The sequence below is a fragment of the Micromonospora tulbaghiae genome, from assembly GCF_900091605.1.
In the GTDB taxonomy this organism is placed as follows: Bacteria; Actinomycetota; Actinomycetes; order Mycobacteriales; family Micromonosporaceae; genus Micromonospora; species Micromonospora tulbaghiae.
Genome location: NZ_FMCQ01000001.1, coordinates 1077951 through 1123640, shown reverse-complemented (window position 1 = coordinate 1123640; position 45690 = coordinate 1077951). Strand labels below are relative to the sequence as shown.

The 45690-nt window shown below is 72.7% G+C and carries 40 protein-coding genes and 1 tRNA gene (1 of these 41 cut by a window edge); 13 read left to right on the top strand and 28 right to left on the bottom strand.

Annotated features, from left to right (window positions below):
- Positions 1-19: 19 nt before the first annotated feature.
- From GA0070562_RS05470 to GA0070562_RS05455, 4 genes are all read right to left on the bottom strand, one after another.
- Positions 20-1075 carry an IS110 family RNA-guided transposase gene (locus GA0070562_RS05470; protein WP_091415896.1) on the bottom strand — a complete coding sequence of 352 codons (1056 nt, stop codon included), beginning with the start codon at positions 1073-1075 and terminating at the stop codon, positions 20-22.
- 235 nt (positions 1076-1310) lie between these two features.
- Positions 1311-1631, bottom strand: coding sequence for a hypothetical protein (locus tag GA0070562_RS05465; protein WP_091415890.1), 321 nt, complete (start codon positions 1629-1631; stop codon positions 1311-1313).
- Between the two features lie 51 nt (positions 1632-1682).
- Positions 1683-2441 carry a Bax inhibitor-1/YccA family protein gene (locus tag GA0070562_RS05460; RefSeq protein WP_091416254.1) on the bottom strand — a complete coding sequence of 253 codons (759 nt, stop codon included), beginning with the start codon at positions 2439-2441 and terminating at the stop codon, positions 1683-1685.
- 125 nt (positions 2442-2566) lie between these two features.
- Complete coding sequence (locus tag GA0070562_RS05455) at positions 2567-3424, bottom strand: Bax inhibitor-1/YccA family protein (RefSeq protein ID WP_091415887.1); 858 nt, start codon at positions 3422-3424, stop codon at positions 2567-2569.
- Positions 3425-3618: 194 nt separating this feature from the next.
- Here GA0070562_RS05455 and GA0070562_RS05450 point away from each other — a divergent pair, with 194 nt between their 5' ends.
- The 4 genes from GA0070562_RS05450 to GA0070562_RS05435 are packed head-to-tail and all read left to right on the top strand — an operon-like array spanning position 3619 to position 7149.
- On the top strand, positions 3619-3972 hold the full coding sequence (locus GA0070562_RS05450; protein WP_139135430.1) for a hypothetical protein: 354 nt from the start codon (positions 3619-3621) through the stop codon (positions 3970-3972).
- The gene (locus tag GA0070562_RS05445) at positions 3969-5411 is read left to right on the top strand and encodes a phosphotransferase (protein WP_091415880.1); all 1443 of its coding nucleotides are present in this window, start codon (positions 3969-3971) and stop codon (positions 5409-5411) included. The genes GA0070562_RS05450 and GA0070562_RS05445 overlap by 4 nt, the downstream gene beginning before the upstream one ends.
- A gap of 30 nt (positions 5412-5441) precedes the next feature.
- Positions 5442-6119 carry a vWA domain-containing protein gene (locus GA0070562_RS05440; RefSeq protein WP_091415876.1) on the top strand — a complete coding sequence of 226 codons (678 nt, stop codon included), beginning with the start codon at positions 5442-5444 and terminating at the stop codon, positions 6117-6119.
- Positions 6120-6126: 7 nt separating this feature from the next.
- Positions 6127-7149 (top strand): protein phosphatase 2C domain-containing protein, encoded by a 1023-nt coding sequence (locus GA0070562_RS05435; protein ID WP_091415873.1) that lies wholly within the window; start codon positions 6127-6129, stop codon positions 7147-7149.
- 86 nt (positions 7150-7235) lie between these two features.
- Here GA0070562_RS05435 and GA0070562_RS05430 read toward each other — a convergent pair.
- Positions 7236-7316: transfer RNA gene (locus GA0070562_RS05430), tRNA-Leu, on the bottom strand.
- A gap of 90 nt (positions 7317-7406) precedes the next feature.
- Between GA0070562_RS05430 and GA0070562_RS05425 the strand changes: the two genes are divergently transcribed.
- A complete protein-coding gene (locus tag GA0070562_RS05425; RefSeq protein ID WP_091415870.1) occupies positions 7407-9236 on the top strand; it encodes a hypothetical protein in 1830 nt (609 codons plus the stop codon).
- Positions 9237-9312: 76 nt separating this feature from the next.
- On the opposite strand, the gene GA0070562_RS05420 is transcribed toward GA0070562_RS05425, so the two are convergent.
- The 15 genes from GA0070562_RS05420 to eno form a co-directional block, all read right to left on the bottom strand.
- Complete coding sequence (locus GA0070562_RS05420) at positions 9313-10644, bottom strand: NAD(P)/FAD-dependent oxidoreductase (RefSeq protein ID WP_047891391.1); 1332 nt, start codon at positions 10642-10644, stop codon at positions 9313-9315.
- A gap of 103 nt (positions 10645-10747) precedes the next feature.
- Positions 10748-11308 carry a hypothetical protein gene (locus tag GA0070562_RS05415; RefSeq protein WP_091415867.1) on the bottom strand — a complete coding sequence of 187 codons (561 nt, stop codon included), beginning with the start codon at positions 11306-11308 and terminating at the stop codon, positions 10748-10750.
- A 25-nt stretch (positions 11309-11333) separates the two neighbouring features.
- On the bottom strand, positions 11334-12695 hold the full coding sequence (locus tag GA0070562_RS05410) for a DUF58 domain-containing protein (RefSeq protein WP_091415864.1): 1362 nt from the start codon (positions 12693-12695) through the stop codon (positions 11334-11336).
- Complete coding sequence (locus GA0070562_RS05405; RefSeq protein ID WP_091415860.1) at positions 12695-13693, bottom strand: AAA family ATPase; 999 nt, start codon at positions 13691-13693, stop codon at positions 12695-12697. The genes GA0070562_RS05410 and GA0070562_RS05405 overlap by 1 nt, the downstream gene beginning before the upstream one ends.
- Positions 13693-14277 (bottom strand): hypothetical protein, encoded by a 585-nt coding sequence (locus tag GA0070562_RS05400; RefSeq protein WP_091415857.1) that lies wholly within the window; start codon positions 14275-14277, stop codon positions 13693-13695. Before GA0070562_RS05400 ends, GA0070562_RS05405 begins: the two co-directional genes overlap by 1 nt.
- Positions 14274-15005, bottom strand: coding sequence for a DUF4129 domain-containing protein (locus tag GA0070562_RS05395; RefSeq protein ID WP_091415854.1), 732 nt, complete (start codon positions 15003-15005; stop codon positions 14274-14276). Before GA0070562_RS05395 ends, GA0070562_RS05400 begins: the two co-directional genes overlap by 4 nt.
- A gap of 20 nt (positions 15006-15025) precedes the next feature.
- On the bottom strand, positions 15026-15739 hold the full coding sequence (locus tag GA0070562_RS05390) for a uracil-DNA glycosylase (RefSeq protein WP_091415851.1): 714 nt from the start codon (positions 15737-15739) through the stop codon (positions 15026-15028).
- 19 nt (positions 15740-15758) lie between these two features.
- Positions 15759-16445, bottom strand: coding sequence for a dienelactone hydrolase family protein (locus GA0070562_RS05385; RefSeq protein ID WP_091415847.1), 687 nt, complete (start codon positions 16443-16445; stop codon positions 15759-15761).
- 237 nt (positions 16446-16682) lie between these two features.
- On the bottom strand, positions 16683-17654 hold the full coding sequence (locus GA0070562_RS05380; protein WP_091415844.1) for an HAAS signaling domain-containing protein: 972 nt from the start codon (positions 17652-17654) through the stop codon (positions 16683-16685).
- Complete coding sequence (locus GA0070562_RS05375; RefSeq protein ID WP_041798804.1) at positions 17651-17983, bottom strand: PadR family transcriptional regulator; 333 nt, start codon at positions 17981-17983, stop codon at positions 17651-17653. The genes GA0070562_RS05380 and GA0070562_RS05375 overlap by 4 nt, the downstream gene beginning before the upstream one ends.
- A gap of 247 nt (positions 17984-18230) precedes the next feature.
- Positions 18231-19160 (bottom strand): Ppx/GppA phosphatase family protein, encoded by a 930-nt coding sequence (locus GA0070562_RS05370; RefSeq protein ID WP_091415841.1) that lies wholly within the window; start codon positions 19158-19160, stop codon positions 18231-18233.
- 42 nt (positions 19161-19202) lie between these two features.
- Complete coding sequence (locus GA0070562_RS05365; protein ID WP_091415839.1) at positions 19203-19712, bottom strand: amino-acid N-acetyltransferase; 510 nt, start codon at positions 19710-19712, stop codon at positions 19203-19205.
- 1 nt (position 19713) lies between these two features.
- Positions 19714-20271, bottom strand: a complete 558-nt coding sequence (locus tag GA0070562_RS05360) for a DUF501 domain-containing protein (RefSeq protein WP_013284095.1) — start codon at positions 20269-20271, stop codon at positions 19714-19716.
- Between the two features lie 23 nt (positions 20272-20294).
- A complete protein-coding gene (locus GA0070562_RS05355) occupies positions 20295-20930 on the bottom strand; it encodes an FtsB family cell division protein (RefSeq protein ID WP_091416251.1) in 636 nt (211 codons plus the stop codon).
- A 29-nt stretch (positions 20931-20959) separates the two neighbouring features.
- Positions 20960-22243, bottom strand: a complete 1284-nt coding sequence (eno, locus tag GA0070562_RS05350) for a phosphopyruvate hydratase (RefSeq protein WP_091415836.1) — start codon at positions 22241-22243, stop codon at positions 20960-20962.
- A gap of 212 nt (positions 22244-22455) precedes the next feature.
- Between eno and GA0070562_RS05345 the strand changes: the two genes are divergently transcribed.
- Entirely contained in the window at positions 22456-23148 is a 693-nt protein-coding gene (locus GA0070562_RS05345; protein ID WP_091415833.1) for a hypothetical protein, read from the top strand.
- Between the two features lie 161 nt (positions 23149-23309).
- Positions 23310-24065 carry an NAD(+) diphosphatase gene (locus GA0070562_RS05340; protein WP_254663726.1) on the top strand — a complete coding sequence of 252 codons (756 nt, stop codon included), beginning with the start codon at positions 23310-23312 and terminating at the stop codon, positions 24063-24065.
- A gap of 3 nt (positions 24066-24068) precedes the next feature.
- On the opposite strand, the gene GA0070562_RS05335 is transcribed toward GA0070562_RS05340, so the two are convergent.
- The 4 genes from GA0070562_RS05335 to mfd form a co-directional block, all read right to left on the bottom strand.
- Positions 24069-25688, bottom strand: coding sequence for a DUF885 domain-containing protein (locus GA0070562_RS05335; protein ID WP_091415830.1), 1620 nt, complete (start codon positions 25686-25688; stop codon positions 24069-24071).
- 388 nt (positions 25689-26076) lie between these two features.
- On the bottom strand, positions 26077-27066 hold the full coding sequence (locus GA0070562_RS05330; protein WP_091415826.1) for a nucleoside triphosphate pyrophosphohydrolase: 990 nt from the start codon (positions 27064-27066) through the stop codon (positions 26077-26079).
- Positions 27063-27833 carry a SurA N-terminal domain-containing protein gene (locus GA0070562_RS05325; protein ID WP_091415824.1) on the bottom strand — a complete coding sequence of 257 codons (771 nt, stop codon included), beginning with the start codon at positions 27831-27833 and terminating at the stop codon, positions 27063-27065. Before GA0070562_RS05325 ends, GA0070562_RS05330 begins: the two co-directional genes overlap by 4 nt.
- A 47-nt stretch (positions 27834-27880) precedes the next feature.
- Complete coding sequence (gene mfd, locus GA0070562_RS05320) at positions 27881-31543, bottom strand: transcription-repair coupling factor (RefSeq protein WP_091415820.1); 3663 nt, start codon at positions 31541-31543, stop codon at positions 27881-27883.
- Positions 31544-31699: 156 nt separating this feature from the next.
- Here mfd and GA0070562_RS05315 point away from each other — a divergent pair, with 156 nt between their 5' ends.
- On the top strand, positions 31700-32605 hold the full coding sequence (locus tag GA0070562_RS05315) for a cyclase family protein (protein ID WP_091415817.1): 906 nt from the start codon (positions 31700-31702) through the stop codon (positions 32603-32605).
- A 238-nt stretch (positions 32606-32843) separates the two neighbouring features.
- On the opposite strand, the gene GA0070562_RS05310 is transcribed toward GA0070562_RS05315, so the two are convergent.
- Positions 32844-33884 (bottom strand): S66 family peptidase, encoded by a 1041-nt coding sequence (locus tag GA0070562_RS05310; protein ID WP_091415813.1) that lies wholly within the window; start codon positions 33882-33884, stop codon positions 32844-32846.
- Positions 33885-33968: 84 nt separating this feature from the next.
- Between GA0070562_RS05310 and GA0070562_RS05305 the strand changes: the two genes are divergently transcribed.
- Entirely contained in the window at positions 33969-34997 is a 1029-nt protein-coding gene (locus GA0070562_RS05305) for a hypothetical protein (protein WP_091415808.1), read from the top strand.
- A 123-nt stretch (positions 34998-35120) separates the two neighbouring features.
- On the top strand, positions 35121-37907 hold the full coding sequence (ppc, locus tag GA0070562_RS05300; RefSeq protein ID WP_091415805.1) for a phosphoenolpyruvate carboxylase: 2787 nt from the start codon (positions 35121-35123) through the stop codon (positions 37905-37907).
- 48 nt (positions 37908-37955) lie between these two features.
- Here the strand turns inward: ppc and GA0070562_RS05295 are convergent, their stop codons facing one another.
- Positions 37956-38753, bottom strand: coding sequence for a hypothetical protein (locus GA0070562_RS05295; protein WP_091415802.1), 798 nt, complete (start codon positions 38751-38753; stop codon positions 37956-37958).
- Positions 38754-38807: 54 nt separating this feature from the next.
- Between GA0070562_RS05295 and GA0070562_RS05290 the strand changes: the two genes are divergently transcribed.
- Entirely contained in the window at positions 38808-39986 is a 1179-nt protein-coding gene (locus GA0070562_RS05290; protein WP_091415799.1) for a DNA recombination protein RmuC, read from the top strand.
- Between the two features lie 148 nt (positions 39987-40134).
- The gene (locus tag GA0070562_RS05285; RefSeq protein ID WP_091415796.1) at positions 40135-43425 is read left to right on the top strand and encodes a S8 family serine peptidase; all 3291 of its coding nucleotides are present in this window, start codon (positions 40135-40137) and stop codon (positions 43423-43425) included.
- A gap of 61 nt (positions 43426-43486) precedes the next feature.
- Here the strand turns inward: GA0070562_RS05285 and GA0070562_RS05280 are convergent, their stop codons facing one another.
- Both GA0070562_RS05280 and GA0070562_RS05275 read right to left on the bottom strand, forming a co-directional pair.
- Positions 43487-43903: a hypothetical protein gene (locus GA0070562_RS05280; protein WP_091415793.1), complete on the bottom strand. Its 417-nt coding sequence runs from the start codon at positions 43901-43903 to the stop codon at positions 43487-43489.
- Positions 43904-43941: 38 nt separating this feature from the next.
- Positions 43942-44931 (bottom strand): 4-hydroxy-3-methylbut-2-enyl diphosphate reductase, encoded by a 990-nt coding sequence (locus GA0070562_RS05275; RefSeq protein ID WP_175438618.1) that lies wholly within the window; start codon positions 44929-44931, stop codon positions 43942-43944.
- 195 nt (positions 44932-45126) lie between these two features.
- Here GA0070562_RS05275 and xseA point away from each other — a divergent pair, with 195 nt between their 5' ends.
- Positions 45127-45690: the 5' portion of an exodeoxyribonuclease VII large subunit gene (xseA, locus tag GA0070562_RS05270; RefSeq protein WP_217493411.1), read on the top strand. The gene runs 603 nt beyond the window's last position; the window shows 564 of its 1167 coding nt (coding positions 1-564); it begins with the start codon at positions 45127-45129; its stop codon lies off the right edge, out of view.

Sequence of the window (45690 nt, the reverse complement as noted above, 5' to 3'; positions counted from 1 at the left end):
GGGGATGCTCCTATAGAAGTCAAGCGGTGTTGAGGGTGGTGAAGTCGGCGAGGAGGGCGGTGTGGATCTCGCGGACGATGTAGCGCTTGAGGCAGCGCATGATTTCTTTCTTGTTGAGTCCTTGTTTGGTGCGTTTGTCGACGTAGGCGCGGGTGCGGGGGTCGTGGCGCATGCGGACCAGGGCGATGGTGTGCAGGGCTGAGTTGGCGGCTCTGTCGCCGCCTCGGTTGAGGCGGTGTCGGTCGGTGCGTCCGGAGCTGGCGGGGATGGGTGCGGCGCCGCAGAGGTGGGCCAGGGCGGCTTCGGAGCGCAGCCGGTCGGGGTTGTCGCCGGCGGTGGTCAGGAGTTGACCAGCGACGTCGGTGCCGACGCCGTGGACGGCGTTCAGGTGTGGGGCGGTGCGGGCGACGGCGGGTCGTAGTCGCCGGTCGGCGTGGGTGATCTCGGCGGTCAGGGCCTGGATCCGGGCGGCGATGGCGGCCAGGGCGGCTTTGGTGGCCTCGACGGGATCGGTGAGTCGGGTCTCGTCGACCGGCAACGCGGCGCACCGGTCGACCAGTGGTGCTTGCGGGTGGCTGAGGTCGTGGCGCAGAGACTCCGGCGCGGAGGCGAGCAGACCGTGGAGCTGGTTGAGCGCGGCGGTGCGGGCCTTCATCGCGCCGCGGCGGGCCACCCGCAGAGCGCGGATGGCCTCGACCGGGCCAGTGCGGGTCTTCGGGGTGCCGCTGGCCTGTCCGGACAGGGCCGCCCTGGCCGCGGCAAGCGCGTCGAGAGGATCGGACTTGCCCTTGGCGCGGCGGGCGCGCCGGTCCGGGCGGTCGACCTCGACCACCATGACGCTCTGCGCGGTGAGATGGCGGGCCAAGCCCGCGCCGTAGGTGCCGGTGCCCTCCACCCCGACCTTGATCACCTGACCGAACCGGCGTAGCCAGGCCAGGAGTTGCCGGTAGCCCGACGCCGAAGCGGGAAATTCCTGGTCGCCCAGTACCCGGCCGGCACCATCGATGGCGGCGGCGTGATGAGTTTTGCCGTGAGTGTCGACGCCGCCTGTGACCTGACGCTTCTTGGCTGCCATGCTGAAACCGTCGTCCCTTTCGCTTGCACCGAACAGGGTCGGCACGCACCGCCGGGACGGACGGACAGGACAGTGACGGGACCTCTTGCACAGGCTCCTATCAGGTCACGAACGCCCAGCAGGTGAGTGCAGGAACGGGTCACCCGGACAAGCCGACGAATCCCCTAGAAGACACCCAAGGTCAGTCAGAGGGTGAGTCAGACCGGCCGGGTGACCCGCTCCCACATCATCACTGTCAGAGGGCGGTGCGGGTTCGGGTCACCTGGGCGGCGGCCTGGGTGAGCACCGGGTCGGGCGGGTCGGCGAGGGTCAGGTCGGCGGCGACCACGCGGAGCTGGTCGGGCAGGGCCAGGTCGCTGGGGAGGCGGGGCACCTCGCGGCGCGGCTCACCGGCCGCGTCGGCGGCCAGGTTGGCGATCTCCTGGACCAGCTTGTGCATGAGGTCGGCGCGGGAGACGTTGCCGCCGTCGGCCTTGGCCGACCAGCGCGGCTGCTGCCAGTGCCCCACCTGTCGGACCAGCAGGGTCACGGCCCGGTCCAGTTCCGCTGCGCTCATCGCCGCCGAGTCTACGGCTGCCCCGGGCCGCGGCGTGGCCAGCCGGAACTGTCAGCGGCGCACGTAGCTGAGCAGGCGGAGGATCTGCCAGTACAGGAAGATCAACCCGACCAGCAGACCGAAGGCGCAGTACCAGGCGTAGCGGCGGGGCAGCCGGTTCGCGGCCGACCGCTCGACCAGGTCGAAGTCGAGGATGAAGCTGAGCGCGCCCGCGATGATCGCCACCACCGAGAACAGGTACGGCAGCCAGCCCACCCGGTCGCTGAGGCTGTAGACGACCACCCCCTGCCGCCCGGTGAACAGGTACGCGAACAGGTTGACCAGGCCGATCGCCACGATCCCGACGAGCGTGCCGATGACCAGCCGGGCCAGGCGCGGAGTGGCGCGTACCAGCCGGGCCCGGTAGAGCACTGCCATGCCGAGGAAGACGCCGAACGTCCCCACCACCGCCTGCGCCACGATGCCCGGATAGACCAGTTCGAAGGCGCGGCTGGCCACCCCGAGCAGCAGCCCTTGAAGCACCGCGTACCCGATGATGACCGGCGGGCTGGTGATCTGCTTCAGCGAGATGACGAGCACCAGGGCCAGGCTGGCCAGCGCGCTTCCGGCGAGCGCGGCGGAGATCCACGCGGCCTGCGGCACCACCACCCAGGACACCGCCGCCGTGACGCCGGTGACCAGCAGCAACCCCACGGTTCGGCTGACCACGTCGGCCACCGTCATCGTGTCGGCGGTACCGACCCCGAGCACCTGCCGCTCGGCGCGGCCGACGTCGTCCAGCCGGTCCAGCACCGGGTTGGCACTGCGCACCGTGACCACCTCCCGCCCACGTACCCGAATCCCACTCTGCCCCGGGTGGCGCGGCAGGGACGGGGAAACGGCGACGCCCGCCGCCGCGGATGCGGCAGGCGGGCGTCGTCGGGGAGGGCGTGATGTCAGTCGTCGCCCTGGAAGTAGCTGAGCAGGCGCAGGATCTCGATGTAGAGCCAGACCAGGCCGACCACGATGCCGAAGGCGGCCGTCCAGGAGTAGCGCTGCGGGAGGCCCATCCGGACCCCCTCCTCGATGTCGGCGAAGTTGAGCACGAAGCTCAGCGACGCCACCACGATGCAGACCAGGCTGAAGCCGATCGCGAGCGGGCTGCCGTCACGCAGGTGCGTGTTCACGCCGAACAGCGACAGCACCAGGTTGACCAGCATCACGCCGAACAGGCCGGCCATGATCGCCACCATGATCCGGGCGAACTTCGGCGTGGCCCGGATGATCCGCGCCTTGTAGATCATCGCCATCAGGAAGAAGACGCCGAACGTGGCCACGACCGCCTGGAGCACGATGCCGTCGTAGAGCGACTCGAACGCCTTGCTGACCATGCCGACGAAGACGCCCTCGATGATCGAGTACGCCACGACGAGCGCCGGGTTGGCCATCCGCGAGAACGAGATGATCAGACCGAGCACCAGGCCGACGACCGCGGCGCCGATCCACGCGACGCCGACCAGGGAGTCCGGCACGAGCACCCAGGCCGCCGCGGCCGAAGCGCCGAGGATGGCGAGCATGAGGACCGTCTTGACGACCACGTCGTCGAGGGTCATCGGGGTCACGGTGGGCGGGGCCACCGGCTGGCCGTAGCCGCCCGGGTAGGGCTGGGCGTAGGGCTGCTGGGGGTACTGCTGCTGCGGGTACTGCTGGGGGTATCCGGGCTGACCGTACGGCCCGGGCTGGGCGTACCCGGCCGCCCGCTCACGCTCTGCCGCCTGGCCGAGCCGGGCGAGCACCGGGTTCGAGGTCTTCACTTCTCAGGCCTCCCTCAGGGGGTCGATCGCACGTAGACGTGCTACTCCAGGGTAGACGTGGCCGCAATCGCCCGTGCTACGGCTAGCTGTGGGAAAGCTGAGAGTTCCGATCCCCGCCGCCGACGGACATCCGACGGCCGGGAAGCCCTGTCCGTCAGAGACCGATGGATGCGTACAGGGAAGGACTCAGGCCGATGACGGACGATGCTCTCTTCGTCAGCATGGTGTGCAGCTCGACGCGCCTGCCCGCGGTGATCCGGTTCCGGTGGGACGGCGAGTGCTACGTGGCGACAGCCGGTTCGAAGCAACGGCCCGGCAGTGTCGTGCCGCCGCAGCACGGCAACGGCTCGATCAACGGGTCGTTCAGCCTCGGCGCGGCTTATCCGGGCTGCGTGTACTGCGGGGCGGACAATTTCGTCCGCTGCGGGCGGTGCCGTGAGCTCGGCTGCCACGACCACAGCTGGGAAGTCTTCAACTGCCCACGCTGCGGCAACTCGGGACGGGTCGACGGCACCATCGACAGCCTCTCCGGACTGGGCAGTTCATGACCACCCCTCCCGCCCGGCGGATCGCCCACGGTGATCACGGGACGTACACGGTGGTCGGCGGCCCGATCAGCAAGGGCGGTGTCGGGGCCATCTACCGTCTCACCGACCCACGGTGGGTCTACAAGGAGTACCACTCCCCGGACAAGGCCCCGTCGGCCGTGCACCTGGAGCAGCTCGTCGAGATCGGCCGGGACGTGTTGATCCAGCAAGGGCTGGAGATCGGGGCTCGGCCGGAGTCGTCTGTCAACTGGCCGGTCGACATCGTCCGCCTGCCCAACCGCCAGATCATCGGATGCGTGCTGCCGGCCATTCCACAGCGCTACTTCCACCCGACGCTCGGCACCGTCAACACGCTCGACTTCCTGGTCATGATCCGGTCGCAACCACCGCCCGCCACCAAACGGTTGATCGTCCTGCTCCGAATGGCTGAGATCCTCGCGTTCGTGCACAGCAAAGGGCTGGTGCACGGCGACATCAACGCCAAGAACGTCGCCTGGACGGTGGACCCGACGCCGGAGGCGTACCTGATCGACTGCGACGGCATGATGCCGCAGGACCCGCCGCCGAAGGTGGGGGTGCAGGCCGTCTACTGGACCGACCCGCGGGTGGTCGACAAGGTCGTGCCGGCGCACGACCACTACAGCGACTGGTACTGCCTGGCGCTGGCGTTCTACCGCGGGCTGCTGCTGATCAAGGGTGGCGCGCTCGGCAAGCAGAAGGACGGCACCTGGTCCGCGCCGGGCCAGATCCCGTCGGACCTCGACCCGCGTGTGGCTGCGCTGATGCGACGCGGGCTGACCGATCCGCTGGACGCGAGCAAGCGGCCGGAGCCGGCCGAGTGGGTCAAGACCCTGATCGAGGTCTACGTAGCCGCCGGCAAGTACGACGAGACGGCGTTGGCCCGCTTCGACAAGGCGCTGAACGCGCCGAAACCCCAGCCGGTCGTCACGCCGGTGACCTTCACGCCGCTACCGCCGCCCGGCCCTCAGTGGCCGCCGTCCGGGACGCGGCATCAGCCGCCGCCGCATCAGCAGTACCCGCCACCCCGACCGCAACCGCACCATCGGCCTCCGCCTCCGCCCCCGCCACATCGACCGGCGCCGGTGTATCAGCGGCCGCCCGTACCGCAGCCGCCTCTTCCGCAGTACCCGCCGCCTCAGTACGTGTTCCAGCCGCACTTCGCGCCGGGGTCCGGCAAGGCCCCAGGGGCGATGGCGCGTTGGGCGATGGGCGGCGGGGTCGCCTGGTACCTGCCGCTGGCCCTGCTGTCGTTCTGCCTGTGGCCGGTCGGCGGGATCGTCTGTGCTCTCGTTCTGGCCCAGTCCATCCGGACCTACTCCGGTTACCCCGGCCGCACCGCCGCCATCATCAGCAGCTGTCTCGGCCTCGGTCTGAGCGGCTTCGCTCTCCTGTCGTGGCTGGTCGGCCTGGCCGCCTGAACATCACACCCACAGAAAGGGAGAACCAACATGTCATCGAGTGAACTCTTCACCATCTTCCCGGTCTTCCTGCTGGTCGACGTCAGCGCCTCGATGTCGGGCGGTCCGATCGAGGCGGTGAACAAGGCCCTGCCGGAGATCCAGCACGAGATGCGGTCCAACCCGACGGTCGGCGAGATCGCCCGCATCGCCGTGGTGACGTTCTCGGACGAGAGCCGGGTCGCCCTCCCCCTCTGCGACATCGCCGAAGCTCCGCTGCCCGAGCTGCTGGTCGAGGGCGGCACCAATTTCGCAGCTGGTTTCCGTGGCGCCCGGCAGGCGATCGAGGCCGGTATGCGCTCCCTGCCCAAGGGCACGCCGGTCTACCGGCCAGTGGTGTTCTTCATGAGTGACGGGGCGCACCAGGCCGCCGAAGACTGGACCGACGCGCTCAAGAGCCTGCGGGACCCGGGATGGAAGTTCGCGCCCGAGGTGGTCGCCTTCGGTCTCGCCGACGCGCACCAGGAGGAGCTCCGGAAGATCGCCACCCGATTCGCCTTCATGGCCAAGGACGCCGACCCGGTCAGCCAGGTCCGCGAGATCATGAACGCGCTGATCGGCAGCATCCGGACCACCTCGGCGAGCCTCGCCGACCCGGCCAAGCAGGAAGGGCTGTACCTGGAGGCGCCGAGCGACCACTTCACGCCGCTCCCGGCCCTGACGATCTGAGGCCGGCATGCCCCTCCCGTTCGCCCGCCTGTGGGGCGGAGGCGAGGCACCGGCCGAGCCGGACCTCACCCCGTCCGAGCCACCCTCGGCACCGGAACAACCGGTTCCGGTACAGCCGGCGCCCCTCCCGGAGGAGGAGCCGAGGCCCGCCGACCTGCCGTCGGCGGCCCCGGTGATCGGGCGGGTCGCCGGCGTGCAGCACGGTCAGCTCAAGGCCGGCCTCACCCTGCGCCCACCCGCGATCGCCCTGGACGGGATCGTGGCCGGCGACTACCAGGTGGCCGGCGCGTCGATGATCGGCGTGGGTCACCTCCAGTCCGGGCAACCGCGGCAGGACGCCTACAACTTCATGCTCGGCGAGTCCGGCCGGCTGTACGTGGCCGTCGCCGACGGTCTGGGCTCCAAGCCGTACTCGCAGCTGGGCGCGCACCTGTTCGTCGAGTCGGTGCTGATCGCGGCGGCCGGAGCCGAGGCCGACGAGCCGACCGAGGCGGACGCGACTCGCCTACTCGTCCGGGCGAGCGAACGAATGGAACAGAAGGTCCGGGAGGCGTACGGCATCGACCCCAGGACGGCGGGTTGCGTCGGCGCGGTCGCGGTGTTCTCGGAGCGTGGCTGCGTCGTCGCCCGGATCGGTGACGTGTCCGCGTTCACTCTCCGGGCCGGCGTCTTCACCGAGGCCTTCCCGGCCGAAACCGGCCCGCTCAACCTGGTGACGGCGTCGATGCCCTACCAGGCAGAGGAGGACATCGAGGTGGCCGAGCTGCTCCCGGCCGCCGTGGTGGTCCTCGGCACCGACGGGCTGGCAAACGACCTGCGCCACTCCGGCACGCTCCGGGAGTGGCTGGGCGGGCAGTGGCAGGTACCACATCTGCCGTTCGGCGTCGGCGAAACTCTGCGCTACCGGCGGCAGGGATCGCACGACGACAGAACGGCGGTGCTGGTCTGGCGCGACGACGTCCCGGCCGACCCGGCAGGGAACGACCCGGCCGGGAAGACCAGGGATGAGGACCCGCCTCGCCTGCGGTGAACCCGTTGCCGGCCCGCCGCTGACCCGAGCCGGTCATGCGGCGGGCCGCGACGAACCGCTCGTGAGCGTGGCAGGGAGCTGTCGTGTGCCCGGGGCGGGGGTCGAACCCGCACGCCTTGCGGCAGCCGCTTTTAAGGCGGCCGTGTCTGCCGTTCCACCACCCGGGCGGGTGACACCGGCGCGTCGACACGCGGCGGTGCAGATCTCACCGTAGCGGCTCGGCCGCGACGCGGCGTACCCCGACGGGTGCGGCCGTTATGGTCGAGGCTGTGACCAGCGCCGCCCGCACGGCACCCGGGCCCGATCACGCCCGGGCGGTCCGCCCGGCGGCGGTCACGCGGCGGGTGACGGCCGCCCTCCGGCGGCACCGCGCGGACCTGCTCGTCGGGGTGGCGTTCGTCGCGCTCGCCGCCTGGCTCACCCACGGCCTCTGGCCGGCGCCCGGCACACGGGTGCTCGCGCTCAACCCGGCCGACCAGACGCTGTACGAGTGGTTCCTGGCGCTGGACGCTCGTGCCCTGCGCGGTGAGCTGAGCCTGGTCACCGGCCGGCTGAACTCGCCGGACGGGGTCAACCTGATGGCGAACACATCGGTCGTCGCGCTCGGCGTGCTGTTCGCCCCGGTCACGCTGGCGTTCGGGGCGTCCGCGACGTTCGCTCTGCTCGTCGCCGCGAACATGGCCGGTACGGCGCTCGCCTGGTACCTGCTGTTCACCCGCGTCCTGCGGGCCCGCCGGCTCGCGGCCGGGCTGGGCTCGGCGCTCTGCGGCTTCGGGCCGGGCATGGTCTCGCAGAGCAACGGCCACCTGCACATGACCGCGCAGTGGCTGGTCCCGGTGCTGGTCTGGCTCGTGGTCCGGCTGCTGCGCGCCGCCGATCCGGCCGGTCGCCCGGGCGGCCCGGACGGCCGCCGGACGGCCTCCTCCGCGGTCGGACTCGCCGGGGTCGTCACCGTGCAGGTGTTCGTCGGCGAGGAGGTGCTCTTCCTCGCCGCGCTCACCCTGGCGGTGACCGCTGTCGCGTACGGGCTGGCCGACCGGGACCTGCTGCGCCGGGCCGGTTCCGGCTTCGCCGGTGGGCTGCTCGCCGCCGCCGGGCTGGCGCTGCCGGTGCTGGCGTACCCGCTGTGGGTGCAGTTCGCCGGCCCGCAGGGCGTCGCCGACGGGATGTTCCCGCCCGCCTACTTCTCCGCCGACCTGGTCGCCTGGACCCGCCTCTCCGCGCTGTCGGTGTTCGGCAGCCCGGAGGCGGTGCGGCTCACCACCGGCCCGGCCGAGTTCACCACGTTCCTGGGCTGGCCGCTGCTGCTGGTCGCCGTGGGCTGCGCGGTCTGGCTGGGCCGTCGCGCCCCGGTGGTGGCGCTCGTGGCCGCCGCGCTGGCGATGGCCGCGCTGGCGCTCGGCCCGGAGGTGGTGGCCGGTGGTGAGCGGACCGGGATTCCCGGCCCGTACGCGCTGCTGGCCGGGCTGCCGGTGGTGGACGGCGCGCTGCCGACGCGTTTCGCGCTGGCGGTGCTGCCGCTCGCCGGCTCCGTGCTCACGCTCGCCGTGCACCGGGCGCTCGGCGAGTCCGGCCGGGCCCGCCGGGTCGTCCCGTTCGCGGTCGGCGCGGCGCTGCTCAGCGTCTTCCCCACCCCGCTGCCCACGATGGACCGGCCGCCGCTGCCCGAGTTCGTCACCGGCGGCCACTGGCGGCAGTGCGTACGCCCCGGCGGGGTGCTGGTGCCGGTGCCCACCGCCACCCCGCAGGATCCCTGGCCGATGCGCTGGGCCACCGCCACCGGTGTCGCCTTCGCCATGCCGGAGGGCTTCTTCATCGGCCCGTACGGCCCGGACGGCTCGGCCACCATGGGCACCTGGCAGCGGCCCACCTCGGGCCTGCTCGCCGACGTGGCCCGCCGCGGCGTGGCGCCGGCGGTCGGTGACCGGCAACGCCGCCAGGCCGCCCGGGACGTCGAGTTCTGGCACGCGTCGTGCGTCGCGGTGACCGACGACACGCCACACGCGGAGATGCTGCGCCGGACCCTGGAGCAGCTCTACGGGCGGCCGGGGGTGCGGCTCGCCGACGCCTGGACCTGGCGGTTCTGAGGCCGGGCAGCGGTTCGGAGCCCGGACACGGCGAAAGGGCCCTTCCCGTACGGGAAGGGCCCTTTCGCGAAAGGCGTCAGACGCGCGCGGCGACCGGCGGGGCGGACGCCTCGGCGAACTCCTCGCGCGGGTCGTGCAGCTGGCCCAGCGCGACCACCTCACGCTTGAGGAAGAACGCCAGCGTCCAGTCGACCACCACGCGCACCTTGCGGTTGAACGAGGGGATCCGCGACATGTGGTACGTCCGGTGCATGAACCAGGCCGGCCAGCCGGTCATCTTGATGCCGTAGACCTGCGCCACGCCCTTGTGCAGGCCGAGGCTCGCCACGCTGCCGGCGTGCTTGTGCTTGTAGTCGACCGGCTCGCGCCCACGGATCACGTTCGCGATGTTGTCGGCCATCCGCGCCGCCTGCCGCACCGCGTGCTGGGCGCTCGGGGAGCAGAAGTTGCCCGGCTCCTTGGTGAGGTCCGGCACGGCGGCGCAGTCGCCGGCGCTCCACGCGCCCTCGACCACCCGGTCGCCGTCCACGATCTGCAGCGTCGGCCGGCAGGTGACCCGGCGACGCTCGTCACGCGGGAAGTCCGTCGCGTCGAGCATCGGCGACGGCTTCACACCGGCGGTCCAGACGATGGTGTCGGACGGGAAGCTGTCGCCGTCGGAGAGCTTCACCACACCGTCGACGCAGGACTCCAGCCGGGTGTCCAGGCGGATGTCCATGTCCCGCTTCATCAGCTGCTGCACCGTGTAGGCGCCCATGTCCCGGTCGACCTCGGGCAGCACCCGCTGGGTCGCCTCGACGAGCACCCAGCGCATGTCCTCCGGCTTCAGCTCCGGGTAGTAGCGCAGCGCGTCACGGGCCATGTCCTCCATCTCGGCGAGCGCCTCGATGCCCGCGTAGCCGCCGCCCACGAAGACGAACGTCAGCGCGCGGCTGCGGACCGCCGGGTCGGTGGTGGAGGCCGCCACGTCGAGCCGGTCCAGCACGTGGTTGCGCAGGAAGATGGCCTCGCCGATGGTCTTGAACCCGATGCCGTTCTCGTGCAGGCCGGGGATCGGCAGGGTGCGGGAGACCGAGCCGGGGGCGACGACCACGTGGTCGTACCGGATCTCCCGGGCCGGGCCGCTGATCGGCTGCACCACGGCGGTCATGCGGTCGTGGTCGATCCGGGTGACGGTGCCCGCCACCACGGTGCACTTACGCAACTCCCGCCGCAGCGGCACCACAGCGTGCCGAGGGGAGATGTTGCCCGCCGATGCCTCCGGGAGGAACGGCTGGTACGTCATGTGCGGCTGCGGGTCGACGACGATGACCTCGGCCTCACGCCTGCTCAGCTTCTTGGACAGGCGCAGAGCGGCGTACAGGCCCACGTGACCGGCACCCACGACAAGGATCCGCTTCGGGTTCACGTCATCTATCTTTCCCCGGGTGCTTCGGGTAATCCCGCGCGAGACCCCCTTCTGTGACGGAGCACAACCCGTGTGACCTGCGCAACGTCCCCGAAGCGCCGCGTCACCTGCGCCGGAGCAGCCAGCCCAGCAGCGCGCTCAGCCCCACCGCCACCAGGAGTCCCACGACTGTCGCGACCTGTGAGCCGTCCGTACCGCCCACTCCCCCGAGCCACGCCAGCACCACGCCGAGCACGGCACTGCCGAGCACCACGCCGCCCGCGCGGCCCAGCCACCGCAGCACCACGTCCGGGTCGATCAGCCCGTCGTAGGGCAGCAGGGCGGCGAGCGCGCAGAGCGAGTGCGCCAGGTAGAGCAGCGTCGCCACGGCGAGCAGCCGCCACAGCGCCGGCGGCCGGTCGAAGCCGAGCGTGGCCAGCAGCCAGCCGCCGACAGTCACGAGCGCGGTGAACGTCGGCCAGATCCGGCGCGGCCCGACCGCCGGCAGCACCGCGGCCACCGTCAGGGCCAGCAGCGAGCGCGCGGTCAGGGCCTGCACCGGGTACGCGAGCAGGAAGCCCGCCAGCACGACGAGGAAGATGCCGCCGCGTACGAGCAGCGGCAGCAGGCTGACCCGGGCGGCGGCGTACCGCAGCGCCCGCACCCGCTCCACGACCGCATTCACCGGGCTGCCCTTTCGTTCCTCGCGCTCACCGCAACCCCGCCTTCGGGGCGGTCGCCAGCCGGGACACGTCGCGCAGCACCTCGTCGAGGCTGCCGGCGCCGGCCCAGCGCACCACCGGCACCCCGTGCTCGCGGAGCTGGCCGATCATCGTGTCCCGGTCCAGCCGCCACAGCCGGTACGCGACCTCGGCCCAGCCCCGTTCCTTCGGCATCGACAGCTCGCCCGGCAGCGTGTCCACCGCCACCACGAAGCGCCCGCCACGGGCCAGCCGGGCCAGCATCTGCGCGGACCGCTCGTCGAGCAGCGGGGTGAGCACCACCACGAGCGCGTCGGAGGAGAGCACCTGCGGACCGAAGACCTGGTCGTACGGCTCGTGCGGGGACGACTCGGCCTGTACGTCGAGCAGCCACTCCAGCACGGTCAGGTACTGCCGCCGCCCGGTGGCCGGACGCAGCCGGCGGGCGGCCGGTCCGTATTCCAGCATCGACACCCGGTCGCCGCGGTGCAGGTAGTGCTCGGCGATCGCGGCGGCGGCCCGGACCGTGGTGTCCAGCACCGACGCGGTCCCGTTCACGCCGCCGGAGCGGCCCGCCTCGGCGAGCACGTCCAGCAGCACCACCACCTCGGCGTCCCGGTCCGAGAGCGTCGCGGCGACGTGCAGTTGACGGGCCCGCAGCGACACCCGCCAGTCGATCCGTCGCAGCCGGTCGCCGGGTGCGAAGACGCGTACGCCGGCCAGCTCGCCGCCCTCGCCCGGCCGCCGCGAGCGGTGCGCGCCGACCAGCCCGGCGGCCCGGGGCATCGCCTCGACCGCGTCGAACGGCTCGGTACGCGGATAGACCCGGGCCCGGATCGGCTCGGTGATCACCGCGCGGGAGACCAGCAGCCCGTCGGCGGCGGCGACGCGGACCCCGGCCGGGCCGATCGGGTGCCGTCCCCACCGCAGGGCGGTGCCGGTCAGCTCCAGGTCGACGGCGCTGCCCCGGGGTACGGAGGTGACGAACGGGCGGTCCGCGCCGCCGGAGCGGCTCACGTCCAGCCCGGCGCCGCCGAAGCCGACCTGCTCCACCCGCAGCCAACGCGACATCCGGGTCCGGACCACCGCCAGGTCGTACCCGACCAGATCGGGGTTGGCCACCGCGACGGTGGCGGCCAGCGGCGCGCCCTCGACCAGGTGGGTGTCCCCGACAGCGAGTTCGAGCTCGGGCAGCGCGGCGGGGCGGCGGCGCAGCGCGTACGCGGTCCCGAGCGCGAACGGCGTCGCGAGCACCACCAGGTCGATGCGGCCGAGCAGGACGGCGGCGACGAGCAGCACACCGGTGAGCAGCACGGCCCGGCCGAGCGCCCAGGTGGGCGCCCAGCCGTTCGCCGCGTCGGCCCGGTCCATCAGCGTCCGGCGGCGTAGCTGGGCAGCGCGCCGCTGGCCGGGGCGGGCGTGGACTCCAGCACCTCGCCGACCACGAACGACGGGTCGACGCGGCGCAGCCACATCTCCGGCCGCAGCGTGATCCGGTGCGCCAGCGCGGGCGCCGCCACCTCCTTGACGTCCTCCGGAACGACGTAGTCGCGGTTGGCGAGCACCGCCCGTACCCGGGACAGCAGCAGCAGCGCCAGCGAGCCGCGCGGGGACGCGCCGACGAGCACCGACGGGTGTTCCCGGGTGGCCGAGGTGAGCGCCACGATGTACCGGCCGACCGAGTCCTCCACCACCACGTCCTCCAGCGCGGCCTGCATGGCGCGCAGGGTGGCGGCGTCCACCACCGGCTTGATCTCCGCCTCCTCGCGGCGGCGGGCGATCCGGCGGCGCAGCACGTCCCACTCCTCGTCGTGGGTGGGGTAGCCGAACGACACCCGCAGCAGGAACCGGTCGAGCTGCGCCTCCGGCAGCGGGTACGTGCCCTCGTACTCGATGGGGTTGGCGGTGGCGAGCACGTGGAACGGCTCGTCCAGCCGGTAGGTCACGCCCTCCACCGAGACCTGCTTCTCCTGCATCGCCTCCAGCAGCGCCGACTGCGTCTTCGGCGGCGTCCGGTTGATCTCGTCGGCGAGCAGCAGGTTGGTGAACACCGGCCCGGCCCGGAAGGCGAAGTCGCCGCTGCTCTGGTCGTAGAGGAACGAGCCGGTCACGTCGGCGGGCAGCAGGTCCGGCGTGAACTGGAGCCGCCGGAAGTCCAGCCCGAGCGCCTGCGCGAAGCAGCGCGCGGTGAGCGTCTTGCCCAGACCGGGCAGATCCTCCAGCAGCACGTGACCACCGGCGAGGATGCCGGCCAGCACCAGCTCCAGCGCGTCGCGCTTGCCGACCACGACGGTGCCGACCGCGTCCAGGACGGCCCGGGCGAGCCGGCCCACCTCGGCGGGGGGCATGCTCCGGTCCACGTCGTTCATCAGATCTTCTCCAGTTCGGCGACGATCGCCGCGAGGTCGCGCGGCGACGGAGGGCGGCGGACGGGGGTGGCGAGGAACGTCCACAGTGGCTCGCCGAGCACCGCCCGGGCGCGGGCCGGGTCGGACTCACGGGTAACGCCGTGATGCTGGCGCAGCCGTTCGTCGGCCAGCTCACCGAGGCGGGGCAGGATGCGCTCGGTGAACCGCTCCCGGTTGTCGGCGGACCAGTCCAGCGGCCGTTCCCAACCGTTGATCGCGGTACGCAGCGCGTCCCGGGCGGACCAGTTCCAGGTGCCCGGCTCCTCACCTGCGGGCGCCCGGGAACCGGCGCGGGGCGGCGGCGGGGGCGAGAGAGCGGTGGTGACCCGGCGCACGGCGAGCACGGCGACCACCCCCGCCACGATGATCCAGATCGGCACCTTCAGGCCGACCGCGCGCAGCCCGACCAACACCACCACGACGACGGCGGCGGTGACCGCCGCGGTACGCAGCAGCGCGCGAGCCCGGCCACCACCGGACGGACGCTCGGCCTCCCCGGCCGGCTCCTCGCCGAACGAGAGCAGGTCGTCGATGCTCGTGCTCACGGCGTCTCCCCCGCCAGGCTGGTCAGCTCGCCGCGCAGCCGCCGTAGCGCGTCGCGGGCCTGGTCCCGGGTGCGCTCGTCGACTGTGTGCGTGGCGTAGCGGGCCTCCCGGTAGACGTGCGCGAAACCGTCGAGCACGTCGGCGCTGGCGATCGCCGGGATGCCGGCCTCCGGGTCGCCCTGCAGCAGCCGGGCGACCAGGTCGGTCGGAGTGTCACCGGTCTGCCGGGGTACGCCCGCGTCCTCGGCGGCCTCCTCCAGGCGTACCCAGCAGGCGATCACAGCGGTCCGCGGGTCGGTCGAGCGGTCGTCCAGTTCGACGAGTCCGGCGTCGAGCGCGGCCACCACCTCGCGGGCGGTCCCCTCGGCGGTACGCCGGGAGCGCCGCACCGGCACCGCGCGAGTCGTACGCCGCAGCGCGCCCCGGAGCACGTTCCACAGGACGTACCCGATCGCGCCCAGCACCGCCGCGAACAGCAACGCCACGGCGGCGGTGGCCAGCCAGTCGGGCACACCGCCCGACGTGGACTCACCGACGTCGCGGGGTTCGACCGGGTACGACGGCACCGCCTCGGGCGACGGGTACTCCGGCACGTACGGGATGGTGTCGGCGGCGGGCGGGATCCGGCTGGCCCCGATGGCGGAGTGACCGGCGGCGAACGCGGCGAGCGCGAGCAGCACAGTCACCGCGGCGACCGGCCACCACCTGCGCAGTACGCCGAAATCCATCCCACCGTCCCAGGTGCTCCTCAGTCCACCCCGGCCAGGTCCTTCGCCCGGGTGAACACGTCGTCCAGCATCGCCGGTGTGAGCCGTCCGGTGAAGGTGTTCTGCTGGCTGACGTGATAGCAGCCCAGCAACGCCGGCACCGACTCGCCGGACCAGTGTGCCCCATGACCGAACGCCGGTCGCGGAGTGGGCGGTCGCTGCCCGTACACCTGGCGTAGCACCGGCCACCACGCGGCCCACGCGAACGCACCCAGCGCGACCACGACGCGCAGCGTGGGTCGGATCAACTCGACCTCGCGGTGCAGCCACGGCGCGCAGGTGTCCCGCTCCGCCGGGGTGGGTTTGTTGTCCGGCGGCGCGCAGCGCACGGCCGCGAAGATGCGGGTGTCACGCAGCGTCAGGCCGTCGTCGGCGGAGACGCTCGTCGGCTGGTTGGCCAGCCCGGCTCGGTGCAGCGCCGCGAAGAGCACGTCACCGGACCGGTCGCCGGTGAAGATCCGGCCGGTGCGGTTGCCGCCGTGCGCCGCCGGCGCCAGGCCGAGGATCGCGATGCGCGCGTCCTGCGGACCGAGGCCGGGCACCGGCCGTCCCCAGTAGTCCTGGTCGCGGAACGCGGCGCGCTTGACCCGGGCGACCTCCTCCCGCCACGCCACCAGGCGCGGGCAGGCGAAACAGTCGCTGACCGCGCCGTCGAGGTCGGCCAGGTCGGCCGCCCGCGCCGCGCGGGCGACCACGTCCTGCGGGGTACGCGACTCAGCCAAGCTTCGCCCGGAACAGTTCCAGCGTGCGGGCCCAGGCGGTGGCGGCGGCCCGCTGGTCGAAGTGCTCCGGCCGGTCCTCGTTGAAGAACGCGTGCGCGGTGCCCGGGTAGTCGAACGTCTGGCAGGTGCCGCCGGCGGACTCGATGGACCGGCGTACGCTCTGCACCCCGTCGGCGACGGACAGGCCGTCGGCCTCGGAGCAGTGGATGAGCGCCGCCTTCCCCGCATAGTCGGCCCAGTCGGTGGCCATGCCCTCCCAGGGCAGTCGCGGGTAGAACCCGGCGGTGGCCACGATGCGCTCGGAGGACGTGCCGGACCACAGGGCCAGGCTGGCGCCCGCGCAGAACCCGGCACAGCCCACCTTGCCGGTGACCTCCGACCGGCTCGCCAGGTATTCGGCGGCAGCCGCGATGTCGCTCGCCGCCTCGTCCATCTGGGAGCTGTTCAGCATCAGCCGCGGCTCGGTCGGCTTCACGGCCGGCCCGCCGTGCCGGAAGTCCGGCGCGAGGGCGACGAAGCCGGCCTCGGCGAAGCGGTCGACCACGGCCCGGACGTGGGGCACCAGTCCCCACCAGTCCTGGATGACGATGACCGCCGGGCTGGCCGCACCGCCGGAGGGTATCGCGAGATACCCCTCGCTCGTCCCCCCGTTGCCGGTGAAGCTCACCATCTCGCCCATGGGCCCGTCCTCCTAGCGGTCAGTCATCATTGGCTGGTCGCCCAGTTGGCTGCTACGTGCCGGTAGCGTGCCACGCGGTCACCGGCCCGGGGAAGACGGAACAACAGTGGCATTCACCTCCTGTCGACCTCACAGACGACCGCCGGACGTCCCGTAGCGCGGCCGCGCGAGATCTTGGAGGATTCCGGCCCCTGTGAGGGCCGTTTCCTACCAAGATCTCGCGGGGTCGAGCGTGCTCTAACGCGTTGACGTGGGTTCCGGGGAAGCGCTGGTGGTGGGCGCGGGCGCGGCGGGCGTCGGGGTCGGGGTCGGGGTGCCGCTGTCCGTGGGCGCGGGTGCGGGCGGGGCGATCGACGGCGAGCCCGGTGCGCCGAACGGTGCCAGCTCCGGGCAGTACGGGTAGGCGTTGCGGGGTGCGGGCACCGCGCCGGACGAGTCGAGGCAGTTCGGCCAGCCGAGCCGGATCGGCACGCCGTTCTGGTCGAACAGCTGCGCGTCGCGGATCAGCCGCCCCTGCTGGTCGTAGACGAAGACGTCCTCGATCCGTTCGTACCGGTGGTCCACAGACGTCTGCTCGTACCCGTTGTAGACGTCGGTGTCGGCGCGCTCGTCCACCTGAACCAGCACGGCGAAGGAGAACAGCAGCAGCGCGGCGGTGGCGATCTGGTGCAGTTGTCGCCGCCACCCGATGATCCCGGCCGAGCGCCGCCCCCACCACATGGACGCGACGAGCGCGCCGATGAGCAGCAGCAGACCCATGGAGGTGTTGCCGCCCAGCCGGGGCACCAGGCCGGACCGGCCGTCCACCATCCAGGCCACGACCAGGGCGGCCAGCCAGCCGCGGACCAGCCACCAGGCGGGGCGCAGCGGACGCAGGAAGTCGCTCACCGTCTCGTGCCCGAGCACCGGGCCGAGCTGGCGGTCCAGCAGGCGGATCTGCGTGGCCGCCCGCTCCCGCGCCTCGGCCAGCCGGTGGAAGCGCGCCGGTCGCCGCCCCTCCCCGGCGCCGGCGGCGGCACGCAGCTCGGCCGCGTACGCCTCGGGGGTGCCCAGCCGGTCCACGAGCGCGCCCTCGCCCTCGGCGGCCACCTCGGCGAGGTGTTCCGGCAGGTCCTCGGTCAGCTCGTCGCGGACCCCGGGCGGCAGGTCGGCGAGCGCCGCGCGTACCCGGTCGACGTAGTCCGTGATCTCCTGCCCAGTGACGGTCATGCCGCCATCCCCCGATCGTCGAGCAGTGCGTCCATGGTGGTGGCGAACGAGCGCCAGGTCTTGCCGGAGCGGGTGAGCTGGTCGCGCCCGGCGGTGTTCAGCGAGTAGTACTTGCGGTGCGGCCCGGACTCGCTCGGCACCACGTACGTGGTGAGCAGACCTGCGGCGAACAGCCGGCGCAGCGTGCCGTAGACCGAGGCGTCGCCGACCTCGGTGAGGCCGGCCTCGCGCAGCCGCCGCAGGATGTCGTAGCCGTACCCGTCCTCGTCCTTGAGCACGGCGAGCACCGCCAGGTCGAGCACGCCCTTGAGGAGCTGCGTGGTATCCACGCTCAACACACTAGTGCGCAATGCGCACTACCGTCAACGACACAGCACCAGCAGGCGAGCGGTCCACCCGATGAAACGGTCGAACAGGTCGGCCGGATTCGGTTTGGCGCGCAGCAAGCCGGCGGCGGCCGACCTGGCGACGGACTAGCGCCCCGCCCTCCTCGTCGACCAAGGGGTTGGCGTCCTCACGGGCGCCCCGACCGGACACAAACTCCTTGATCACCGCCGGGAAACGCAGCCAGAGGGGCTAGGCGAGGCTCCAGGCGATGCCGTCGAGGATGTCGTGCTCGGACGCGACCACCGAGGGCATACCGGCCCGCTCCATGATCACTCGCAGCACCAGCGCGCCCGCGCCGATCACGTCGGCCCGCCCCGGGTGCATCACCGGGTACGCCAGCCGCTGCTCGCTGCTCTTGCCGAGCAGGTCGGCGGTCACCTCGGCCACCTGCTCGTACGAGATCCGGGCGTGGTGGATGCGGCTGGGGTCGTACTCCCGGAGCCCTTCGGCCAGGGCGACCACAGTGGTGACCGAACCGGCGAGCCCGACCAGCGTGGCGGCCTCGCGGCCGGGCACGGCGGCGAGCGCGCGGTCGACGGCCGCGGCGATGTCCGCCTCGGCGGCGGCGATCTGCGCCGGGCTCGGCGGGTCGCCGTGCAGGTGCCGTTCGGTCATCCGGACGCAGCCGATGTCCACCGAGATCGCGCCGCGCACACCCTCGGCGCGGGTGCCGACGACGAACTCGGTCGAGCCGCCACCGATGTCGACCACGAGGTACGGCGGTTCGGCGTCGGCGGGCAGGCCGCGCACCGCGCCGGTGAACGACAGCCGTGCCTCCTCGTCGCCGGTCACCACCTCGGGCGGTACGCCGAGCGTGCGCTCGACCATGGCGCGGAAGTCGGCGGCGTTGGAGGCGTCGCGGGAGGCCGAGGTGGCGCACATGCGTACCCGCTCGACGCCGGACTTCTCGATCTCGGCTGCGTAGTCGGCAAGCGCCACCCGGGTCCGCTCGATCGCCTCCGGGGCGAGCATGCCGGTCTGGTCGACGCCCTGCCCCAGCCGGACGATCTCCATCCTCCGGCTGACGTCGCGCAGCGGCGCCGAGTCCCCGGCCGACGCTTCCGGCAGGTCGGCGATCAGCAGTCGGATCGAGTTGGTCCCGCAGTCGATGGCTGCCACGCGCGCACTCACGGCGCCCACCCTACGGCAGCCCGCGCACGGTCAGAGGCGCAGCAGCATGCGGGTGTTGCCCAGGGTGTTGGGCTTGACGCGCTCCAGGTCCAGGAACTCGGCCACACCCTCGTCGTACGAGCGCAGGAGCTGCTCGTAGACGGGCTGCGGGACGGGTGCGCCGTCGATCTCGCGGAAGCCGAACGAGCCGAAGAAGCCGGTCTCGAACGTCAGCACGAAGATCCGGGCGATGCCCAGCTCCCGCGCCGCGTCGATCAGCTCACCGACGATCCGGTGCCCGATCCGGTGGCCCCGGCAGGACGGGTCGACCGCCACCGTCCGGATCTCGGCCAGGTCCTCCCACATGACGTGCAGCGCGCCGCAACCGACCACGGCGCCGTCCGACGTCACCGCGACGCGGAACTCCTGCACGTCCTCGTACAGCGTCACAGTCGCCTTGCTGAGCAGCCGACGGTCGTCGGTGTAGGTGTCCACCAGTCGCCGAATGCCGCGTACGTCGGTGGTGCGGGCCCGGCGGACCGTGATCTCGTCGGCGCTCATCTCACTGGACCGCGGGCACGTCCACGCAGGGGCCGGCCGCCCACCACTTCTCCACCAGCGCCAGCGTCTCGTCACCGAACGGGTTGACCCCCGGCCCGGCCGCGAGCGCGTGCCCGAGGTGCACGTGCAGGCACTTCACCCGCCCCGGCATGCCACCGGCCGAGATACCGGCGATCTCCGGCACCTCCCCGATCGCCTCCCGGCGGGTCAGGTAGTCCTCGTGCGCCGCCCGGTACCGCGCCGCCAGCTCCGGATCCTCGGCGAGCCGCTCGGCCATCTCCTTCATCAGCCCGGCCGACTCCAGCCGGCTGCACGCCGCCGTGGCGCGCGGGCAGGTCAGGTAGAACAGCGTCGGGAACGGCGTGCCGTCGGCCAGCCGGGGCGTCGTCTCCACCACGTCGGGCAGGCCGCAGGGACACCTGTGGGCCACCGCGCGGGTACCGCGAGGGGGGCGTCCGAGCTGCGCGGCCACCGCGGCCAGGTCGGCCTCGGTGGCCGGCTGGCGTTCCGGCGGGGGTACGGAGTCCGCCGCCGGCTCCTGCGGTGGTACGACGCTCAAGGAAGTGCCTCTCGAATCAAAGCTCACTTGTCGGGGCGCTCGGCGTTGGCCGCCCGCACGCTCCCCCACAGGGTGTCGTACCAGGGCTCGGGCGGCTTCGGCGCCCCCGGCTTCGCGCCCTTGCCGGCGTCCTTCGCGGCGCCCTCCGGGTCGGAGAGCACCACGAGCAGCGTCTCGCCCGGCTTGCCCATGAAGAACCGCTCCCGGGCCTGCGTCTTGACGTACTCCGGATCCTGCCACTTGGCCGCCTCGGCGGTGAGCCGGTCGATCTCGGCCCGCTGGGCGGCCTGCGCCGCCTCCATCCGCTCGATGTCGGCCTGCTGGTCCAGGTAGACCCGGACCGGATAGGTGTACGCCAGCGCGAGCGCGATCAGCACCGCGAACAGCACTGTGGCGCGCCCGGTGAAGCGCCGGGGTTGGGGTGCGGTGAGCCGCTTGACCGGGCCACCGGCGGCGGTACGCCGGGCCGCGGCGGGGCGGCTCGCGGAGCGTACGCCGTCGGTGGCACGAGACGCGCCGGGTGACCGGCCGGCGGCGCGCGCCTCCGCGCGGACGCCGTTGTCGCGTGCCGTGGACCGGACCCGGGCACCGCCCGCCCGGCCGGGCTGACCCGGCCGGCGGGCGGGCCGCTGGCCACCCGGTGTGCGGCGCTGCTGCATCGTCACACCCCTCCCCCGGAGCGTCTCGCTCAGGCCGAACGGTAGCGCGGGAACGCGCCGGCACCGGCGTACCGCGCCGCGTCTGCCAGCTCCTCCTCGATCCGCAGGAGCTGGTTGTACTTGGCCACCCGGTCCGAGCGGGCCGGTGCGCCGGTCTTGATCTGCCCGCAGCCGGTGGCGACGGCCAGGTCGGCGATGGTGGTGTCCTCGGTCTCGCCGGAGCGGTGGCTCATCATGCACTTGAATCCGGCCCGGTGGGCCAGGTCGACGGCGTCGAGCGTCTCGGTGAGCGAGCCGATCTGGTTGACCTTGACGAGCACCGCGTTGGCGGCCTGCTCGGCGATGCCCCGGGCGATGCGCTGCGGGTTGGTCACGAACAGGTCGTCGCCGACGATCTGGATGCGGTCGCCGAGCGCGGCGGTGAGGGTGGCCCAGCCGCTCCAGTCGTCCTCGGCCAGCGGGTCCTCGATCGACACGATCGGGTAGTCGCCGGCGAGCTTGGTGTAGTAGTTGCTCATCTCCTCGGCGCTCTTGGCGCTGCCCTCGAACGTGTAGGTGCCGTTGTCGAAGAACTCGGTGGCGGCCACGTCGAGCGCGAAGACGATGTCGGTGCCCAGCCGGTAGCCGGCCTTCTCCACCGCCTCGGCGATCAGGTCGAGCGCGGCGGCGTTGGTGGGCAGGTTCGGGGCGAAGCCGCCCTCGTCGCCCAGGCCGGTCGACAGGTCCTTCTTCTTCAGCACCGACTTCAGCGCGTGGTAGACCTCGGCGCCCGAGCGGAGCGCGTCCCGGAACGTCGGCGCGCCGATCGGCGCGATCATGAACTCCTGGATGTCGACGTTGGAGTCGGCGTGCGCGCCACCGTTGAGGATGTTCATCATCGGCACCGGGAGCAGGTGCGCGTTCGGGCCGCCCAGGTAGCGGAACAGGCTGAGCTCAGCGCTGCCCGCGGCGGCCTTGGCCACGGCCAGGGAGACACCGAGGATGGCGTTCGCGCCCAGCTCGCCCTTGTTGTCCGAGCCGTCGATGTCGAGCATCTTCTGGTCGATCAGCCGCTGCTCGCTGGCCTCGTAGCCGATGAGCTGGTCGACGATCCGGTCCTCGATGTTGGCGACCGCCTTCTCGACACCCTTGCCCAGGTAGCGATCCTTGTCACCGTCGCGCAGCTCGACCGCCTCGAAGGCGCCGGTGGAGGCGCCGGACGGCACCGCGGCGCGGGCGATCGTGCCGTCGTCGAGCCCGACCTCGACCTCGACCGTCGGGTTGCCCCGCGAGTCCAGGATCTCCCGGGCGACGATTCCCTCGATGGTTGCCACTGAGTCGCTCCTCGTTTGTGTGGTTCCGGTCCGTATGGGCCGCGACGGTGCGGCTGAGGCAGGTGTTGAACGCAGCGTATCGGTCCCCGCCCTGCCGCACCCCGCTCGGGGCGGCCCCCGAGGCGCTTGCTGAGACGGACATTCCCGGATTACCGGTCGTCAACCGGCAACCGGTTTGCGAGACGTTGCGTCGATCGACAAGGCTGGGCATCATGCCTGCCGCCTCGACGACTCTCCGCGTGCTCGCCGCCTCGGTCATCGCGTCGCTCTCGGTCACCGGCTGTCAGGCCCTGGACGACGCGAACGTCGCGCTCGGTCGCGCCGACCTGGTCAACGACCTCGCCGCGCGGATGGACCGGGCGCTGGAGCAGACCTGGGCCGCCGACTACCAGATCGACGGCGGCCGGACCGCCTCGATCGCGCAGACCAAGAAGCCGCTGCGGTCCACGTACACCTGGCCCGGCGGCAAGATCACGGTGACCCAGGAGTCGGTGACCCGGTGCGCCAGCACCGCCGCCCGTACCTCCTGCACCGTCTCGCCGCCCGTGCTCACCGCCGGGAAGCCGTCAGTGATCGTCTACGACGAGGCGCGCAAGCAGGGCCTGGTCACGCCGCCCGCGGTGATCCGGCTGCTCACCGACGCTGCGCTGGCCCCGGAGGCGGTCATCGAGCAGAGCGACACCACGCTCGCCGGTCGCCACGCCACCTGCGTCGACGTCACCCACGACGGGGAGCGCTTCACCGCCTGCGTGACGAACGAGGGCGTGCTGGCCAGCTTCTCCGGCACGCTCGACGGCAAGCCCGCCGAGGTGACGCTGAGCCGCTACACCGAGAGCGTCGAGGCCGCCGCGTTCGCCGTGCCGGACGGCGCCGGCGTGGTGGACCGCCGCCCGTCCACGTCGTGACCCTGCCCGCAGGTTCCGCATCCGGTGCCGGAGGTCGGGCCACCGACGGTTCCTCGTCCGGCGCCGGGACTCGGGCCGTTGTCGCTCGCCCGCCGGGCATCGGATTCCTGCCCGCGGCCGATCACGGGCGGCCGCCGCGGCCCGACGACCTGGCGCTGCCGGTGGCCGGCCGGAAGCTGCTGACCGGCCCGGACGAGCAGCCGCTGCGGATCGGCGCGCTGCCCGGCGACCTCGCCTGGACCCCGATCGGCACGCTCGACGGCATTCCGGCGTGGGCGGCCGAGGTGACCGACCCGGAGTCGCTGCCCGGCCGGTGGCGCAGCTGGCGCGGCCTCGCCGCCGAACTACCGGTACCCCGCACCGACCTGGCCGGGCGGGCGCTCGCCGTGGTCACCTGGCGGCGTACGCACAGGTGGTGCGGCGCGTGCCGGGCCGAGCTGGCCGACGTGCCGGGCGAGACCGCGCGGCGCTGCCCGGACTGCGCACTGACCGTGTTCGTGCCGCTGTCCGTCGCGGTGCTGACCGCGATCACCCGCCCCGGCCCGGCCGGTGGCGCCGACGAACTGCTGCTGGTCCGCCACGCGCAGGGGCCGACCGGGTTGTGGGCGCTCGTCGCCGGGTTCGTCGAGGCGGGCGAGTCGCTGGAGGCGGCGGTGCACCGCGAGGTCGCCGAGGAGGTCGGCCTGACACTCCGGCGACCGGTGTACGTGGACAGCCAGCCGTGGGCGCTGTCCGGGCCGGGCACGCTGCTCGCCGGTTTCACCGCCGAGGTGACCGACCCGGCCGCCGAACCGCTTGCCGACGGCACCGAACTGACCGAGGCGCGCTGGTTCCCGGCCGACGCGCTGCCCGCCGAGCTGCCGCCCGCGTACTCGCTGTCGCGCTGGCTGATCGACGCGGTCGCCGCCCGGCGGTGACCCTCACACCCTCAGCAGCGTCCGCAGGTGGCGCGGCGGCGGGCAGTCGTGCGCCAGCATGGCGTCGTGCCAGTCGCGCAGCGGCACACCGTCCGGCCGGGCGGCGGCGATGTCGGCCATCTCGCTGTAGCCGACGAAGTACGTGGAGAGCTGGGTCGAGGTGAGCAACGCCCGTCGCCACTTGCCGGCCGCCTCGCCCTCCTCCTGGAAGCCGCGCCCGGTCATCAACGCCATCGCCTCGGACTCGGGCAGGTCGTCGCAGTGCACGAGCTGGTCCAGCAGCGCGTTGATGGTCATCCGGAGCTGCATCTTGAGCTGCTGCAACCGCACCGGCAGCCCGCCGAAGCCGAGCCCGGCCATCAGCTCCTCGGCGTAGACCGCCCAGCCCTCGACGAACACGCCCGACTCGGTGAGCGCGCGTACCCGCGTCGGGCCGTCGTAGCGCCGGGCGTGTGCGAGCTGGAGGAAGTGCCCGGGCATCGCCTCGTGCACGGTCAGGTTGCGGATCATGTGGTCGTTGTACTCGCGGTAGAACGACTCGACCCGCTGCGCCGGCCAGTCCGCCGGGGTGGGCGAGATGCAGTAGAACGTCGGTACGTCGGCCGTCTCCAGCGGACCCGGCGAGTCGCAGTACGCCACCGCCACGCCCCGCGCGAACTCCGGCATCTCCTGGATCACGCACGGGTCGCTGACCATGCTGACCAGGTCGTGGTGGCGGACGAAGTCACTCGCCTCGTCCAGCGTGACCGAGGCGAGGTCGACGATCGTGGCGTCGTCCGGGTGCTCGGCGGCGAGCAGGTCCAGCGCCCGGCGTACCGTCTCGTCGTCGGCGGGACCACCGACCAGCTCGACCGACGCCGCGCGGATCTCCTCGGTGACCCGGTCGAGGTTGGCCCAGGCGCGGCGCTGCACCTCGGCGGCGCTCAGCTCGGTGTCGAGCGTGTGCCACAGCCGCGCCTCCCACCGCCGCCGGCCCAGCCGCGGGTCACGCCCCGGGCCGGCATCGGCGGCCAGGCCCTGCCGCAGCCAGGCCACGAACTCCTCCAGCGCGGCGATCGCCTCGGTGGCCGCCGGGCCGACCCGGTCGCGCAGCGCCGGCGCCTCGGCCAGCAGCCCGGGCACCTCGTCGCGGATCAGCGCCGCCGTGCCGGTGAACTGCCCGACCGCCGTCTCCGCGTGGACCCGCGGCATGTCCCGCAGCGTCGCGCGCGCCGTCGACAGCGCATCGGGTACGGCCGACAGACGCCCGGCCAGGCTGATCAGGCGCTCCTCGGCCGGGGCGAAGGGCCGGGCCAGCAGGGCGTGCAGCAGCGGCCCCGGATTGTGGCGCAGCGGATCCCACTCGTGACTGCGGATCTCGGTGGCCTCGAACAGACCCCGGTCGACGAGACTGGAGAGCAGCGCGTGGTCGACGCTCTCCGCCGGGTCGAGCGCGTCCGGGTCGATCTCCGCGAGCGCGTCGGCCGCATCCTTCAGCATCGCCTGGTCGACGGCGAGGGCGTCGGCGGAGAGATCGGGCAGCCGGTCGTCGTACCGGTGGTCCCCGGCGGAGGTGGCCAACCCGGGCCGGCTCTCCAGCAACGCCTCCACGATCCGCTCCGCCAGCGGCCCAAACGTCTCCATCCCCCGACCCTACCGACCGCCCCCTTCCCTCCCTCCTCCCCGCGCCGCCACCTCGCGCCGCCTCCCCGCGTCGCCTCCCCGCGCCGCTTCCCCGCGTTGATCAAGGAGTTTGTGTCCCCGTCAGCGTCCAATCCCGACACAAACTCCTTGATCACCGCCGCGAGCGCCACACCCCAGGCGGGCCGTGGATCTTGGTACGAAACGGCCCCCATAGGGGCCCTTTCCTACCAAGATCTCCAGCGGAGTCCGGGATGTGGACTGCTATCTCGCCTACCGGGAGGCGGGACAGCCATCTGCGGCGATCTTGCACTTTGTGCCCCGATGGATGGGGCATTCGCGACATCCATGGGGCCACAAGTGCAAGATCGCGGGGCGGGGAGGGCTTTGGTCAGGTGGGGTGGTTGGGGGTGGTGCGTTCGGCGGCTCGGATCGCTTCGGCGTACGCCAAGGTGGCCCGCCGCAGCGCGGCCTCGGGGTCGATGCCGGCCTGGCGGGCGGCGGCGACAGTGGCCAGCAGGCTCGCGCCGAGCCGGGCCTCCGGGTCGACCTGCGACTCGGCCAGCGGCGGCGGTACGGCGAGGCCGACCCGGCCGGCCCGGTCCAGGACCTTCGCGGCCAGCGAGAGCGCGGGCTGGCTCAGCGCGATGCCGTCCAGCACCGATTCGCGGGTCTTCTCGGCCCGCTTGATCCGTTCCCAGTTCGCCTCGATCTCCTCGATCGAGCCGGCCGGCTCGCCGGAGAACACGTGCGGGTTGCGCCGCACCATCTTGTCGACCAGCGTGCCCGCGACGTCGTCGACGGTCCAGCTCTTGCCGTCCGGCAGGTTCTCCGCCAGCCGGGCGTGCAGCAGCACCTGGAGCAGCACGTCGCCCAGTTCCTCGCGGAGCGCGTCGGTGTCGTCGGCGCTGATCGCGTCGTACGCCTCGTAGCACTCCTCCAGCAGGAAACCGGCCAGGGTGCGGTGGGTCTGCGCCCGCTTCCACGGATCGCCACCCGGGGAGGCCAGCCGGTCCATCACCTCTACCGCGTCGAGCAGCCGGGCGCCGGGTGGATCCCACGAGCCGTACATCAGCTCCAGCTCGGCCAGGCCGGGCTCGCGGGCCAGCCGCAGCCCCAGCTCACGGGCCAGCGTCTCGTCCCCGGCCGGGCCGGCCAGCCACACCGCGCCGCCGTGCGCGGCGGCGGCGTCGAGCAGCGCCTGGGTCGCGCCCTCGGTCACCACGCTCACCTCGGCGCCGGCCATCCGGACCGCCCGGGTCAGCTCGCTCTCCGCACCGGCGAGGACCGGCGCGGAGCGTACGGCGTCCCAGGCGGCCGAGGTCAGCAGGCCGGCGGGCAGCCGGGGTGAGGTGACGAGCAGGACGATCCGGGCGGTCATACGGCTCCGGGAGCCGGCGAGTCACCGGCCGGCGCCTCCGGCGTCGAGATGTCGGTGACCGGGCCGTCCTGGTCGACGTACGGCAGGGAGTAGAAGACGAACGACTGGCCGGTGTTGACCAGCGACGGCACGCCCGTCACGCCGAATCGGGGGTTGACGCGGACGTCCGACTTCTCGGACTGCTCCTGCAGCGCGCTGCTGAGCGCGGTGGCGGTACGGACGAACCCGGCCTCGCCGAACGCCTGCCGGACCTGGTCGACGGTCAGGCCCGGCTGGATCGCCCCGGTCTTCTCGATGGCGTGGTAGACGGCCATCAGGGACTCGTCGCTGAGGTCGGCCGGGGGCAGGCTCTGCTGGAGCGTGCCGGAGAGGTCGACCCACTCGCCCCACAGCTTCGTGTACTCGGTGGTCGCCGGCATGCGGAGCGCCTGCTGGATCTGCTCCGGGGAGATCTGGTCGGTGACCTGGAGGCCCTTGTCGGCCGCCACGCGCTTGCCCAGGTCGATCGCGACCAGCAGGTTCAGCACGTCCTGCCGGGTCACCGGGGACCGCAGCTCCGCCGGCGACGGCGTCTGCGGCGCCTGGCTACGGACGGCGTCCGCGTACTGCCGCTGCGCGTCCTCGTAGATCGCGTCGACCCGGTCGACGGAATACCGGGTGTCGCCGACGTACGCGGCGACGTCCGGGGCGGAGCGGCCACAGGCGGCGAGAGAGAGCGCGGCAAGGGCCGCGACGCTGACGGCGACGAGGGAACGGCGAGCACGCATGAGGGTCACTCTCTCACGGCGAGTACGGACCTGTGACTCCGCCCACCTCATCGCGCACCCGCCGCCGACCGGGCGACACCGGCGAACTCCTCGGGCTTGCCGAGGACGTCGGCCAGGAGCTGACCGCACCACTCCAGCAGCGCCTGGTCGCGCAACGGCTCGCCGCCGATCCGCCGGGTGCTCGGCCGGGGCACGCTGACCTGGTCGAGCGCCTGCTTGTAGACCGAGTCCGGGTGGTAGCGCTTGAGCCGCATCTGCTTCGAGTCGGGCAGCGGCAGCGGGCCGAACCGGATGTGCTTGCCCTGCATCGACACGTCGGTCAGCCCGTAGCGGCGGGCCAGCAGCCGGAACCGCGCCACCGCGACCAGGTTCTGCACGGGCGCGGGCGGCTCGCCGTACCGGTCGGTCATCTCGGCCACCACCTCGCGCAGGCGCTCCTCGTCGCGGGCCTCGGCGAGCTTGCGGTACATCTCCAGGCGCAGCCGCTCCACGGCCACGTAGTCGTGCGGCAGGTGCGCGTCGATCGGCAAATCAATCCGGACCTCCGTCGCCAGATCGCCAGACTCGGTGCTCTCGCCCTTGAAGGCGGAGACCGCCTCGCCGACCATCCGCACGTACAGGTCGAAGCCGACACCCTCGATGTGGCCGGACTGCTCGCCGCCGAGCAGGTTGCCGGCGCCGCGGATCTCCAGGTCCTTCATCGCCACGTACATGCCCGCGCCGAGTTCGGTGTGCTGGGCGATGGTGGCCAGCCGCTCGTGCGCGTTCTCGGTGAGGGGCTTCTCCGGCGGGTAGAGGAAGTACGCGTACGCCCGCTCCCGGCCCCGGCCGACCCGGCCGCGGATCTGGTGCAGCTGGGCCAGGCCGAGCAGGTCGGCCCGCTCCACGATGAGCGTGTTGGCGTTCGGGATGTCGATGCCGGACTCGACGATCGTGGTGCAGACCAGGACGTCGAACTCCTTCTCCCAGAAGCCGACCATCACCTTCTCCAGCGCCTCCTCGCCCATCTGGCCGTGTGCCACCGCGACCCGGGCCTCCGGCACCAGTTCCCGCAGCTTGCGGGCCGTCTTCTCGATCGACTCGACCCGGTTGTGCAGGTAGAAGACCTGACCGTCGCGCAGCAGCTCACGGTGGATGGACGCGGCCACCTGGCGGTCGTCGTACGCGCCGACGAACGTGAGCACCGGGTGCCGCTCCTCCGGCGGGGTGGCGATGGTGGACATCTCCCGGATGCCGGTGATCGCCATCTCCAGTGTGCGCGGGATCGGGGTGGCCGACATGGCGAGCACGTCGACCGAGGCGCGCAGCGTCTTCAGGTGCTCCTTGTGCTCGACGCCGAACCGCTGCTCCTCGTCGATGATCACCAGGCCGAGGGATTTGAACCGGGTGGACGCCTGGAGCAGCCGGTGGGTGCCGATGACGATGTCGACGGTGCCGGCGGCGGCCATCTCCAGCGTCTGCTCGGTCTCCTTCGGCGTCTGGAACCGGGACAGCTGCCGGATCGACACCGGGAACTGGCTCATCCGCTCTGCGAACGTGTTGTAGTGCTGCTGCACCAGCAGCGTGGTCGGCACCAGCACGGCCACCTGCTTGCCGTCCTGCACCGCCTTGAACGCCGCCCGTACCGCGATCTCGGTCTTGCCGTAGCCGACGTCGCCGCAGATCAGCCGGTCCATCGGGACGGTCTGTTCCATGTCCCGCTTGACCTCCTCGATGGCGGCCAGCTGGTCGGGCGTCTCCTGCCAGGGGAACGCGTCCTCCAGCTCCCGCTGCCACGGGGTGTCGGGGCCGAAGTTGTGCCCCTTGGACGCCTTGCGGGCGGCGTAGAGCTGGATGAGCTGCGCGGCGATCTCGCGGACCGCCTTGCGCGCCCGGGCCTTGGACTTCTGCCAGTCCGAGCCGCCCATCTTGTGCAGCGTGGGCTGCTCGCCGCCGACGTAGCGGGAGAGCTGGTCGAGCTGGTCGGTCGGGACGAAGAGGCGGTCGCCGGGCTGGCCACGCTTGCTCGGCGCGTACTCGATGACCAGGTATTCGCGGCTGGCGCCGTTCACGGTGCGCTGCACCAGCTCGACGTACCGGCCGATGCCGTGCTGCTCGTGCACCACGAAGTCGCCGGCCTTGAGCTCCAGCGGGTCGATGGTGTTGCGCCGCCGGCTGGGCATCTTGCGCATGTCGCGGGTGGAGGTGCCCCGGCCGCCGGTGACGTCGTTGCCGGTGAGCAGCACGAACTTCGACGCCTCGTCGACGAACCCGGCGGTCAGGCAGCCGCACGACACGAGCAGCTCGCCGGGCGCGGGCGCGGTGGGCACCTCCTCGGTGAGCCGGGCGCCGAGACCGGCGTCGCGGAGCACCTCGACGGCCCGCTGGGCGGGACCGTGCCCCTCGAAGACGAGCGCGATCGACCAGCCCTCGCCGGCCCAGCGCACCAGGTCGTCGACCACCCGGGCGGTCTCGCCGTGGTAGAGCGGCGCCGGCTGGGCGGCCAGGCTCACCGCGATGGCGTCGTCGGGGGTGACGTCGACCTCGGTGGGCTCGTCCTCCCAGGGCTGCCGGGCCGGTGCCGCGTCCGCCTCGACCAGGCCGAACGGCGCGAGCGTCCACCAGGGCTGGCGCAGGGCGCGGGCCGTCGTGCGTACCTCGGCCAGGGTCTTGAAGGCGGCGGCGCCGAGGTCGACCGGGGCCTGGCCGCCGACGGCGGCCGCGGCCCAGCTGGCCTGGAGGAACTCCTCAGAGGTACGGACCAGGTCGTGCGCCCGGGTGCGGATGCGCTCGGGGTCGCAGAGGAGTACGTGGGTGCCGGCTGGCATGCAGTCGACGAGCAGTTCCAGCGCGTCGGCGCCGATCAGGGCGGGGGCCAGCGACTCCATCCCCTCGACCGGGATGCCCTCGGACAGCTTGTCCAGGATCTCGGCCAGCTCGGGGTGCTCGGCGGCGAGCGCGGCGGCCCGCTTCCGCACCGAAGGGGTCAGCAGCAGCTCCCGGCACGGCGGCGCCCAGAGCTGCGCGACACCCTCGATGGTGCGCTGGTCGGCGACCGCGAAGGTGCGGATCTCCTCCACCTCGTCGCCCCAGAACTCGACCCGGGACGGGTGCTCGTCGGTGGGCGGGAAGACGTCCAGGATGCCACCGCGTACGGCGAACTCGCCGCGCTTGGTGACCAGGTCGACCCGGGCGTACGCCATGTCGGTGAGCCGGCGGGCGACCTCCTCCAGGTCGGCCTCGTCACCGGCGGCGAGCTGCACCGGCTCCAGGTCGCCGAGGCCCTTGAGCTGCGGCTGGAGCAGCGACCGGACCGGCGCGACGACGACCCGCAGCGGCTCGGTGCGGCCGTGCGCGTCGGTGGCGTCCGGGTGGGCCAGCCGGCGCAGCACGGCGAGGCGTCGCCCGACCGTGTCGGAGCGGGGCGACAGACGCTCGTGCGGCAGCGTCTCCCAGGACGGGAAGACCGCGACCTGCTCCGGCGGCAGCAGGCTGCCCAGCGCGGAGGCCAGGTCGTCGGCCTCGCGGGTGGTGGCGGTGACCGCGAGCACCGGGCGGCCCGCACCGCCGGCCGGCTCGTCGGCGGCGACCGCGGCCACCGCGAACGGACGCAGCGCGGCGGGGGCGGTGAGGTCGAGCCCGTCGACCTGGGCGGCACCGGAGCGCGCCAGGTCACGCGCCCGGGCCAGCCCCGGGTCGGCCAGGGCGGCGGAGAAGAGTCCGGTGAGCATCAGTGATCACTTCCAGCGGATCGACACACGACGACGACCCCGCGTCCAGCCGGACGGGGGGTGCACCGTCCGAGCCTATCCCCCTCTCCCGACAATCCGGGCCCGCCCAGCTTGCGGATCTTGACGCCTCGCGAGGAGGCGTGGTGCGGTGGGCGGATGGTCGAGTATCGGGCGGTCTTCGACGCCGAGGTGGTTTTCGCAAACGGGGGCGGTCTGCGCACCGACGGGTTCCGGCTGGACGTGCCGCACCCGGACGTCACCGACGACGAGGTGGCCGCGCTGCTGGTCCGGCACCTCGGGCTGCTCATGGTCGGCGAGGTACGGATCACCAACCGGAGCATCGTCGAGGAGCCGCACAAGGGCGGGCGCGGGGTGGCCGCCCCGGCCGGCGGTGGCGGGCGGCGTGTCGTCGAGCTGAGTCACGTGATCACCGAAGGCATGGTCACGCTGCCCGGCTGGCCCGGACCGGCGATCACCGAGTGGCTCACCCGGGAGGCGTCCCGGGGGCGGTACGCGCCGGGTGTCGAGTTCCACGTCGCGCGGATCAACATGATCGCCAACACCGGCACGTACGTGGACACGCCGTCGCACCGCTTCGCCGACGGCCCGGACCTGACCGGGGTGCCGCTGGACCGCCTCGCCGACCTGCCCGGCCTGGTGGTACGCGTGCCGGCCGGTACGCGGGCGGTGGACCGGCTGATGCTCGCCCCGTACGACGTGGCCGGGTGCGCGGTGCTGCTGCACACCGGCTGGGACGCGCACTTCGGCACCGACGCGTACGCCGCTCCGGAGGCGCCCTACCTGACCGGTGACGGCGCGCAGTGGCTGGCCGAGGCGGGCGCGGCACTCGTCGGCATCGACTCGATCAACATCGACGACATGACTCCGGCGGCGGCCGGTCAGCGGCCGGCGCACACCGGTCTGCTGGCTGCCGGCGTGCCGATCGTGGAGCACCTGACCGGCCTGGACGCGCTGCCCCCGACCGGCTTCCGGTTCACCGCCGCCCCGCCGCGAGTGGCCGGCATGGGCACGTTCCCGGTGCGCGCCTTCGCCGTCTTGTGATCCCGCACCCGCCAGCGGGTCGTCCCGCCCAAGGTGGTGGGTGGAGCGCCACGGGTGCCACACCACGCCAGAGGCGCCCATGACGTTCCACTCAGCCGGTGAAGCGGCGGTGGGTGGAACGTCATGGGTGCCAAAGCAGGCCGGAGACACCCATGACGTTCCACCCAGCCGATGGAGCGGCGGGTGAGTAGCGGCGCGGCCGAGTTCGACGCTCCGGCGCAGGTAAATTCGTGCGGGCTCAGTAGCGCACGGCGATGCGGCGCTCGGCCGCGTCGACGCGGATCTCGCCGCCGTACGGGATGATCAGCTGCGGGTCGGTGTGGCCCAGGTCGACGTCGAACACCACGACCGGGTCGGCGGCGTACGGCCCGAGTGCCGACAGGATCGCCTCCCGCTGGTCGGCGGCCCAAACCAGCCGCTCCGCGACGGAGTGCGGCCGGCCGAAGTCCCACGCCTTGGGGCGGCCGACCACGATCGCCGGGACGGCGGCGAGCAGACCCCGCTCGCCCATGTTCCGCACGATCCGGAAGACCTCCTGCGCGGGCGGCAGCTCGTTGGACGTCTCCAGCACCAGCACCGATCCGGCCAGGTCGGCGGCCTGCGGAACCCGGTCGGTCGCCATCAGCCAGTGCACGATCTCCAGGCAGCCGCCCCACGTCCGGCCCTGCACCACCCGGGCCGGGCCGTGCCAGCGCCAGCCCTCGGACGGGTACATCGGCGGCTCCTCGGCCAGCGTGGCCGGGTCACGCCAGTCGCACGGCTCGTCCCCCCACTCGGGGGCGGCGGTCAGCTCGTACCAGCCGGAGGTGAACAGCGCGGCGCGCAGCGAGTCGAGCGTGAGCGGGTGCGGCTTGCCGGAGCGCCCGAGGTGCACCAGCACCGAGCCGCCGTGGTAGCCGACCACGCCCAGCCGGTACAGGTGGTTGAGCACGTTGGTGTTGTCCGAGTAGCCGAAGTACGGCTTCGGGTTGGCCCGCAGCACGTCGTCGTCCAGGTAGGGCGTGACGGTGATCAGGTCGTCCCCGCCGACTGTGGCCAGCACGGCGGTGATCGTCGGGTCGGCGAACGCGGCGGTCAGGTCACGTGCCCGGTCGCGCGGGTCGGCGCCCATGATCCGGGTGGTCGGATACTCCACCGGTTCCAGCCCCAGCTCGTCGCGGAGGCGGCGCAGGCCCAGCTCGTACACGTGGGGGAAGAGACCTGGCAGGCCGGCGGAGGGTGAGACGACCGCGACGCGGTCGCCCGGCTTCGGTTTGGCGGGATAGACAGGCACCGTCATGGTCCGACGCTATCGGCCCGGACCAGCGGTTTTCGCCGGACGAAACCCCATGAGCCGGGCATATGACCGCAATAGGCTGAGGCCGTGGACGACGAGCCGGAGCTGCGTACCCGGGACTGGCTGCCCCGCACGGCGGCGCTGATCCTCGGCACCCTGGCGCTGGCGAGCGCGTTCATCGCCGCCTACGTCGGCGCGCTGCACAAGCCGGACCCGCGCGACGTGCCGGTCGCCGTCGTCGCCGGCGACCAGCAGGCCCAGGCCGTGATGTCCGCCGTCCGCGCCCGCACCGACGTGATCAAACCCGTCGGGTACGACAGCCGCGGCGCCGCCGAGGACGGCCTCAACGACCGGTCGGTGTACGCGGTGCTCAGCTCCGCCCCGGAGGGTGGCCTGACGCTCGCCACCGCCAGCGCGGGCGCGCCCGCCGCCACCGAACTCGTCACCGAGGTGTTCACCGAGGCGGCCCGGCAGGCCGGGGTGCCGCTTCAGGTCACCGACGACGTGCCGGTCTCCGCCGACGACCCGCGCGGCCTGGTCCCGTTCTACCTGGCCGTCGGCGTGGTGCTCGGCGGCTACCTGGCGTCCACGGCGCTCGGCATCTCGCTCGGCACGAGCCCGCGTGACCTGCGCCGGGCCGGGCTGCGGATCGCCACGCTCGCGGTGCACGCGATCCTGCTCGGCGTCATCGGGGCGATCCTGGTCGGGCCGGTCCTGGGCGTGTTCTCCGACCGCGTGGCGACGGTCGCGGTGGTCGGCGCGCTCGCCGCGTTCGCGGCCGGGATGGTCGCGGCCGCCGTGCAGGGCTGGCTCGGGCTGCTCGGCACCGGCATCGTGATCCTGCTGCTCGTCGTGCTCGGCAACCCCGGATCCGGCGGCATCTACGCGCCCGAGTTCCTGCCGCCGTTCCTGCGCGGGATGCACCGCTGGAACGTGCCCGGTCTGGCCACCGACCTGTTCAAATCGGCGATCTACTTCGACTGGCGCGGCGGTGGGTGGGCGCTGACCGGGCTGCTGGTCTGGGTGGTCGCCGGGCTGGCCGGTCTGCTCACCGCGACCGTCTTCCGCGCCCACCGGCGGCCGAAGCCGGGTCGGCACGCCGTCGAGCGGGGCTGACCGGCAAACCGTCCCAGAGTGCAGATCATCACGGTGTCCCCCTCCTGTCCCCCGGGCCCACGCGGATACCATCCAGAGGAGTCGGACAGCGCTGTCCTTCGTCCTCGCGTAAGGAGCGCAACCGTGACCGACCAGCACGACCACGACGGCCCCGACGCCGCTCTCCGGGCCGACATCCGCCGACTCGGCACGCTGCTCGGGCAGACCCTGGCCCGTCAGGAGGGCCGGCCGCTGCTCGACCTGGTCGAGGAGATCCGCGCCCAGGTCCGCTCCGACGCGCCGGCCGCCGCGCAGCGCCTCGCCGGGCTCGACGTCACCACCGGCACGAAGCTGGCCCGCGCCTTCTCCACCTACTTCCACCTGGCGAACATCACCGAGCAGGTGCACCGCGCCCGGGACCTGCGCCGCCGCCGCGCCACCCACGGCGGCTGGCTGGACCAGGCGGCCAAGATGATCGCCGAGCGGGGCGTACCGGCCGAGGAGATCGCCGCGGCGGCCCGCCGGCTGGCCGTACGCCCGGTCTTCACCGCCCATCCCACCGAGGCGGCCCGCCGGTCCATCCTGTCCAAGCTGCGCGCGGTCGCCGACGAGCTGGACACCGAGACCGCCAACGCGATCCTCTACGGCGCCAGCGACGAGGGTCCGGCCAACCGCCGCCTGGCCGAACTGCTCGATCTCATGTGGCAGACCGACGAGCTGCGACTGGACCGGCCGGACCCGACCGACGAGGCGCGCAACGCGATCTACTACCTGCGGGACCTGTACGCCGAGGCCGCGCCGCAGGTCCTCGACGACCTCGCCGACACGCTGCGCACGCTCGGCGTGGAGACGTCGCCGACGTCCCGCCCGCTGACGTTCGGCACCTGGATCGGCGGCGACCGCGACGGCAACCCGTTCGTCACGCCGGTGGTCACCCGCGAGGTGCTGCGCATCCAGCACGAGCACGGCATCGCCGCCACCGAGAAGGCGATGGACGAGCTGATCACCGAGGTCAGCGTCTCCCGGCGGCTGCGCGCGGTGTCGCTCGACCTGTCCGCCAGCCTGGCCAAGGACCTGGACGCGCTGCCCGAGGTGGCACCCCGGTTCCGCCGGGTCAACGCGGAGGAGCCGTACCGGCTCAAGGCGCGGTGCGTGAAGGCGAAACTCGCCAACACCCGCGAGCGGCTGCGCGCCGGCACCCCGCACGTGCCGGGGCGGGACTACCGGGGCTCGACCGAGCTGATCGCCGACCTGGAGCTGCTGCGCGCGTCGCTGGCCCGCAACTCCGGCCAGCTCACCGCCGTGGGACGGCTCGCCTCGGCCATCCGTACGGTGTCCGCGTTCGGCCTGCACCTGGCCACCATGGACATCCGGGAGCACGCCGAGAAGCACCACGAGGTGCTGGCCCAGCTCTACGAGGCGGTCGGTGAGGTCTCCGACTACCCCGCGTTGTCCCGGCTGGAGCGCACCAAGCTGCTCGCCGACGAGCTGACCGGCCGGCGTCCGCTCTCCACGCAGGACAGCCCGCTCACCGAGTCGGCCCGCAAGACGTTCGACGTGTTCGCGGCGATCCGGGAGGCGCAGGACCGGTTCGGCCCCGAGGTCATCGAGTCGTACATCATCTCGATGACGCTCGGCGTGGACGACGTCCTCGCCGCCGTGGTGCTGGCCCGCGAGGCCGGCCTGGTGGACGTGCACTCCGGGCGCGCCCGGATCGGCATCGTGCCGCTGCTGGAGACGCCGGCCGAGCTGAACACCGGTGGTGAGCTGCTGGACGAGCTGCTGTCGCTGCCCGCGTACCGGGCGCTCGTCGCGGCCCGGGGCGACGTGCAGGAGGTGATGCTCGGCTACTCCGACTCCAACAAGGAGGCGGGCATCACCACCAGCCAGTGGTCCATCCACCGGGCGCAGCGCGCGCTGCGGGACGTCGCCGCGCGGCACGGCGTACACCTGCGGTTGTTCCACGGACGGGGTGGCACCGTCGGCCGGGGTGGCGGCCCCACGCACGACGCGATCCTGGCGCAGCCGTACGGCACGCTCGACGGCGCGATCAAGGTGACCGAGCAGGGCGAGGTCATCTCCGACAAGTACACGCTGCCGGCGCTGGCCCGGGAGAACCTGGAGCTGACGGTGGCGGCGGTGCTCCAGGCCACACTGCTGCACACCGCTCCCCGGCAGCCGGCCGAGATGCTGGAGCGCTGGGACGCGGCGATGGACGCGGTGTCCGCCTCGGCGTTCCGGTCGTACCGGTCGCTGGTCGAGGACCCGGACCTGCCCGCGTACTTCTGGGCCTCCACCCCGACCGAGCTGCTCGGCGCGCTGAACATCGGCTCCCGGCCGGCGAAGCGCCCGAACACCGGCGCGGGCCTGTCCGGCCTGCGCGCCATCCCGTGGGTGTTCGGCTGGACGCAGACCCGGCAGATCGTGCCGGGCTGGTTCGGCGTGGGCTCCGGGCTGGCCGCCGCGCGGGCGGCCGGGCTGGCCGACGTGCTCGCCGAGATGAACCGGAACTGGCACTTCTTCCGCACGTTCCTGTCGAACGTCGAGATGATGCTGACCAAGACCGACCTGGGCATCGCCCGGCGCTACGTGGAGACGCTGGTGCCGAAGAAGCTGCACCCGATCTTCGACAAGATCGAGCAGGAGTACGAGCTGACCAAGCAGGAGGTGCTGGCGGTCACCGCCTCACCCGCGCTGCTGGACAACTCGCCGGTGCTCCAGCGCACGCTCGCCGTGCGGGACACCTACCTGGAGCCGCTGCACCACCTTCAGGTGGCGTTGCTGCGGCAGTACCGCGAATCCGGCGCCGCCGGACGCGCGGTGGTGACCGCGCCGGGCGGGCGGCGTGCCCCGAACGACGGTACGGCGCTGGAGCGGGCGCTGCTGACCACCGTCAACGGCATCGCCGCCGGCATGCGCAACACCGGCTGATCTTCCCGGGCGGGGCCCTCGTGCGAGCGAGGGCGCCGCCGGGCCCGGCTAGAAGTCGCCGCCGCCGAAGTCACCACCGAAGTCGCCACCGCCGAAGCCGCCGAAGTCGCCGCCGCCACCGAAGTCGCCACCGGCGTAGTCGCCCTGGCCGCCCATGTCGCCGCCGCCCATGTCACCGCCCTGGTCGCCGAAATCCTGACCGTCGCCGAAGCCCTCCTGATAGCCGGCGTCGTACCCGGGGTCGGCGAACGCGGGCGAGAACAGCGCGTCCGCGATCAGGAGACCGCCGACCACACCGACGCCCGCACCGAGCGCGGTCTTCCACCACGGCGTGGAGTACCAGCCGGCCGGCACCGGCCGCCCCTGGAACCGCCCACCGGGGTAGTAGTAGGGCGTCGAGTTCCCCGGCTGCGGGCCGGCCCGGAACGTCTGCCCCTGCACGTCGACCTGGCGCTCCTTGGTGAGCGCGCCGGCACCCTGGGCGGCGGCGAGCGGTGGCAGCTCCGGGCCCGGGTCGATGCCCATCGCGGTCCGCGCCGCCCGGATGTACGCCAGCCCTTCCAGCGCGGTCTCCCGGGCCAGCCCGAACTGGCGCGGCGTGGTCGCCTGCTCCAGCTGCGAACCGGCTGCGTTGTACCGCTCACCGGCGTCGGCGAGCGCCTGGCGGACCGCCGGGGCGTCGCCGTGCAGGTTCATCAGCTGGCCGCCGAGCCGCTCGTACCAGCGCTGCGCCTCGGCGCGGGCGTCGGCCAGCTCGTTGGACCGACGCGATCTGCTCCCCCTCCGCCAGAACACGAACGCACCTCCGAGCAGCAGGATCAGGACCAGCCACAACGCGAACTCCATGACTCGAACGTACCCACCGGGCGCTCGTCGTACCCGTTTGGCAAGCTCTTGGCCATGAGCTTTGCGACGCTGGCCGTGGTGGTGCTCTGCCTCGCCGCGGGCGGCGCGGTGGGCTGGCTGGCCGCGCGGGCACGCGCGGCGGCCGACATCGCCCGCCTGGAGGCGACACTCGCCGCCACCCGGGCCGGCGAGGGCCGGCTGGAGCAGTCCATGCGGGCGCTCAGCTACGAGGCGACCGCGCAGTCCCAGGAGGCGGTGGCCCGAGCGGTCGCGCCGCTGCACGACACGCTGCGCCGCTACGAGCAGCGGGTGGCGGAGCTGGAGCGCGACCGGGTCGACGCGTACGCCGAGCTGCGCGAGCAGGTGCGGTCCATGAGCGCCGTCTCCGGCGAGCTTCGCACCGAGACCAAGCAGCTGGTCGCCGCGCTGCGCGCGCCGCAGGTCCGGGGCCGCTGGGGCGAGCACCAGCTCCGCCGGATCGTCGAGGCCGCCGGCATGCTGGAGCACTGCGACTTCAGCGAGCAGGTCACCGCCGCGACCGACCACCAGGGGGTACGCCCCGACCTGGTGGTGCGCCTGCACGGCGGCCGGACGGTGGTGGTGGACGCGAAGGCGCCGTTCGACGCGTACCTGACCGCGATGGAGGCGCGCGACGAGCGCGGGCGCGACACCCACCTGGACGCGCACGCCCGCCACCTGCGCGCGCACGTGGACGGCCTGGCCGCCAAGTCCTACTGGTCGGCGTTCGACCAGACGCCGGATTTCGTGGTGCTGTTCGTGCCGGCCGACCCGTTCCTCGACGTGGCGCTGCAACGCGACCCGTCCCTGCTGGAGCACGCATTCGCCCGCAACGTGGTGCTGGCCACGCCGGCGACGCTGGTGGCGCTGCTGCGCACCGTCGCCTACTCGTGGCGGCAGGAGGCGCTGGCGCGCAACGCCGCCACCGTCCACTCGCTGGCCCGCGAGCTGTACGGGCGGCTGTCCACACTCGGCGACCACGTCGGCAAGCTCGGTAGTTCGCTGAGCGGGGCGGTGACCGCGTACAACCGGGCGGTGGGCTCGCTGGAGGCGCGGGTGCTCGTGAGCGCCCGCAAGCTGGCCGAGCTGGGCGTCTCCGACGACGAGCTGGCCGCGCCGGCGCAGGTCGAGCTGGCACCGAGGCAGCCGCAGGCACCCGAGCTGCTGGGCGCGCCGTCCACATCGGCCGAGAGGTCGACGGACGTCGACGCCTAACACGCCGCACGTGATGACGTAGACCGATTCTTGTCACGGACTGATCACAAACCCAGGCCGGGTAGTGACACATGTCGCCGTGACACGCAGGATCACCGTCACACGTGCCCTGCCCCTTGAGGGCCCTGTTCTCTGGAGGAAGAGAACGTTGAGTAAACCCCGCACGCGCAGCCGGCGACCGTCCGCCGCGCTCCTGGCCTCGGTCCTCGCAGCCGGCGCCCTGACCGTCGGGGGTGGCGCCGGCACCGCGAGCGCCGCCCCCGCCACCCAACCCTCGCAGCCGACCGCCGCGAAGGCACTGGGCGCACACGACGCCAAGCTGCTCGACGAGGCGGAGGCGAAGAACGCGCCGACCGTCACGATGATCATCGCGGCGAAGAAGGGCTCGGCCAAGAAGGTCGTCGACGGCCTGACCGGCCTGGGCGCCACCGTCAGCCAGCGGTACGACCAGATCGGCTACGTGCTGGCGAAGGTCCCCACCGCGAAGGCGCTCAAGGCCGCCACGCTGCCCGGTGTCGCCGCCGTCGACCTGGACGAGACCATCAAGCTCCCCGACCCGGCGCCCGAGGCGGCACCGAAGGGCGCGAAGACCGCCGCCCAGGCGCAGGCGCTGGCCGGGCCGGGCGACGACACCGGCGCGGTGAACCCGTACATGCCGACCAACGAGACCGGCGCGGAGGCCTTCAAGGCCGCGAACCCGCAGTGGGACGGCCGCGGCGTCACGATCGGCATCATGGACTCCGGTGTGGACCTCGACCAGCCGGCGCTCCAGACGACCACCACCGGCGAACGCAAGATCGTCGACTGGGTCACCGCCACCGATCCGCTGGAGGACGCCTCCTGGCGGCCGATGCTGACCGAGGTCAGCGGCCCCTCGTTCACCACCTCGCTCGGCACCTGGGCGGCGCCGGCCGGCAACTACCGGTTCAACGTCTTCCGCGAGAACATCACCGCGAACAGCGACGCCCGGGGTGACCTCAACCGCGACGGCGACACCACCGACTTCTGGGGCGTGCTCTACAACCCCACCACCGGTGACGTGCGCGTCGACGCGAACCAGAACAACGACTTCACCGACGACGAGGTGATGCGGCCGTACAAGGAGCAGTTCCAGGTCGGCCACTTCGGCACCGACAACCCGGCCACCGCCGTACGCGAGCAGATCCCGTTCGTGGTCGAGTACCGGCGCAACGTGAACACCGCCCCGGTCGGCGGCCCCGGCCTGGTCGACTACGTCAACATCGGCATCATCGAGAGCACCCACGGCACCCACGTCGCCGGCATCACCGCCGCCAACGACATGCTGGGCAACAGCGCCTTCGACGGTGCCGCCCCGGGCGCCAAGCTGGTCTCCGCCCGCGCCTGCTCGTGGGGTGGCGGCTGCACCGCGGCGGCGCTCACCACCGGCATGGCCGACCTGGTGATCAACCGCAAGGTCGACGTGGTGAACATGTCGATCGGTGGCCTGCCCGCGCTCAACGACGGCTCGAACGCCCGCGCGGTCCTCTACAACGACCTGATCAACACGTACGGCGTGCAGCTGTTCATCTCGGCCGGCAACTCCGGTCCGGGCGTGAACACGGTCGGCGACCCGTCGGTCGCCACCGACGTGGTGAGCGTCGCGGCGAACATCAGCAAGGACACCTGGCTGGCCAACTACGGCTCGGTGGTCCGCAAGGACAACGCGCTGTTCAACTTCTCCTCGCGCGGCCCGCGTGAGGACGGCGGCTTCAAGCCGAACATCACCGCCCCCGGCTCGGCCATCTCCACCGCGCCGACCTGGCAGCCGGGCAACCCGGTGCCGGAGGCGGGCTACCCGCTGCCTCCGGGCTACCAGATGCTCAACGGCACCTCGATGGCCGCCCCGCAGGCCACCGGCGCCGCCGCGCTGCTGCTGTCGGCCGCTAAGGCGACCGGCAAGGGCGTCACCCCGGCCGCGCTGCGCCGGGCCGTCTACACCGCGGCCAAGCCGATCACCGGCGTCCCGACGTACGCGCAGGGCTACGGCATGTTCGACGTCCCGGGCGCGTGGAGCCTGCTCGCCAAGGGCGTGCCGACCCGCACCTACACCTCCGAGGCGCCGGTCTGCACCGAGCTGTCGCCGAACCTGACCCGCTACGACCGGGCCTCCGGCACGTTCGTGCCGAACCCGAACGTCGGCACCGGCCTCTACAACCGCTGCGCCGCCGACCGTGGTGGCCAGAAGGTCAAGGAGAGCCGCCACTACGAGGTGAAGCTGACCCGCACCAGCGGCCCGAACAAGGGCATCAAGCACGAGGTCGCCTTCCGCGGCAACGACGGCACCTACAGCGCCCCCAAGGTGGTCTGGCTGCCGCTGAACAAGACCGTGACGGTCAAGGTGAAGGCCAAGCCGATGACCGCCGGCGCGCACGGCGCCATCATGACCGTCGACGACCCGGCCACCAACGTGGTCGACTTCGAGGTCGCCACCGTCGTGATCGCCTCGAACGCGGCGTCCGCTCCGGCGTACTCGTTCTCGACCGACGGCTCGGTCGAGCGCAACGGCTTCCGGTCGTACTTCGTGACCGTGCCGCCGGGTGCGGGCGCGCTCCAGGTCAACCTGTCCGGCATCGCGACCGGCTCGCAGACCCGGTTCATCGCCATCAACCCGTACGGCGTGCCGGTCGAGAGCACCGCCAGCACCGCCTGCTACACCAACTTCTCCGACGCCGCGGTCTGCAAGCCGCAGGAGCGGGACTACCAGAACCCGCTGCCGGGCGTGTGGGAGATCGAGGTGGAGGCGCGTCGCACCTCGCCGGCGCTGGACAACCCGTTCCGGCTCCAGGCCCGCGTGCAGGGCGTCAAGGTGGAGCCGGCCGTGGTCCAGCTCCCGTCGGTCACCGCGGGCACCCCGGCCCCGGTGAGCTGGAAGCTGACCAACACCTTCGGCCCGGTCCAGGTGACCGGCGTCGGCGGCCCGCTGGCGAGCGTCCGGGCCGAGCGGCCCAGCATCACCGAGGGCGCGACCCAGGAGTACGTGGTGGAGGTGCCCGCGGGCGCCACCTCGTTCACCGCCCGGATCGGCAACCCGTCCGACCTGAGCGCCGACCTGGACCTGACGGTCTTCCGCGGCACCACCCAGGTGGGGCAGTCGGCCGACGGTGACTCGGAGGAGGCGGTCACGCTGACCAACCCGACTCCCGGCACCTACCGGGTCGTGGTGGACGGTTACTCGATGAGCGACCCGACCACCGCGTACGACTACCGGGACTCGTTCGCGTCCCCGGCGCTGGGCACGCTCTCCGCGCCGTCCACGCCGCTGTCCCTGGCCAACGGCGCCACCGCCACCCTCACCGGTGCGGTGACCGCCCTGTCCACCCCGGCCGAGGGCCGGGAGCTGTACGGCGACATGGCCGTGACCACCACCGAGGGCGCGGTCGTCGGCCGCGGTTCGGTGGAGATCCTCGCGGTCAACTGAGCCGCTGACACGACGGAGCCCCGTCCCCTCTCGCAGGGGGCGGGGCTCCTTCGCGTCGTCGTCAGGCGGGGCGGGCGGACTCGACCACGAACGGGGTGCCCTGCTGGCAGGTGGTCATCATGCCCGGTTCGGGACGACCGGTGACCTCGACCCGGGCGCCGGCCTTGAGCACGTCGCGCGGGCCACCGACGAGCAGGTGGCCGTCGAGCAGCAGGCAGTTCGGCTCGACGCCGGCCTGCACGGTGCCGCTGATGACGGTGCCGCCGACACCCGGCGGGGTCGACGGGCCGCCCTTCCAGGAGGGGCCCGGACGGCTCGGGCTGGTGCCGGGGTCGGGCTGGCTGGTCACCGGGGCGGCTCCCGTCGTACTCGGGCTGGGGCTCGGGCTGGAATCGGCGGACCCGTCGCCGGGTGCGGCGCAGGCGGTCAGCGCGAGACCGGCGAGCAGTGCGACGAGCACCGTACGAGGAGTCTTCATGGTCGATTGGACGCGGCGGACGGCCGATCCGTTCCCGGTCAGCCGCGGGCCGCGGCGGCGGCCTTCATGTCGCGCTTGAGCTCCTGCGGCAGCGAGAACGTCAGCCGCTCGTCCGCGGTGGTGACCTCCTCGACGTCGCCGAAGCCGCGCTCGGCCAGGTGCGTGAGCACCTGCTGGACCAGCTCGTCCGGCACGCTCGCACCGGAGGTCACACCGACCGTGCCGGCGCCGGTCAGCCAGGCGTCCTCGATCTCGTGCGCGAAGTCGACCAGGTAGCCGGCGCGCGCCCCGGCGTCGAGCGCCACCTCGACCAGCCGGACCGAGTTCGAGGAGTTGCGCGAGCCGACCACGATCACCACGTCGCACTCGGGGGCGATCTCCTTGACCACGTGCTGGCGGTTGGAGGTCGCGTAGCAGATGTCGTCGCTGGGCGGCGACTGGAGCAGCGGCAGCCGCTTCTTGAGCCGGGCCACCGTCTCCAGCGTCTCGTCCACCGACAGCGTGGTCTGGGAGAGCCAGACCACCTTCTCGGGGTCGCGCACGGTGACCTTGTCGACCCCGTCCGGGCCGTCGACGAGCTGGATGTGGGCGGGCGCCTCACCGGCGGTGCCGATGACCTCCTCGTGCCCCTCGTGGCCGATGAGAAGGATGTCGTAGTCCTGCGCGGCGAACCGGCGGGCCTCGTGGTGCACCTTCGTGACCAGCGGGCAGGTCGCGTCGATCGCCCGCAGCGAGCGCTGCCTGGCCTGCTCGTACACCTCGGGGGCCACGCCGTGGGCGGAGAAGATGACGGTGGCGCCCTCCGGCACCTCCTCGTTCTCCTCCACGAAGATCGCGCCCTGGGCCTCCAGCGTGCGCACCACGTGCTTGTTGTGCACGATCTGCTTGCGCACGTAGATCGGCGCGCCGTAGAGCTTCAGCGCCTCCTCGACGGTCTGCACCGCCCGGTCCACGCCCGCGCAGTAGCCGCGGGGGTTGGCCAGGAGCACGCGCTTGCCGGTCCGGGGAGTCGTCTCAGCATCAGTCACCCGCCCATCGTACGTGCCGCTCTCCCGCGCGGCAGCGGCCGCGAGGCGCACGCGGGCGCTGTCGGTCCCGGGCCGTAGGGTGGGCGGGTGAGCGCGGGAGACGACGGGCGGAGCACCGCGGACGGCCGGAGCACGCCGAACGGGCAGAGCGCCCCGGACGGCCGGAGCACGCCGGAGGAGCCGTGGCCGGTCCGGGTGGTCAGCCAGAAGGTCGGCGCCTGGATCGCCCGCCTGGGCTGGGTCTGGGTCGACGGTCAGGTGGCGCAGATCAGCCGCCGGCCCGGCGCGAGCACCGTCTTCCTCACGCTGCGCGACCCGTCGGCCGACCTCAGCCTGACCGTCACCACCAACCGCGACGTTCTGGACGCGGGCGCGCCGGAGCTGCGCGAGGGCGCCCGGGTGGTGCTGCACGCCAAGCCCGAGTTCTACGCCGCGCGGGGCACGCTCAGCCTGCGCGCCGACGAGATCCGCCAGGTCGGCCTCGGTGAGCTGCTGGCCCGGCTGGAGAAGCTCAAGAAGCTGCTCGCCGCCGAGGGCCTGTTCGACCGGTCCCGCAAGCGGCGGCTGCCGTTCCTGCCGGGCCGGGTCGGCCTGATCACCGGCCGCGCCTCGGCGGCCGAGCGGGACGTGCTGACCAACGCCCGCCGCCGCTGGCCCGCCGTCGACTTCCGCACGATCAACGTGGCGGTGCAGGGGCCGAGCGCGGTGCCCGACATCGTCGGCGCGCTCAAGGTGCTCGACGCCGACCCGGCGGTCGAC

Excerpts from the sequence above, each read along its gene's own strand:
- GA0070562_RS05470 (WP_091415896.1), bottom strand. The coding sequence starts at position 1,075 with ATGGCAGCCAAGAAGCGTCAGGTCACAGGCGGCGTCGACACTCACGGC.
- GA0070562_RS05465 (WP_091415890.1), bottom strand. The coding sequence starts at position 1,631 with ATGAGCGCAGCGGAACTGGACCGGGCCGTGACCCTGCTGGTCCGACAG.
- GA0070562_RS05450 (WP_139135430.1), top strand. The coding sequence starts at position 3,619 with ATGACGGACGATGCTCTCTTCGTCAGCATGGTGTGCAGCTCGACGCGC.
- GA0070562_RS05445 (WP_091415880.1), top strand. The coding sequence starts at position 3,969 with ATGACCACCCCTCCCGCCCGGCGGATCGCCCACGGTGATCACGGGACG.
- GA0070562_RS05440 (WP_091415876.1), top strand. The coding sequence starts at position 5,442 with ATGTCATCGAGTGAACTCTTCACCATCTTCCCGGTCTTCCTGCTGGTC.
- GA0070562_RS05435 (WP_091415873.1), top strand. The coding sequence starts at position 6,127 with ATGCCCCTCCCGTTCGCCCGCCTGTGGGGCGGAGGCGAGGCACCGGCC.
- GA0070562_RS05425 (WP_091415870.1), top strand. The coding sequence starts at position 7,407 with ATGGTCGAGGCTGTGACCAGCGCCGCCCGCACGGCACCCGGGCCCGAT.
- GA0070562_RS05410 (WP_091415864.1), bottom strand. The coding sequence starts at position 12,695 with ATGGACCGGGCCGACGCGGCGAACGGCTGGGCGCCCACCTGGGCGCTC.
- GA0070562_RS05405 (WP_091415860.1), bottom strand. The coding sequence starts at position 13,693 with ATGAACGACGTGGACCGGAGCATGCCCCCCGCCGAGGTGGGCCGGCTC.
- GA0070562_RS05395 (WP_091415854.1), bottom strand. The coding sequence starts at position 15,005 with ATGGATTTCGGCGTACTGCGCAGGTGGTGGCCGGTCGCCGCGGTGACT.
- GA0070562_RS05385 (WP_091415847.1), bottom strand. The coding sequence starts at position 16,445 with ATGGGCGAGATGGTGAGCTTCACCGGCAACGGGGGGACGAGCGAGGGG.
- GA0070562_RS05380 (WP_091415844.1), bottom strand. The coding sequence starts at position 17,654 with ATGACCGTCACTGGGCAGGAGATCACGGACTACGTCGACCGGGTACGC.
- GA0070562_RS05365 (WP_091415839.1), bottom strand. The coding sequence starts at position 19,712 with ATGAGCGCCGACGAGATCACGGTCCGCCGGGCCCGCACCACCGACGTA.
- GA0070562_RS05355 (WP_091416251.1), bottom strand. The coding sequence starts at position 20,930 with ATGCAGCAGCGCCGCACACCGGGTGGCCAGCGGCCCGCCCGCCGGCCG.
- GA0070562_RS05345 (WP_091415833.1), top strand. The coding sequence starts at position 22,456 with ATGCCTGCCGCCTCGACGACTCTCCGCGTGCTCGCCGCCTCGGTCATC.
- GA0070562_RS05335 (WP_091415830.1), bottom strand. The coding sequence starts at position 25,688 with ATGGAGACGTTTGGGCCGCTGGCGGAGCGGATCGTGGAGGCGTTGCTG.
- GA0070562_RS05330 (WP_091415826.1), bottom strand. The coding sequence starts at position 27,066 with ATGACCGCCCGGATCGTCCTGCTCGTCACCTCACCCCGGCTGCCCGCC.
- GA0070562_RS05325 (WP_091415824.1), bottom strand. The coding sequence starts at position 27,833 with ATGCGTGCTCGCCGTTCCCTCGTCGCCGTCAGCGTCGCGGCCCTTGCC.
- mfd (WP_091415820.1), bottom strand. The coding sequence starts at position 31,543 with ATGCTCACCGGACTCTTCTCCGCCGCCCTGGCCGACCCGGGGCTGGCC.
- GA0070562_RS05315 (WP_091415817.1), top strand. The coding sequence starts at position 31,700 with ATGGTCGAGTATCGGGCGGTCTTCGACGCCGAGGTGGTTTTCGCAAAC.
- GA0070562_RS05310 (WP_091415813.1), bottom strand. The coding sequence starts at position 33,884 with ATGACGGTGCCTGTCTATCCCGCCAAACCGAAGCCGGGCGACCGCGTC.
- GA0070562_RS05295 (WP_091415802.1), bottom strand. The coding sequence starts at position 38,753 with ATGGAGTTCGCGTTGTGGCTGGTCCTGATCCTGCTGCTCGGAGGTGCG.
- GA0070562_RS05290 (WP_091415799.1), top strand. The coding sequence starts at position 38,808 with ATGAGCTTTGCGACGCTGGCCGTGGTGGTGCTCTGCCTCGCCGCGGGC.
- GA0070562_RS05280 (WP_091415793.1), bottom strand. The coding sequence starts at position 43,903 with ATGAAGACTCCTCGTACGGTGCTCGTCGCACTGCTCGCCGGTCTCGCG.